The following is a 57,671-nucleotide window of genomic DNA, read 5'->3' as shown; positions in this document are numbered from 1 at the left end:
CAAACAGCATATGAATTATCTAAATGTATGACATGTGGTGTATGTTTAGAAGTTTGTCCAAACGTTACAAGAAATAACGACTTTGTTGGTGCACAAGCTATTTCACAAGTTAGATTGTTTAACTTACACCCAACAGGTTCAATGACTAAAGATGAACGTTTAAATGCATTGATGGGTGCAGGTGGTTTACAAGAGTGTGGTAACTCACAAAACTGTGTTAACGCATGTCCTAAAGGTATTCCTCTAACGACATCAATTGCAGCATTAAACCGTGAAACTTCTTTCCATATGTTTAAATCATTCTTTGGTTCAGACCACCAAGTAAATTAATATATATATTAAGACTGTCAACAAAGTACTAACTTTGCTGACAGTTTTTTTATGAAATATGGTATAGATATAAATTTAACATCATGATTAGACGTTTAGTAAAAGTACTTTTCATATTAAATACGTTTAAATCACTGCTGTTGTAAAGTTAATATCTGAAATGCCAGTTATTTAGAAATTTAGTTCTTGTAAAATGATTTTGAAAACACAGCTATGCTACAATAAAAGACAAGTAAATATATAAGGATGAACAATATATGGAGAAACCAATTGGAGTTATTGACTCTGGCGTTGGAGGTTTAACAGTAGCTAAAGAAATCATGCGCCAATTACCAAATGAAACAATCTACTATTTAGGAGATATAAAACGTTGTCCTTATGGGCCAAGAGAAGCTTCGGAGGTAAGACAATTTACTACAGAATTAGCTGAAAAGCTCATGACGTTTGATATCAAGATGTTAGTGATTGCGTGTAATACTGCAACGGCAGTCGCATTAAAACATTTACAAAATTTATTAGCGATACCTGTTATTGGTGTTATAGAACCAGGTGCTAGAACAGCCATTATGACAACAAAAAATCAAAATGTTTTAATATTAGGTACAGAAGGTACGATTAAATCAGAGGCCTATAGGCATCATATTAAGCAAATTAATCCAAATGTAGAAGTATCTGGAGTTGCATGCCCAGGCTTTGTTCCACTTGTAGAACAAATGAGATACAAAGATCCAACGATTACGAGTATTGTTATACATCAAACATTAAAACAGTGGAGAAACAGCAAAGCAGATACAGTTATTTTAGGATGTACGCATTATCCATTACTGTATCAGCCAATTAATGATTACTTTCACGGAGAAAAAGTAGTTATTTCATCTGGTTTAGAAACAGCGAGAGAAGTGAGTGCATTATTAACGTTCAGTAACGAGCATGCAGGTTATAAAAAGCAACCCGAACATAAATTTTTTGCTACAGGAGAAACAGAACATATTGAACGCATTATTGATGAGTGGTTAAATATGAAAGCAACAGTTGAAAAAATAGAAGTTTAAAGTGAGGCGTAAATAATGGAAGATATTGTTATTGCATCAAATAATAAAGGAAAAATAAACGATTTTAGAGTTATTTTTCCTGATTATAATGTTATAGGTATATCAGAACTCATCGAAGGTTTTGATGTTGAGGAAACGGGTGACACTTTTGAAGAAAATGCAAAACTAAAATCTGAAGCAGCTGCGCAAGCATTAAATAAACGTGTTATTGCTGATGATAGTGGATTGGAAGTTTTTGCGTTAGATGGTGAACCTGGTATATATTCAGCTCGCTATGCTGGCGAAACTAAAGATGATAATGCAAATATTGAAAAACTTTTAACTAAATTAGGTGATGAAACTGACCGTAGTGCACAATTTGTTTGCGTTATTAGCATGAGCGCACCAGGTGAAGATACAGTACAGTTTAAAGGAACTGTACAAGGAGAAATCACACTAAATAAAATTGGTGAACATGGCTTTGGATATGATCCTATCTTTTTCGTAGAAGACAAAAATAAAACAATGGCACAGTTAACCGCTGAAGAAAAAGGGCAAATTAGTCATAGGGGTAAAGCAATAGAACAACTACAACAATACCTAGAAGGTGATCAATAATGTCGAAATGGATTATAGTTAGTGATAATCATACTGAACAAGGTGTGTTGTTTGATATTATAAATCAACATGAGCATGTAGATGCTGCTATTCATTTAGGTGACTCTGAATTTGCTTATGATGATAGTGAACTCAGTCATTTTTATAGAGTAAAAGGAAATACCGATTTTTACCCTGAGTTTCCAAATGAACAAACACTTAATATAAATGGTATCAATGCATTTTTAACTCATGGCCATTTATATCAAGTGAATCGTACAAGAATACCTTTAGCAGAACAAGCAAAAGCAGCAGACTGCAAATTTGCCTTTTATGGACATACACATGTTGCTAAACATGAAGCAATAAATGGTGTGCATGTGATAAATCCAGGTAGTATTTCACAGTCGAGAAGTAATATTGAAGAAACATATGCAGAATTGCTTATTGATGATACGAGTTTAGATGCGATTTTAAATTTCCGTAATCGAAATCATGAAATCATCAGCAGTGAAAACTTTACAATTTAAAAAAGATGAAGGGTCTAGCTACGTTTAGAAACAATTTAATCGTAGCTTCATCCTCTTATTTCTATAAATAGTTAGATGCAACAAATAATTAAGCGTTATAAAGTTGTAAAAATAACGCTAACGTTAATGAATTCCTCAATTTAAAGAATTTAAATAAATTAGCAATATTATGATAAAAAGTTTACAATAGTGAAAAATCATATTTATTTTTAAGGGATAGAGTATTGCTTTATCAGTGCAAGTTAGATATAATTATTCTTGTGTTCAAAAGATAATGTCCTGGTAGCTCAGCTGGATAGAGCAATGGCCTTCTAAGCCATCGGTCGGGGGTTCGAATCCCTCCCAGGACACTAAAAGCGTTAAAATACATAAATTAATTTATGCATTTACTGACTAGACTGCTGATATATCAGCAGTCTTTTTATTTTGCTTTAAATTTTATTTACATATAGTTGACACACATAGTGGATACAAACATACTGTTTATTAAAGTCATAATATAGTTAATTAGCACATTGCAAAACTAAGTTTACAGATGAAATTGGATATTGAATATTGAATAAAGTGAATGATCATTATAATATATGAAAATGATGTCAAAAAGTATTATTTTATATAGTGAATTTAAACTTTCCCTTGCTCATTAGGCTATAACAATTAAAATACATTGTCATTTAATGCTTAATCATCTAAATTTGTAAGATGCTGAAATTATTTATAGATAATTGAGACATTAACATATGTTTCAGTCTAACAATAAGTGGTATTTAATATATAACTATAAGGTAATATATAACTTAATGATTATTTTGCGTTTGCGCTACTTCAATTTGAAGTGGCGCATTTTTAATGTTATTTGTAAAATTAATAAAAACCTTTCGTATTAAAAACATTGATATATTACATAGCAAGCTTAATTAGCATTAAATTATTCGGTAAGTTTAATTATATATATATATATTATAATTAAAGGCTCTCATCTAAGTTGTATAACATAGAATTGTGCAAAATACAGTTGAGCATTCAAAACTGTAAAATGATGTGTTTTTCACTACAGTTTTTACTATTATTTAATGAAGTATGAAATAAAACACAATTTTATATGTAAATGTCTTATAGTTATAGATAACAAACGATACTTAATTAAATAAAAAAATAACAGTATCGTTTAAAACATAATAAAACAGTCATAAGCATCTATCATATAATGAGGAGTGTTTATAATGGAAGGTTTATTTAACGCAATCAAAGATACAGTACAAGCTGGCATAGCAGGGGACGGTGCTAAATTAGGTACAAGTATCGTAAGCATCGTAGAAAACGGTGTAGGTTTAGCAAGTAAATTATTTGGATTCTAATATAAATAAATAATAAAGGAGATATAAATTATGACTAAATTAGCAGAGGCAATTGCAAACACAGTTGAAGCGGCAAAATCAGGTAACGGTTCAGAATTAGGTACAAGTATTGTAGATATCGTTTCAAGTGGTGCAGGTTTACTAGGTAAACTTTTCGGATTTTAAAATTGAGTACTTAGCTTATTTTAAAAATATAGTGAGGGGTGTTTATAATGGAAGGTTTATTTAATGCAATTAAAGATACAGTACAAGCTGGCATAGCAGGCGATGGTGCTAAATTAGGTACTAGTATTGTAGACATCGTAGAGAACGGTGTAGGTTTAGCAAGTAAATTATTCGGATTCTAATATAAATTTCTATGACGGACTGGCCAAGGTAATAACCTTGGCCTTTTTTGTTTGCTGAGATATGAAATATGGTATGATGAAGTAAAATTCGGCTATGTTTATACATTGACGAGGACATAACTGATATAGTTTATTAAAAGATATCATTAAGGGGTTAGAAAATACTATGAATAAAAGATGTTTGCTTATCGATTTTGACGATACAATTGTTGATTTTCATGATGCAGAAGCATATGCATTTCACCAACTTACAAAAAAATATAAATTAGAGACAAACCAAAATGATTTAAATCAATTTATGACTGTAAATCAAGCGCATTGGGAAGCATTTCAACAAAACCAATTATCAAAAACTGAAGTTTTAAGTAAAAGGTTTGAAGTGTATTTTGAGTTACATCAAATCAATGTTAATGGAGAAGAAGCGGACGTAATCTTTCGTGATGAACTGGCAAATGCTCCAATAAAATATTTTATGAACACGGTGGAAACATTGAGAATGCTCAAAGATACACATGATCTATATATTGTTACAAATGGTGTTTTAGAAACACAAGAAAGACGCATAGCAAAAACAAAAATGGGGAATTGGTTTAAAGGTGTTTATGTATCTGAGCAAACAGGATATCAAAAACCGATGCCAGAATTTTTTGATTTTGTTTTTAATGAAATTGGTCATGATAAAAGAGACCATGCAATGATTGTTGGCGATTCAATAACATCAGATATTTTAGGTGGGAAAAATGCTGCAATAAAAACATGTTGGTTTAATCCAAGAAATAAAATAAATGACACAGAAATTAATCCGGATTATACTATCGAATCGCTTGATCAATTGTTAGATATAGCAAAATAAAAGAAGCGTGAATTATAATCAGAAAAATTGATTTTAATTCACGCTTCATATTATGTTGATGATCATTCAAGAAATAAAAAAAGTTTACTTTATTAATAAAGTATCTACTATATTATAAAAATGAGTGCATTATTTTAAATGTATTAGATGTGAAAATTATGGTGTCCAAATAAGTATATCGTGGCCATCTTTATTTTGTTGTTCAATATCTTTAAATCCATGTTTAATAAAGAAATTTTTTGATTGATTACGTGCAATAACTTTTATAGGTTGGCCTTGTTCCTTGGCAAAATCTAGCAATGCTTTACCGTAACCACGACCTTGGAAATCACGTAAAACTTCTAGTTTCCATAAAATATTATAATCATTAAAATCTGAGAAATATACATCTTCAACTTCTCCTTTTCGGTATAAAGCCATACGAGCGCCTAACCTATCACCAACATATATGCCGAAAAATGGTGAGTCTGAACTAGCGTCTATCATTTCACCGCGTAATTCATCTACTAAATATAAATCTTCATTTCCGAAGTTTCTAAAATCTTCAAATAATTCGTCAGTTTTGTAATTAATATCTAGTCGTTTAACATTACTCACTTTAGCTTCCCCCTTTGCTTTATTACTAACTATTATACCTTATTTTATTGGATATTTCACAAAAATGAATGCTTAAAACATTTTGTAAAATTAACAATGTTAATTTGCTCATTGTTTTTATATAATGTAAAGTGCTGATAACTTGTATGAATATTGGACAACGACGTTTATACATATTTAAAATAATTTCCAATCAATTTATAAGCCGTAAAATTGTCAATGTTGAACATAAACTTTATACTAAATAGGAATAGAGTAACGTAAGGAGAATTACGAATGGATTGTATGACAACGAAACTTAATGAAAAAGATCAATTTATATCGAATGTTAAAAATAGTGATTCAACTTTAGCTAAATATTATCATCTTGATGCAATGAATGAACATGATTACAAAAAACGACTACTTATAGAAAATAACGGAAGAGAAGCGTCACTAGCAAAAATCATTGAAGCATACATGGGTGATTTAACATTAGATCATCAACAAAATGACAATTTAAAAGCACTTAGTAACGGTGCGAAAGTTGTAATCGGAGGCCAACAAGCTGGTTTGTTTGGTGGGCCCTTATACACGTTCCATAAAATATTTTCAATTATTACATTAAGTGAAAAACTATCAAAAGATTACGATACGCACGTTGTCCCTGTTTTTTGGATTGCGGGTGAAGATCATGATTTTGATGAAGTAAATCATACTTATGTTTTTAATGAGCACAAGGCAACTTTACAAAAAATTAGATATAGTACAATGACGCCACCAGAGTCTAGTGTTTCAAAGTATTTGCCAGATAAAGAAGCGTTACATAAAGCGTTAAATCAATTTTTTAAAGAACTAAAAGAAACTGAGGCTTCTTCAAAACTATTGAACATGTGTAGAAATATTATCGATCATTATGATGGTTGGACTGACATGTTTAAAGCTTTATTACACGAAGTTTTCAAACATTATGGATTATTACTGATAGATGCAAATGATAAAGCGTTGCGTCAATTAGAAAAACCAATGTTCAGAAACATGATTGAAAAGCATCATTCAGTTGACGATGCCTTTAGACAAACGCAAGCTCAAACAATGGCTGATGGCTTAGACCAAATGATACAGACAGAGACGAATGTGCATTTGTTCATGCATGATGAGGGTGTAAGACAACTATTAACTTTTGAAAATGGGAGATTTTATTTAAATAAATCTGAGAAGTCATTTTCGGAACAAGAACTTCTTAATATAGTAGAAACAGAACCAGAAAGATTTTCTAATAATGTCGTTACAAGGCCAGTAATGGAAGAATGGCTATTTAATACAGTAGCGTTTATAGGCGGTCCAAGTGAAATTAAATATTGGACAGAATTAAGCGATGTTTTTCGAACATTAGAAGTAAACATGCCTATCGTTTTACCTCGATTAAGAATTACTTATATAAATGCTAGAATAGAAAAGTTATTAGCGCATTATCAATTGAACCGTAATGATATCATTGAAAAAGGAATAGAGGCAGACAAAGCGCAGTTTATTAGATCCAAAGCGTCACAAACTTTTATAGAACAAATTGAAACACTGAAAGAACAGCAAAAGGACTTATTTCAATCTCTTCAAGCAGAAGTTACAGACAATCATGATAATAAAGTATTGTTAAACAAAAATAATGAAATTCATCAAAAACAATTTGATTACTTGCTAAAACGGTACTTATTAAATATCGAAAGAGAAAATGACATTAGCATGAAACATTTTGAGATATTAAGTAAAACACTCCATCCAATGGGTGGATTACAAGAAAGAATATGGAATCCACTTCAAATTATGAATGATTTTGGGCTAGATGTGTTTAGTCCCTCCACCTATCCACCACTTTCTTACACATTTGATCATATATTGATAAAACCTTAGAGCGACAATGGGAACACCCGATTCATCATTAAGATGAATCGGGTGTTTTTTTCTATATTTCAAGAAATTTTGGTGAAATTTGTATAATTAGTGGAGGATAGTGGTGAGATGTGGTAAATTATATATATAAGAAGGTGAGGTGATTATAAATGTTCATGGGTGAATACGAGCATCAATTGGATACTAAGGGACGTATGATTGTTCCTTCCAAATTTCGCTATGACCTAAATGAGCGTTTTATAATTACCCGAGGCCTTGATAAATGCTTATTTGGTTACACTTTAGAAGAATGGCAAGTAATTGAAGAGAAAATGAAAACCTTACCAATGACAAAAAAAGATGCGCGTAAATTTATGCGTATGTTCTTTTCAGGCGCTGTCGAAGTAGAATTAGATAAGCAAGGGCGTATTAATATTCCTCAGAATTTGAGAAAGTATGCCAATTTAAGTAAGGAATGTACGGTAATAGGTGTCTCAAATCGCATAGAAATTTGGGATAGAGAAACTTGGAATGATTTTTATGATGAATCAGAAGATAGTTTTGAAGATATTGCCGAAGACTTAATTGACTTTGATTTTTAAATGGAGGCGTTAAATTGTTTCATCATGTCAGCGTTATGCTAGAAGAAACTATAGATTACTTGAATATTAAAGAAGATGGCATATATGTCGACTGTACATTAGGTGGAGCAGGTCATGCCCTCTATTTATTAAATCAAATTGGAGACGAAGGTAGACTTATTGCAATTGATCAAGACACAACAGCACTTGAAAATGCAAAAGAAGTATTGAAAGACCATATACATAAAGTTACCTTCGTTCACAGCAACTTTAGAAAATTAACTGAAATTTTAGATGATTTAAATATTGAAAAAGTAGATGGCATTTATTATGACTTAGGTGTATCTAGCCCCCAATTAGACGTGCCTGAAAGAGGTTTTAGTTATCATAATGATGCGAAATTAGATATGCGTATGGATCAAACACAATCATTATCAGCATATGAAGTAGTGAATGAATGGTCGTTTGAAAAATTAGTTAGGATTTTTCATCGTTATGGTGAAGAAAAATTTTCAAAACAAATTGCAAGACGTATAGAACAAAATAGAGAACAAAAGCCAATTGAAACAACTTTAGAACTTGTAGATGTCATTAAAGAAGGTATCCCAGCTAAAGCAAGAAGAAAAGGTGGGCATCCTGCTAAAAGAATTTTCCAAGCAATTAGGATTGCAGTTAATGATGAATTATCTGCATTTGAAAATTCGTTAGAACAAGCGATTGATCTCGTGAAAGTGGACGGAAGAATATCTGTGATAACATTCCATTCGTTAGAGGATCGGCTATGTAAACAAATGTTTCAAGAATATGAAAAAGGTCCCGAAGTTCCTAGAGGTTTACCTGTCATACCAGAAGCTTATACACCTAAATTGAAGCGAGTTAACCGAAAACCAATCCTTGCTACAGATGAAGATTTAGAAGAAAACAATCGAGCGCGTAGTGCCAAGTTACGTATAGCTGAAATACTAAAATAAGGAGTGATTTTTGAGTGGCAGTAGAGAAAATATACCAACCGTATAGTGGAGCAGAGCAGCATATACCACAAACGCAACCGTCGCCTCATCCCCAGAGTCAACCCCAGACAGTTAAGCGTAAAGTAATTGTCAAGCTAACTAAGTTTGAAAAGATGTTATACATAGGACTTATAACAGTAATTGCTTTAATAAGTATTTATATGCTATCTTTAAAAATGGATGCGTATGAAACTCGAGAAAAAATTGCAGATTTAGATACAAAAATTGAAAAACAATCTAGTGAAAACAGCGCAATAAAATCTGAAATTAAAAAGAACTCCTCATATGAACGCATTTACGATAAGGCCAAAAAAGATGGAATGAGCCTTAAGAACGATAATGTAAAGGTAGTGCGTAATAATGGCGAAGCGAAGAATTAAATTAAAAAAACCGAAGTTTTCAATTAAAAAAAGTAAAATAGGGGCAGTCCTACTCATCCTTGGATTTGGACTGCTCTTTTTTACGTTGGTTTTAAGATACTCGTATATTATGTTGACAGGACACTCTTCTGGTGAAGATTTAATTATGAAAGCGAATGAAAAGTACTTAGTAAATACACAACAACAACCAGAAAGAGGTAAGATTTATGACAGAAATGGCAAAGTCTTAGCTGAAGATGTGGAACGTTATAAAGTTGTGGCAGTTGTAGATAAAAAAGCAAGTGAAGGTAGCGATAAACCTAAGCATGTGACAGACAAAAAAGAAACTGCCAAAAAACTTGCAACTGTGATTGATATGTCAGCAAAAGAAATTGAAAAAAAACTGGATAATAAAAAAGCCTTTCAAGTTGAATTTGGTCAAAAAGGTACAGATTTAACGTATCAAGAGAAAGAAAAAATTGAAAAAATGAACCTTCCTGGTGTGACGTTATATCCAGAAACTGAAAGATTTTATCCTAATGGAAACTTCGCATCTCATTTGATAGGAATTGCACAAAAAGATCCTGATAGTGGAGAATTAAAAGGTGCTTTAGGCGTTGAAAAGATATTTGATAGCTATCTTTCAGGTCAAAAAGGTGCATTATCATATATTCATGATATTTGGGGCTATATTGCACCAAATACCAAAAAAGAAAAAGTACCTAAACGTGGAGATGACGTACATTTAACCCTTGATTCAAACATACAAGTTTTCGTTGAAGAAGCGTTAGATGGCATGGTTGAACATTATAAACCAAAAGATTTGTTTGCCGTAGTTATGGATGCAAAAACTGGAGAAATCTTGGCGTTTAGTCAAAGGCCAACTTTCAACCCAGAAACTGGTGAAAATTTTGGAAAAAAATGGGCAAACGATCTATATCAAAACACTTATGAACCAGGATCAACTTTTAAGTCTTATGGACTAGCGGCTGCAATTCAAGAAGGTGAATTTAAACCGGATAAAAAATACACTGCTGAACCTAGAGAAGTTATGGGATCTAAAATATCTGACTGGAATAAAGTAGGTTGGGGAGAAATCTCAATGTCTACTGGTTTCACATATTCTTCAAATACTTTAATGATGCACTTACAAGATTTAGTTGGTTCAGATAAGATGAAAGAATGGTATGAAAAATTTGGTTTTGGTAAATCTACCGATAGCATGTTTGATGGTGAATCTACAGGTGGTATTGCCTGGGATAATGAAGCACAGCAAAAAACATCTTCATTTGGACAATCTACAACCGTAACACCAGTTCAAATGCTAAGAGCGCAATCAGCTTTTAATAATGAAGGTAAAATGTTGCAACCATGGTTTGTGGATAGCGTGAGCAATCCTGTTACTGATGATACATTTTATAAAGGTAAAAAAGAGTTTGCAGGAAAACCAATTACTAAAGACACTGCTAAGAAAGTTCGTACCGAATTAGATAAAGTTGTAAACAGTGAAGACAGTCACGCTAAAAACTATCAAATTGATGGTTATGACGTAGCCGGTAAAACAGGTACAGCACAAGTTGCTGACTCTGATAATGGTGGTTATGTTCAAGGTGAAAATCCATATTTTGTAAGCTTTATTGGTGACGCACCTAAAGATGATCCAGAAGTAATTGTTTATGCTGGTATGAGTTTAGCACAAAAAAATGATCAAGAAGCCTACGAAATGGGTGTAAGTAAAGCGTTTAAACCTATTATGGAAAATACGTTAAAATACTTAAATGTTGGAGATAAAAATTCTAAAGATAAATCTGATGTGAAGTATAGTAAAGTACCAGATGTTCAAGGTCAAGAGACGCAAAAAGCACAAGATAAGGTGAATAGTAAATCTCTTGATCCAATAGTCATAGGAAGTGGAGATAAAGTGGTAAAACAATCAGTATCACCTGATAAGGAAGTGCTTCCAAATAGTAAGGTACTCCTATTGACAGATGGGGATATAACAATGCCTGACATGACTGGTTGGACAAAAGAAGAAGTAATTGCCTTTGAAACATTGACGCAAACAAAAGTGACTACAAAAGGTAGTGGTTTTGTTTCTAATCAATCTGTTAATAAAGGACAAAAAATTGACAAAAAAGATAAAGTAGAAGTGACGTTATCTGCTGAAGCGATTAATGGTGAATCATCAACCACGTCATCTAAAGAAAAGGAATCATCCAAAGACGATACTGACAAAAATGATGATAACAACTCAGATTCAAGTAGTGACAAACAAAGTGAATAAATAAATTATTTTATTTCTGACGTCAATGGTAAAACATGTTAAAATGTATAATTTGAAATTGATGCGAGGTAGTAATTTAAATGTTTAGTACAAAATATAATTTTGTAGATTTAAAACATAAATACTGCCTCGTTACATATGATTTATAAGTTGCACCTAGCATTAACGACATTAATCCAATTTAATATTAAAGGAGCATAATATGGTTTATTTACTAGCGATCATTGCATTACTAATAACATTTATATTAGTCCCTGTATTGATACCAACACTAAAAAGAATGAAATTCGGACAAAGTATAAGAGAAGAAGGCCCTCAAAGTCATATGAAAAAAACAGGTACACCAACTATGGGTGGGTTAACTTTCCTACTTAGTATTATTATCACTTCAATATTAGCTATTATTTTTATGGATAATGCGAATCCAATTATATTATTATTGTTTGTGACGATTGGTTTTGGGTTAATTGGTTTTATAGATGACTACATCATTGTTGTTAAAAAAAATAATCAAGGTTTAACGAGTAAACAAAAATTTCTTGCTCAAATCGCTATTGCGGTTATTTTCTTCATATTAAGCCAAGTGTTTAATTTAACAGACTTTTCAACTGGCATTCATATTCCATTTACAGGTTTAGAAGTACCTTTATCTATTGCATATGTAATTTTCATTGTATTTTGGCAAGTTGGTTTTTCTAATGCAGTGAATTTAACAGATGGATTAGATGGACTTTCTACAGGGCTTTCCATTATTGGATTTATTATGTATGCATTAATGGCTTATATCCAAGGGGCTAATTCTATTGGTTTGTTTTGTATTATCATGATTTTTGCGTTACTTGGATTCTTACCGTTTAATTTAAATCCTGCAAAGGTATTTATGGGAGATACAGGCAGCTTAGCTTTAGGTGGTATCTTTGCCACGATTTCAATTATGCTAAACCAAGAATTGTCGCTCATTTTTATTGGTTTTGTATTTGTAGCTGAAACATTATCAGTTATGATTCAAGTTACATCATATAAGCTTACAGGGAAAAGAGTTTTCAAAATGTCACCACTACATCACCATTTTGAGTTAGTCGGCTGGAATGAACGAAAAGTTGTTACTGTATTTTGGACAGTTGGTATTATTTCAGGTCTTATTGGCTTATGGATTGGAGTGAATTAAATTGCTGAAATATACAGGTTTAGAAAATAAAGATGTATTAGTAATAGGATTAGCAAAAAGCGGATATGAAGCAGCAAAATTATTACAAAAACTTGGCGCAAATGTCGTTGTCAACGACGGCAAGGATTTAAGTCGAGATGCACATGCAATTGATTTAGAAAATATGGGTGTCAAAGTTGTTGGTGGGGAGCACCCATTTTCTTTACTTGATAATGATCCACTCATTTTTAAAAACCCTGGCATACCTTATACTGTTCCGTTGATTCAAGAAGCGGAACGCCGAGGACTACAAATACTTACTGAAGTGGAATTAAGTTATTTAGTTTCAAAAGCACCTATTATTGGTGTGACAGGTACAAATGGAAAAACAACGGTAACTTCATTAATTGGAGATATGTTTAAAAAAAGTAGAATTACTGGTAAATTATCTGGCAATATAGGTTATGTTGCTTCAAAAGTGGCACAAGAAGTAGATGAAGAGGATTACCTTATAACTGAATTATCTTCATTTCAATTACTAGGGATTGATAAATATAAACCACATATCTCAATTATTACAAATATTTATTCGGCACATTTGGATTATCATGAAAATTTAGAGAATTATCAAAATGCCAAAAAACAAATATATAAAAATCAAACAGAAGATGATTACTTAATATGTAATTATCATCAACGCCATTTGATTGAATCTGAGTCTTTAACAGCAAAAGTATATTATTTTTCAACACAGCAAGAGGTTGATGGTATCTACGTAAAAGATGATTATATTACATTTAAAGGTTTCCGACTTATTCATAAAGATGACTTAGTACTACCTGGTGAACACAATTTAGAAAACATACTTGCTGCCGTGTTAGCTGCATTATTAGCAGGTATTTCTGTAAGAGCAATTATAGATAGTTTGTCAACATTTTCAGGCATAGAACATAGGCTTCAATATGTAGGATCAAATAAAACTAATAAGTACTACAATGACTCTAAGGCTACTAATACTTTAGCAACTCAATTTGCGCTTAATTCATTTAAACAACCTATTATTTGGTTGTGTGGCGGTTTAGACAGAGGAAATGGATTTGATGAATTGATTCCATATATGAATAACGTCAGAGTGATGGTAACTTTTGGTGAAACACAAGATAAATTTGTGAAATTAGGCGAGAATCAAGGCAAATATGTAATAAAGGCTACTGATGTAGAAGATGCAGTCGATAAAGTACAATCAATTATTGAGCCTAATGACGTTGTGTTATTATCGCCAGCTTGTGCAAGTTGGGATCAATACAATACATTCGAAGAGCGCGGGAATAAGTTTATTAAGAGTTTCCAAGCGCATTTACCTTCACTTTAAAGGTTGTGAAATAAATGTCAGATAAAGTTAGTGAATTTGATTCTGAATATTTAAAAGAGAAACGTGCAAAGCGACGTAAAAAACAAAAACAAATCCAATACGCGATTTTCGGTATTTTGTTATTTATTATTTTGCTGATTCTTATTTATATGTTCACACCATTAAGTAAAATCAACACAGTGACCATTGAAGGTAATGATAATGTATCTAAAACTTCTATTAAAAAAGCTATCAATGTGAAAGATGATTCAAGAATGTATACCTATAGTACTTCAACAGCTGTTAAGAATTTAAAAAAGAATAAATTAATAAAACATGCAGAAGTGACTAAAGTATTACCGAATAAGTTGAATGTTAAAGTGACAGAAAGTCAAATTGTTGGTTTAGTTAAAAAGAAAGATGATTATGTACCCATTCTTGAAGATGGCACAGAGTTAGAAAATTATGAAGAAAGTAATGTGACAGATGACGGTCCCGTACTAGAAGGATTCAAAAAAGAGAAAAAAGAAAAAATGATACAAGAATTATCAAAAATGCCTGCAAAAGTTCGAGGTATGATTGCAGAAGTGCAATATGATCCACAAGAAAATTTACAAAATCAAATCAAATTATTTACGACAGATGAGATTCAAATTGTAGGTAATTTAAATACTATTGCCAATAAGATGAAGTATTATCCTCAAATGTCACAATCATTAGAACGTGATGAATCAGGAAGTTTAAAAAAATCAGGTTACATTGATTTGTCAGTTGGCGCTTCTTTCATTCCTTATAGTGGTGGAAGTACGACTAAATCAACAAGTGATCAAAATGTTGATAAAGGAAATACAGAGGAAGATAAAGCTAAAGACGAGTTACAAAGTGCATTAAATAAGATAAATAAAGAATCAGACAAAAATAATTAAAAAATTTAGACAAATACATGTGTTTATAGTTCACAAGCGTCAAAACGTATTGTAAACTGTTAATAGTGTGAACATGAATAAGTAATTGTCAGGAGGTGCCTATCTATGGAAGAGCATTATTATGTAAGTATAGATATCGGTTCGTCAAGTGTTAAAGCGATAGTGGGCGAAAAATTTCACAATGGAATAAATGTGATAGGTACAGGACAGACCTACACAAGTGGTATAAAAAATGGTCTTATTGATGATTTCGACATCGCAAAACAAGCGGTTAAAGATACAATCAAAAAAGCCTCTATTGCATCAGGCGTCGATGTTAAAGAAGTGTTTTTAAAACTTCCAATTATCGGTACTGAGGTATTTGATGAATCAAATGAAATTGAATTTTATGAAGATACTGAACTAGATGGTACACACATTGAAAGTGTACTGGAAGGTATACGTGAAAAAAATGATGTACCCGAAACAGAAATAATAAACGCTTTCCCAATTAAATTTGTTGTAGATGGCGAAAATGAAGTGTCAGATCCTAAAGAACTCATTGCTAGACACAGTTTGAAAGTAGAAGCTGGTGTCATTGCAATTCAAAAATCAATCTTAATAAACATGATTAAATGTGTAGAATCTTGTGGTGTAGACGTGTTAGATGTTTATTCTGATGCATATAACTATGGATCAGTACTTTCAGCAACGGAGAAAGAACTTGGCGCATGCATCATTGATATAGGTGAAGATATAACACAATTAGCATTTTACGAAAGAGGAGAGCTCGTAGATGCTGATGCTATAGAAATGGCTGGTAGAGATATAACAGAAGATATTGCAAAAGGTTTAAATACATCATATGAAACGGCTGAAAAAATTAAACATCAATATGGTCACGCTTTCTTTGATTCAGCGTCTGATCATGATGTATTCACTATTGACCAAGTAAATAGTGAAGAAGAAGCGCAATTTACTCAAAAAGATTTAGCAGATGTAATAGAAGCACGTGTGGAAGATATATTCTTTAATGTGTTTGATGTATTACAAGAGTTAGGTCTTACAAAGGTAAATGGAGGTTTCGTTGTAACTGGTGGTTCAGCTAATTTACTAGGCGTTAAAGAATTGCTTCAAGATATGGTAAGTGAAAAAGTAAGAATTCATACACCATCACAAATGGGCATAAGAAAACCAGAGTTTTCTTCAGCGATTTCAACGATTTCTAGTAGCATTACTTTCGACGAATTACTAGATTATGTTACAATTAATAATCATGACAGTGAAGAATTTGAAGAAGAAGTCATAGAATCAAATGATCGAGAAAATAGTACGAAGTCAAGCGGATTTGATTGGTTCAAAAAGAAATCAAACAAACAAGAAGAGCCACATACATCAACTTCTGATATAGAAGAACCAGAAGCGTCTGAGGCATACGAACATGAAGACAACATAGAACAAGAACATGAAGAAGAAAGTAAACCTCAAGACAAAGAAGAAAGTAAGTTCAAGAAACTTATGAAATCTCTATTCGATTGATTGGCCACTAAAACTAGGAGGAAATTTAAATGTTAGAATTTGAACAAGGATTTAATCATTTAGCGACGTTAAAAGTCATCGGTGTAGGGGGCGGCGGAAATAACGCTGTTAACCGAATGATTGATCATGGTATGAATAATGTTGAATTTATTTCCATCAATACGGATGGACAAGCTTTAAACTTATCTAAAGCTGAGTCTAAAATCCAAATTGGTGAAAAATTAACGCGTGGTTTAGGCGCTGGTGCAAACCCTGAAATAGGTAAAAAAGCTGCCGAAGAATCGCGTGAGCAAATTGAAGATGCCATCCAAGGTGCGGATATGGTGTTCGTAACAGCAGGTATGGGTGGCGGTACTGGTACAGGTGCTGCGCCAGTTGTAGCGAAAATCGCAAAAGAAATGGGAGCGTTAACAGTTGGTGTTGTTACGCGTCCATTCGGATTTGAAGGCCGTAAACGTCAAACACAAGCAGCTGCTGGTGTAGAATCAATGAAAGCTGCTGTTGACACATTAATCGTAATTCCTAATGACCGTTTATTAGATATTGTTGATAAGTCTACACCAATGATGGAAGCATTTAAAGAAGCTGACAATGTATTACGTCAAGGTGTTCAAGGTATTTCAGATTTAATCGCTGTTTCAGGTGAAGTTAACCTTGACTTTGCAGACGTTAAAACAATTATGTCTAACCAAGGTTCTGCGTTAATGGGTATCGGTGTGTCTTCTGGCGAAAACCGTGCAGTAGAAGCTGCTAAAAAAGCTATTTCTTCACCATTATTAGAAACTTCTATTGTGGGTGCACAAGGTGTGTTAATGAACATTACTGGTGGAGAATCACTATCATTATTCGAAGCACAGGAAGCAGCAGATATTGTACAAGATGCAGCAGACGAAGATGTTAATATGATTTTCGGTACTGTAATTAATCCAGAATTACAAGATGAAATTGTGGTAACAGTAATTGCTACTGGATTTGAAGATAAACCATCATCTCAAGGTCGCAAAGCATCAAATACTGGATTCGGCAATAGTGCATCATCTGGAAGTACAACTGCAAAAGAAGATTCATTCTCTTCTAGTGCATCACAATCTACAGATAGTGCAAATGAAGATGATATTCCTAGCTTTATTAGAAATCGTGAAGAAAGACGTTCTAGAAGAACTAGACGTTAATCTCGAATGAACTTCTTCTTCTGTTAGTTTTTCATAATAATTAATATTAATTAAGACAACATAAAACATATAGATGTCATCAGGTCCAAAGATCTGATGACTTTTTTGAATTTAGAAATTGGCATATAATTAGATGTGAAATAATTCGTTATGGACAAAATGTAGTTTCCAATTATTTAGAATCTCCCAATGACTTTAGATAGTTTGTAAATGTTGAATAGCTGGAGGTTTATGACATGCAAGAGAAATTTATCAAAGATCGTCATATTTTAAAATATGATGACAATCAATTAAACAATGTGAAATTGGGTATAACAACAAGAGAAGATGGATTTAGTAATTACCCGAAAAATGCATTTAACATGGCAAGATATATTAATGATGATCAAGATAATGTTACAAAGCATCAAATGTTACTTGCTTCTGTAATTCAGTTTCCCACAAATCAATGGGTTTTTCCGATTCAAACACATGAAAATAAAGTGGTTGAAATTACTAACAAAGATAAGGGTACAAATATTGATAGACTTTCTAATGCGTTACATGGTATAGATGGTATGTATACATTTGAAAAAGATATTTTATTAACCATGTGTTATGCAGATTGTGTACCAATTTATTTTTACAGCGAAAAGCATGATTTTATTGGTTTGGCTCATGCGGGTTGGCGTGGTACAGTAGGACAAATTGGCAACCAAATGTTAAAACATATACCATTTGATTTTAATGATTTAAAAGTTGTTATAGGACCAGCAACAGCAAATTCATATGAAATTAATGATGATATTAAAAGTAAATTTGAGCGCTTACCTATAGATTCACATCAATATATTGAGACGAGAGCAGAAAACCGTCACGGTATAGACTTAAAAAAAGCAAATGCTATGTTGCTAGCGTATGGTGGCGTTCCCCAAAATAATATTTATATAACAGATTATGCTACTTCAGAAGATTTAACTTTATTCTTTTCATATAGAGTAGAGAAAGGTAATACTGGTCGTATGTTAGCTTATATTGGTCAATAACTAAGAGGTGTATAAAAATTGGATGTACAGCAAAGTTTAACGCAAATAAATAATCAATTGGACATACATTGTAAAAAAGGAAATATTACAACAGTCCCACACGTGATAGCAGTGACAAAATATGTTACAATAGAGCGAGCTAATGATGCTTACCAAGCAGGTATTAGACACTTTGGTGAAAATCGTTTAGAAGGTTTTCAACAAAAAAAAGCAGCTTTACCAGACGATGTAGTCATGCATTTTATCGGTTCTTTACAAACAAGAAAAGTTAAAGAAGTAATCAATGATATCGACTATTTTCACGCTTTAGATCGTCTGAAATTAGCAAAAGAGATTAATAAAAGAGCTGAACATAAAGTGAAATGTTTTGTTCAAGTAAATGTTTCTGGAGAAACGTCAAAACAAGGCATCGCTTTAGATGAAGTAGATACGTTTATTAAAGATTTAGAGCAATATGAAAACATAGAAATTACTGGTCTTATGACAATGGCACCATATACGGACGATGAACCGTACATTAAAGATTTATTCAAATCATTAAGAGCAAAAAGAGATGAAATTAAAGCGCTCAATTTAAATTATGCACCATGCACAGAGTTATCGATGGGAATGAGTAATGATTACCATTTAGCAGCTGAAGAAGGTGCGTCATTTTTGAGAATTGGGACTAAACTTGTAGGAAAAGAGGAGTGAGCCCCGTGGCTTTAAAAGATTTATTTAGTGGTTTTTTCGTAGTTGAAGAGGAAGACGATGATTTAAAAGCGCCACCCGAAGAAGAACAAGATAGACAACAAGCACAGTCTCAAACAAATTATAATAATCAACAAACTGAAAATACAGAAAGACAACGTATACAGTCCGTACCCAAAAAACAACCAACAAGATTACAACAATCAACAGGGGAAAGGAAGTATCAAATGAATAACAGTGCACCTAAAAATAATACTAGGAACGTTGTGAACATGAATAATCAAGAACAAAATAATTATGGATTTACGCAAGAAAGTTCTAAAATGTGTTTATTTGAGCCACGCGTCTTTTCAGATACTCAAGATATTGCGGATGAATTAAAAAATCGCAGAGCAACTTTAGTAAACTTACAACGTATTGATAAAGTGTCTGCAAAAAGAATTATCGATTTTCTAAGCGGTACCGTTTATGCAATTGGTGGAGACATTCAACGTGTAGGTTCTGATATATTCTTATGTACGCCAGATAATGTTGAAGTCGCAGGAAGCATAACGGACCAAATTGAAAATATGGAATACCAAGGTGAATAGAGGTAAACATTCATGGATATAGGTTTATTAGCAAATATATTTCAATTTATTTTATTCTTGGTCAAAATTTATTACTTTGGGATGATTGTGTATTTCTTTATGTCATGGCTTCCAGGTGCACGGGAAAATAAATTCGGTCGATTTTTATCAAAATTGTATGAGCCGTTTTTAGAACCATTCCGTAAAATTATTCCGCCCATTGGCATGATTGATATTTCTTCAATTGTTGCAATAATTGTACTTGTATTATTCCAAACTGGCTTGGCAAATATTTTTAGTTTGATTTTAAGAAATTTAGTGTAAGTTTTGTACTGAGAATAAATAATAATTGAATAAAGTTTAAAATAAATGTTAAGCACCTAACGTTAAAAACGAGAGGTGCTTTAACTTATATTTGGAGTGAAATCACATCGATATTTATCAACATTTTAGAAAAGAAGAGCATGAATTAATCGATCAACTTATCGATAAGTGTTATCGTGCCAATGAGCAATTTGCGCCTGTGTTAACTTCTTTTTTAGATCCCAGAGGCCAATATATATTAAATGTTATAGTTGGTAGTTTTCAAGATTTAGAAGTTACATTTTATGGAGGACTATTTGCTGAGAGACAAAGAGCTATCATAGCACCAGATTACTTTCAACCTGAAGTGGAAGATTTTGAAATCATTCTTTTTGAAATTGATTATCCTCAAAAATTTGTCACACTTCAACATCAACATGTACTGGGTACAATCATGTCATTAGGTATCGAAAGAGACCAATTAGGTGACATTGTGGTAGATGAAAGTATACAATTTACTTTGACAAAGCAATTAGAATCATATATTATATTGGAATTAAATAAAATTAAAGGCGCTACAGTTAAACTAAATGCGATACCAATAAAAGATATGATACAATCAAAAGAGAACTGGCACTCATTTGAGACAACCGTATCTGGTTTACGTTTAGATGTCGTTCTAAAAGAAATGATTCGTAAATCGCGTTCTATTAGCAAACAGTTAATTGAAAAGAAACGTGTTAAAGTTAACCATACGATCATTGATTCTGCTGATTTCCAACTGGACAAAGGTGACTTACTGTCTATTCAAGGATACGGAAGAGCAATGGTTGTTGATATCGGTGGAAAAACAAAAAAAGATAAAACACGAATTTCCTACAAAACTTTATTTAAATAAGTTATACTTATAAAGTGTAAAACAACCGAATTTTAACGACTAAAATTAGCATTGATACTATATAAAATAAATTTTATTTCTGATATTTAATGAAATAACAAAATAGTGTATGATAAAAGGAGGATAATGACGCATGGCTTTTACACCAAGTGAAATAAAAAACAAATCATTTACTCGTGTTAAAACGGGTTTTGAACCAACTGAAGTTGAAAGTTATCTAGAACAACTCAGTAATGAAATTGAACGTTTAAAAGAAGATAAAGCACAATTAGAAAAAGTTGTTGAAGATAAAGAAACGAATATTCAATCTTATAAAGATGTGCATCAATCAGTGAGCGATGCATTAGTTCAAGCGAAACAAGCTGGAGAAGAAACGAAAGCAGCAGCAAATAAAGATGCAGAGGCAACAATTGCAAAAGCGAAAAGTGAAGCAGATCGTATTGTCAATGATGCAGTTGAAAAAGCTCGTCGACTTTCTTTCCAAACAGAAGATATGAAACGTCAGTCTAAAATATTTAGATCTCGTTTCCGTATGTTAGTAGAAGCACAGTTAGATTTACTCAAAAATGATGATTGGGATTATTTATTGAATTATGACCTTGATTCTGAACAAGTAACGCAAGAGAACATTAATCATTTAAATGAAAATGAATTAACTGAAGAAGAAAAAGCGATGAAAGCAAAAGCTGAAGCAGATAGTGCAGCAGAAGCGGATGCAGAAGCAACAGATAATGAGAATAAACAATAAACAACAGACGCGTAAGAAACAGTCGATATATTCAAGCGAGTTAGGGATAGTGCGAGCCTAATATATATTTGTTTCTTATATCACTGTCGTTTTAATTGAATAACATGCAATGAGAGAACTCTAAGTTGAGTTAATCAGGGTGGTAACGCGGTAAATATCGTCCCTGTTAATTGAACTTAGAGTTCTTTTTATTGTTAGATACTAGACAAGTCAGAATATTGTAATAAGGAGTGTAGGAAATGGATTACAAAGATACGTTATTAATGCCAAAAACGAATTTTCCAATGCGTGGAGGATTACCAAATAAAGAACCAAAGATTCAAGAAGAATGGGATGCTAATGATATTTATCAAAAAGCATTAGAAAAAAACAAAGATAATGAACATTACATTTTACATGATGGTCCACCATATGCAAATGGTAATTTACATATGGGACATGCGTTAAATAAAATTTTGAAGGATTTTATTACGCGTTATAAAACAATGCAAGGTTTCTATACACCATATGTTCCAGGTTGGGATACACATGGATTACCAATTGAACAAGCACTTACTAAAAAAGGTGTTAAGCGTAAAGAATTATCAATTGCTGAGTTTAGAAGAAAATGTGAAGCATTTGCGTTAGAGCAAATTGAAAATCAAAAAAAAGATTTTAAACGCCTTGGTGTTAAAGGAGATTTTGCTAATCCATATATAACTTTAAAACCAGAATATGAAGCTGCTCAAATTCGTTTGTTTGGTGAAATGGCTGATAAAGGACTTATTTATAAAGGTAAAAAACCAGTTTATTGGTCACCATCTAGTGAATCTTCATTAGCTGAAGCAGAAATTGAATATCAAGATAAGCGTTCGCCATCTATTTATGTCGCATTTGATGTTAAAGATAGTAAAGGTATTGTTGCTGAAGATGCAAAATTCGTTATTTGGACTACTACGCCTTGGACATTACCATCTAATGTTGCAATCACAGTACATCCAGATTTAGTTTATGGTCAATATAATGTGAACGGTGACAAATACATCATCGGCAAAGACTTAGTAGCTAATGTTGCTGAAGCATTAGAATGGGACGAAGATGCCATTGAACTAGAAAAAGAATTCAAAGGTAGTGACTTAGAATACATCGAAACACAACATCCATTTGCTGATCGTGTGTCACTAGTGATTAATGGATTACATGTTACAACAGATGCTGGTACAGGGTGTGTTCATACGGCTCCTGGACACGGGGAAGATGACTTTATTGTAGGCCAAAAATATAACTTGCCTGTTATCAGCCCTGTAGATGATAAAGGCGTATTTACAGAAGAAGCTGGCCAATTTGAAGGTATGTTCTACGATAAAGCCAATAAAGAAATTACAGATTTATTAAAAGAGAATGGTTCATTATTGAAATTAGAATTCATGACACATAGTTACCCACATGACTGGCGTACTAAGAAACCTGTTATTTTCCGTGCAACTCCACAATGGTTTGCTTCTATTGATAAAGTACGTCAAGATATTTTAGATGCAATCGAAAATACACACTTTAAGGTTGATTGGGGTAGAACTCGTATTTACAACATGGTAAGAGACCGTGGCGAATGGGTTATTTCACGTCAACGTGTCTGGGGCGTGCCATTACCAGTATTTTATGCGGAAAACGGCGACATTATTATGACTAAAGAAACTGTTAATCATGTTGCAGATTTATTCCAAGAACATGGTTCAAATGTGTGGTTTGAGCGAGAAGCTAAAGATTTATTACCTGACGGATTCACACATCCAAGCAGTCCGAATGGTGTATTTACAAAAGAAACAGATATCATGGATGTTTGGTTCGATTCAGGATCATCACATCGTGGTGTATTAGAAGAGCGTCCAGAATTATCTTATCCTGCTGATTTATATTTAGAAGGTAGTGACCAGTACCGTGGTTGGTTTAACTCCTCAATTACAACATCTGTTGCTACAAGAGGTATTTCACCATATAAAATGTTACTTTCACATGGATTCGTAATGGACGGCGAAGGTAAAAAAATGAGTAAATCATTAGGCAATGTCATCGTACCTGATCAAATAGTAAAACAAAAAGGTGCAGATATTGCACGTCTTTGGGTAAGTAGTATTGATTATTTATCAGATGTGCGTATTTCAGATGAAATTTTAAAACAAACTTCTGACGTATATCGTAAAATTAGAAATACATTAAGATTTATGTTGGGTAATTTAAATGATTATAATCCGTCAACAGATGCAGTCCCAGAATCTGATTTATTAGAAGTAGATAAATATTTATTAAATAGATTACGTGAATTTACTGCGAACACATTAGATAATTATGATAACTATGATTATTTAGATATATATCAAGAATTACAAAATTTCATTAACGTTGAACTAAGTAATTTCTATTTAGATTATGGTAAAGACATCTTATATATAGAAGAGCAAAATGCACATAAACGTCGTAGTATGCAAACTGTGTTATACCAAATTGTAGTAGACATGACGAAACTATTAGCGCCTATTCTTGCACATACGTCTGAAGAAGTATGGTCACATATTCCACATGTAGAGGAAGAAAGTGTGCATTTATCACGCATGCCTGAACGTGTCGCTGTTGATGCTGAATTCATGGAAAAATGGAATACTTTTATGAAATTACGTGACGATGTGAACCGAGCTTTAGAAGTTGCACGTAATGAAAAAGTAATTGGAAAATCATTAGAAGCCAAAGTAGTAATCGGTAGTAATGATAACTTTGATGCAACTACGTTTTTACAACAATTTTCTGATTTACAACAACTATTCATTACTTCACAAGCAGAGGTAGTTGATAAAGTTGAAAATGGAGAAGCATATCAATACGGTGATATCCACATTGAACATGCTCACGGAGAAAAATGTGAACGTTGTTGGAATTATAGTGAAACATTAGGTTCTGTAGGCGAACTAGATAACTTATGCCCACGTTGTCAAGCAGTTGTTAAAACACTTGTTTAAATATTTATAAATGAAAATGCAGGAGCATGGCAATAACTGTATTAACAAAATATTCCACAGTTTTGTTCCAACATATTTGAATTGAATCAAGTTAAATTCGGTATGTATTTTAAACATTACAACAACTTTCGACTAATATTTTTGAATAACCTGAGACATCGTTGTGATGTCCCAGGTTTTCTTTTCTCTAATATAAAAAACTTAAGCGAGTTATTTAGCAAATCCAATTTTTAAATTAAAATGAGCATATTGAAATTTAAAATTGAACAATTCATATATAATGAATGCAATAAGTAATTAGAAAGGTGTTAAATATGTTCCATAACGAAAGTGCGCATTTTGTAAATGGCATTATATTAAATGTGAGAGACAAAGATGAAATGAAAAAATTTTATGGAGACATAATTGGATTAAATGTAGTGAATGAATCATATTCTACGATTCAATATGAGATTGGAAATCTAAATCACTTCATGACACTTAATCAAATAAATATAGGAAGAGAACCACTTGTTTCAGAAGCAGGTTTATTTCACTTAGCTATTAAATTACCAACAAAAACAGATTTAGCAGACCTACTTGTACAATTAAGTGAATATAAAATACCAATCAACGGTGGAGAACATGATATTTCAACTTCATTATATTTAGAAGATACTGAAGGAAATGGCTTAGAGTTTTATGTAGACAATCCAATTGATGAATGGTCTATTGAAAATGAAAAAGCAGTTTTAGAAACAAAACCATTAAATGTACCTAAATTATTAACATATGTCTCAGATGAGAAATGGCAAGGCATTCCTGATGACAGTATTATCGGATATATTAATTTAAAAACAATTCGGTTAAATAGAGTTAAACAATATTATAAAAATTACTTTGGTTTGGTACCATCTTCTGTAGAAACAGAGAGTGCAGTATATTTGGCTTCAAATGGTTATCATCAGCATCTTGTAGTGAATAATTGGCTATCAAGTGTTAAACGCATAGAAAATCATAAAACTTATGGTCTAGCATGCGTAGATTTTCACTTTCCAGAAACAACACATAAATTATTGACTGGTCCCGACGGAATTCAGTTTAGATTTAATTATTATTCTGTACTTTAAAATAATGTCTATTTGAATAATGTTTCAAAAAAATAACTTAATATTTGAACTGTAACTTTTTTTATAAGTTTGATTAGGATATAATGAGAGTTGTTGTAAAAATCGACCGCACGTAGAATAAATAGGAGGTACAGACATGAAACGTCAGTACTATATTGGTACTTCTATATTTATAACAATTGTTATACTTATATTAGATCAAATCACAAAATTTATAATAACTAAAACAATGCAAATTGGTGACTCATTTGAAGTAATCCCTAATTTTTTGAGCATCACTTCACATAGAAATAATGGTGCAGCATGGGGGATTTTAAGTGGAAAAATGGCTTTTTTCTATATCATAACTGTCATTATTCTAATTATACTCATTGTCTTTTTTATAAAAGAAGCGAAGCATAATTTATTGATGCAAATTGCTATAAGTTTATTGTTTGCTGGTGCTTTAGGTAACTTTATTGACCGTGTATTAAACGGTGAAGTTGTAGACTTTGTTGATACTTATATATTTAGTTATAATTTTCCAATATTTAACGTAGCTGATTCTAGTTTAACTATAGGCGTCGTTTTAGTAATAATCGCTTTGTTAAGGGATATGAGGACAGAAGAATAGGAGAGATAGTGTATGGAGTTTCATGAGTTTAACATAGAAGACCCAGCTAACGCAGGACAACGAATAGATAAACTTTTGCCTGAGTTTAATGCTGAATGGTCACGTACTCAAATGCAAGATTGGATTAAAGAAGGTTTAGTTAAAGTCAATGATAAAGTGATAAAATCCAATTATAAAACTAAGCTAAATGATAAAATTGTAGTAACTGAAAAAGAAATTGTTGAGGCAGATATTAAGCCAGAAAATCTTAATCTAAATTTTTATTATGAAGATGATGATGTCGCAATTGTTTATAAACCTAAGGGTATGGTAGTACATCCTTCTGCAGGTCATTATACAGGTACATTAGTAAATGGTTTAATGTATCAAATGAAAGACTTATCTGGTATAAATGGTGAAATACGTCCGGGAATTGTACATCGTATTGATAAAGATACTTCAGGTTTATTAATGATTGCGAAAAACGATATTGCACATCGTAGTTTAGTTGAACAATTGATAGATAAATCAGTCACGCGTAAATACATTGCATTAGTACATGGTAACATTCCACATGATTATGGTACTGTTGATGCACCTATTGGTCGAAATAAAAATGACCGTCAATCTATGGCTGTAGTCGATGATGGTAAAGACGCAATCACTCACTTTAATGTATTAGAACATTTTAATAAGTATACTTTAATAGAATGTCAGTTAGAAACAGGTCGTACCCACCAAATTCGTGTGCATATGAAATATATTGGTTATCCATTAGTAGGAGATCCAAAATATGGTCAGAAGAAAACATTAGATATTGGTGGTCAAGCATTGCATGCGGCAGTAATTGGTTTTGAACATCCAGTTACACAAGCTTACATTGAAAAGACTTCACCTTTACCAGATGATTTTGAACAACTTTTAAATGATATTCGTAAATCTGATAATTAATAAGGCTAAGTTATATGACAAATTGAAAGTCATACCATGATATTTGAATTGAAGCGATTGCTTTTACAAATCGAACTATATTCTAATATAGACTTGCAACGACATGTTATTCATGATAATATAATGACAGTTTAATAAAGAACGAACGTCTTTAATTGAAAGTCCAGAGAGGCTTCGAAGACATGTAATGAAAATAGAATATACAAACAAAGCATTTTAGTCACAAAAATAGCTAAAAGCCATCGTAGTTTTATAGTAAACGCGATAAAAATCGTAATCACAGACACAAAATGGGTTATGATGGAGAAATCATCTGAAATTCAGAAATGTCTCTGCTTTTTGTTTGTAATATTTTATTATGCAACCTCATGTCTTCTGAAGATGTGAGGTTTTTTTATATCATTAAGATTAAGGTAGGTGCCCAAAATGTCAGAACGAGTGATTATGGATGAAGCAGCAATACAAAGAACAGTGACACGTATTGCACATGAAATCTTAGAATATAATAAAGGTACTGATGATTTAATTTTGTTAGGCATTAAAACAAGAGGGGCATTTTTAGCGCGACGAATACAACAAAAAATCGAACAAATTGAAGAAATCACTGTTCCAACAGGTACCATTGATATTACACAATTTAGAGATGATTTGGAACAGACAATAGATCAAGCTGCAGAACAAACGTATGAAATTGATGTCAATATAACAAATCAAGTCGTAATTATAGTGGATGATGTTTTATATACTGGACGCACAGTTAGAGCATCACTTGATGCAGTACTTCAATATGCAAGACCTAGAAAAATAGGGCTAGCAACACTTATCGATCGCGGTCATAGAGAACTGCCGATACGCGCAGACTTTGTTGGTAAAAACATACCTACTGCTAGAGAAGAAGCTGTCTCAGTTTTTCTTAGTGAAATAGATAATAGAAATGCAGTTGTAATTGAATAAATCAACACCTTTTAATTCAGTACGAGAGACTGAAAAAGGGAAGAGAATCATGTGGAAGTCAAAATGAAGTTTCAAAGCAACCACATTTCAAAATATAGTTATATTATATAAAACATATACTATAGATTCTCTCCATATCATCTAATCTTAATTTAAGCCTAGTATTCAAATAACAAACCTTACGCTTTAAGCAGTAATTTTGTTTGAATGAGCTAAATTTTGATTTGAGGATTGATACTTTTTAAGTCTCTTTACATGAAAACAATGTAAAGAGACTTTTTTTATGAGAGGAAGCGGAAAGTCATGGAAAATGAAACAATGTTTGAACGGACAGCTAAACCAGTATTAGATGTACGAGATAAACCTAAATTAGGACAATGGGCATTTTTAAGCACCCAGCATTTATTTGCAATGTTTGGATCGACTGTTCTCGTACCTTTTTTAACTGGATTACCCATATCATCTGCCTTACTAGCATCAGGCATAGGGACATTATTGTATATACTAATTACAAAAGCGAAAATACCAGCATATTTAGGTTCAAGTTTCGCATTTATCACACCAATCATAACTGGATTGAATTCACATGGCTTAGGTGACATGTTAGTGGCATTGTTTATGAGCGGTGTAATGTATGTGCTCATCGGATTAGCTATTAGATTAAGTGGAACAGGGTGGCTTATGCACTTACTCCCTCCTGTAGTTGTCGGACCTGTCATTATGGTGATTGGTTTGAGTCTGGCACCTACTGCGGTTAACATGGCAATGTTTGAAAATTCAGGGGATATGAAGGGTTATAACTTAAGTTATTTAATAGTAGCAATGATTACATTGCTTGTAACGATTATGGTTCAAGGATACTTTAAAGGTTTCTTGTCGCTTATACCTGTATTAATAGGCATTATAACGGGTTACATTGTTTCAATTTTTATGGGACTTGTTAACTTTAAACCTGTAGCCGAAGCAAAATGGCTTCAGTTTCCAGAGGTGTACCTGCCGTTTAAAGATTACACGCCATCATTTCATCTAGGTTTGGTGCTCGTTTTAATACCAATCGTTTTTGTTACGGTAAGTGAGCATATTGGACATCAAATGGTGATTAACAAAATCGTGGGACGAAATTTCTTTAAAGATCCAGGATTAGATAAATCCATTATTGGTGACGGTGTGTCAACAATGTTTGCAAGTATTATAGGTGGTCCTCCAAGTACAACTTACGGAGAAAACATCGGCGTATTAGCTATCACAAAAATTTATAGTATATATGTGATTGGAGGTGCTGCAGTCATAGCTATAATATTAGGATTTGTAGGCAAATTCACAGCATTGGTTTCATCTATACCAACACCTGTTATGGGAGGTGTATCGATATTACTTTTTGGAATTATTGCAGCAAGTGGTCTGAGAATGCTTGTAGAAAGTGAGGTTGATTTTGCAAGTAACCGAAATCTTGTCATTGCATCAGTCATACTAGTAATAGGTATTGGCAACCTCGTCTTCAACTTAAATGGGATAGGTATTAATTTAGAAATTGAAGGTATGGCATTAGCAGCACTAGCTGGTATTCTACTAAACTTAATTTTACCGCAAGAGATTGAAACAAATAGATAAATGTGTATTTCATTATTAGGAGGCTGAAAAAATGGATAATTTACTATCAATGGAACATCTAACTACAAATGAGATTTATGAACTAATCGAAATTGCGAGTGGTATTAAAAACGGATCGTTTAAACCACATAATTATGAAGACAAGTTTGTAGCAAATTTATTTTTTGAAAATTCTACGCGTACGAAAAGTAGCTTTTTAGTGGCAGAGCAAAAATTAGGATTAAAATTGATTGATTTTGAGACGAGCACGTCTTCAGTTCAAAAAGGTGAGAGTTTATACGATACGTGTAAAACATTAGAACAAGTAGGCGCAGATGTTTTAGTAATTAGACATTCAGATACAACATACTATAATGATTTAAATTCACTGAAGTTACCGATTATCAATGCAGGTGATGGAAGTGGACAGCATCCAACACAAAGTTTATTAGACCTTATGACAATATATGAAGAGTATGACACATTTAAAGATTTAAATATTTTAATATGTGGAGATATAAAAAACTCCCGTGTAGCGAGAAGTAACTTCCAAAGTCTAACAGCACTCGGTGCAAATGTTATGTTCTCGAGTCCTGAAGCGTGGAGAGATGACACTTTAGCAGCACCCTATGTTGATATAGATAAAGTGATAGATGATATAGACATTGTCATGTTACTTAGAGTACAGCACGAAAGACATGGAGATGAAGAAACATCAAATTTTGAAAATCAAAATTATCACGAAAACTTTGGTTTGACGAAAGATCGCTATAATCGATTGAAATCATCAGCAATCGTTATGCATCCAGCACCTGTCAATCGCGGTGTTGAAATTGATGATTGTTTAGTTGAAGCAGAAAAATCGCGCATCTTTAAACAGATGGAAAATGGCATGTATACACGAATGGCTGTCATTGAGTATATATTACAAACAAAGGAGGCAGAAATAAATGAAATTGCTAACTAATGCGAAAATCTTAGAAAATGGTGAACTTAAAACCACTTCTATCTTAATAGAAGGTAAAAATATAAAAAAAATTGCGTCAGATATAGAGGTAGATACCGATGTTGAAATCGTTGATTTAAAGGGGGATTTTGTTGCTCCAGGTTTAGTTGATGTACATGTACATTTAAGAGAACCAGGTGGTGAACATAAAGAAACAATTGCAACAGGGACTCAAGCAGCTGCAAGAGGAGGATTTACAACAGTTTGTCCAATGCCAAACACACGCCCTGTACCTGACTCTGTTGAATATTTAGAGCGTTTAAACAAATTAATCGAAGAAAATGCACAAGTTAGAGTTTTACCATACAGTGCAATCACGGTTAGACAAGCAGGTAATGAACACGTTGATTTCGAAGCTTTAGCAAAGTTAGGCACATTTGCCTTTACTGATGATGGCGTAGGTGTACAACAAGCAAATATGATGTATGAAGCCATGCAACAAGCAGCAAAAGTAAATAAAGCAGTAGTTGCGCATTGTGAAGATAATAGTTTGATATATGGTGGTGCTATGCATGAAGGGGAACGTAGTAAAGCTTTAGGCATACCGGGTATACCTAATATTTGTGAAGCGGTACAAATTGCGAGAGATGTTCTGTTAGCTGAAGCAGCAGGGGCACATTACCATGTGTGTCATGTATCTACAAAAGAAAGTGTACGAGCTATAAGAGATGCTAAAAAAGCAGGTATTCATGTAACAGCAGAAGTGACACCACATCATTTATTATTAACTGAAGAGGATGTGCCTGGCGATGATGCAATCTATAAAATGAATCCTCCTTTAAGAAGTAAAGAAGATCGAGCAGCGCTAATCGAAGGATTGTTAGATGGGACAATAGATTGCATTGCTACAGACCATGCACCACATGCGAAAGAAGAAAAAGCACAGCCGATGACAAAAGCACCTTTTGGCATCGTTGGCAGTGAAACAGCATTTCCATTATTGTATACAAACTTTGTGAAAAATGGTGATTGGTCATTGCAACAATTGGTTGACTATTTAACAATCAAGCCATCTCAAATATTTGATTTACCTTATGGAAGATTAGAAGAAGGTGGTTTGGCTGACCTTACTGTCATTAATCTAGAAGAAGAGAAAGAGATTAGGTCAGAAGATTTTGCATCTAAAGGAACCAATACACCTTTTATAGGCGAAAAAGTATTCGGTACTCCAGTATTAACATTGGTAGAAGGTGAAGTTAAATTTAAGGAGGAAAAGTAATGTTGCAAAAACGCTATTTAGTTTTAGAAGATGGAACATATTATGAAGGTTATCCATTGGGTTCAGATCATTTGACGAAAGGTGAAATAGTATTCAATACTGCTATGACTGGATATCAAGAAACGATATCAGATCCATCATACACAGGACAAATTATTACATTTACTTATCCATTGATAGGAAACTATGGAATTAATCGAGATGATTTTGAATCATTGATACCAACATTGAGTGGTGTTGTTGTTAAAGAAGCGAGCACTTATCCGAGTCATTTTCGCATGCAAAAAACATTCCACGAAGTGTTAAAAGACTATGATATACCAGGTATTTCTGGCGTGGATACACGTAGTATTACTCGAAAAATTAGAAACTATGGCGTTTTAAAAGCAGCTTTTACAGATAATAAGGCAGATATTCCGCAATTGTTAGAAGAGTTGAAGGTCATTGAATTACCTAGAGATGAAGTGAAAACAGTGTCTACTAAGACACCATATGTGTCTACTGGCTATGACTTAAGTGTTGTATTAGTAGATTTTGGTAAAAAACAAAATATTGTAAGGGAACTTAATTTACGTGGTTGTAATGTTACAGTTGTGCCTTATGATTCCACGGCAGAAGAAATTATTAGAATGTCACCAGATGGTGTGATGTTATCAAATGGGCCTGGTGATCCAGAAGAAGTCAAAGTTGCAATTAATATGATTAATGGTATTTTAGGAAAAATTCCTTTCTTTGGCATTTGCTTAGGTCATCAATTATTTGCACTTTCACAAGGAGCTACATCGTTTAAAATGAAATTTGGACATAGAGGTGCAAATCATCCTGTGAAAGATTTAAAAACTGGAAAAATAGCATTAACAAGCCAAAATCATGGTTATGCAATTGATAAAGATTCATTAGTTAATACACCATTAGAAATAACACATGTAGCGATTAATGACGGTACAGTTGAAGGGTTAAGACACCAATCATTACCTGCATTTTCAGTTCAATATCATCCTGAAGCAAATCCTGGACCGACAGATTCAAATTATTTGTTTGATGAATTTATTAAAATGATGCATGACTTTAAAGAAAAGGAGCTTTTGACAAATGCCTAAACGTAACGATATTAAAACAATTTTAGTTATAGGATCTGGACCGATTATTATAGGTCAAGCTGCAGAGTTTGATTATGCAGGTACGCAAGCATGCTTAGCATTACGAGAAGAAGGTTATCGTGTTATATTAGTAAATTCAAATCCAGCGACGATCATGACGGATAATGAGATTGCTGACAAAGTCTATATTGAACCTTTAACGCATGACTTTATTGCACGCATTATTCGTAAAGAACAACCTGATGCTTTACTACCAACTTTAGGTGGCCAAACAGGGCTTAATATGGCGATTCAATTACATGATAGCGGCGTATTAGAAGCGAACAATGTACAATTACTTGGTACAAAACTAGCGTCTATTCAACAAGCGGAAGATAGAGAATTATTCAGAGATTTAATGAATGAGCTAGATGTTCCCGTTCCAGAAAGTGATATCGTAAATACTTTAGAACAGGCGTTTGAATTTAAAGAAGTGGTAGGATATCCATTAATTGTGAGACCTGCTTTCACTATGGGAGGTACTGGCGGTGGCATTTGCCATAATGATGAAGAATTCAGACAAGTGGTAACGAATGGCTTACATTACAGTCCTGCAACACAATGTTTAATAGAAAAATCAATCGCAGGTTTTAAAGAGATTGAATATGAAGTGATGCGAGATAAAAATGATAATGCCATTGTTGTTTGTAACATGGAGAATATAGATCCAGTCGGTATACATACAGGGGATTCGATTGTAGTAGCACCTAGTCAAACTTTATCAGATGTTGAATATCAAATGTTACGTGATGTGTCGTTAAAAGTGATTCGTGCTTTAGGCATTGAAGGTGGCTGTAATGTACAACTGGCATTAGACCCACACTCAATGAAATATTATATTATTGAAGTGAATCCACGTGTTTCACGTTCATCAGCTTTAGCTTCAAAGGCTACAGGCTATCCGATTGCAAAATTAGCTGCCAAAATAGCGATAGGTTTATCTTTAGATGAAATGCTGAATCCAATAACTAAAACGTCTTATGCTGCATTTGAACCTACGTTGGACTATGTTATAACAAAAATTCCACGTTTTCCGTTTGATAAGTTTGAAAAGGGTGAACGTGTGCTAGGTACACAAATGAAAGCAACTGGTGAGGTAATGGCGATTGGTCGAACATATGAAGAGTCATTATTGAAAGCGATTCGTTCACTTGAATATGGTGTACATCATTTAGGCTTACCAAATGGTGAAACATATGATTTAGATTATATAAAAGCGCGTATACAAGACCAAGATGATGAGCGTTTATTCTTTATAGGAGAAGCTATTAGACGAGGTACATCTTTAGAAGAAATACACGAAATGACTAAGATTGATTATTTCTTCTTAAATAAATTCCTACACATCATTGATATAGAGCATGATTTAAAAGAACACAAAGGGGATATAGACTATTTAAAATTTGCTAAGAGTTATGGTTTTAGTGATCGAATTATCGCACATCGTTTTGATATGTCAGAATCTGAAATTTATAATTTAAGAAAACAACATAATATTTCACCAGTATATAAAATGGTAGATACTTGTGCTGCAGAATTTGAATCAGCTACACCATATTACTATGGCACATATGAACAAGAAAATGAGTCAATCGTCACTGAAAAAGAGAAAATATTAGTTTTAGGTTCAGGACCAATTAGAATCGGCCAAGGTGTAGAATTTGATTACGCAACTGTGCATGCTGTTTGGGCAATTCAGCAAGCTGGTTATGAAGCCATTATCGTCAATAATAATCCTGAAACAGTGTCTACAGACTTCTCAATTTCAGACAAATTATATTTTGAACCACTAACAGAAGAAGATGTAATGAATATTATAAATATTGAACAACCAAAAGGTGTAGTAGTTCAGTTTGGTGGTCAAACTGCGATTAATTTAGCAGATAAAATTGAAAAGTATGGCGTGAAAATTTTAGGTACATCACTTGAAGATCTGAACCGTGCTGAAGATCGTAAAGAATTTGAGGCGCTGTTACATAAGATTGATGTGCCTCAACCTAACGGTAAAACAGCAACTTCAGCTGAAGAAGCGCTCAAAAATGCACGTGCAATCGGTTATCCTGTAGTAGTTAGACCATCATATGTATTAGGTGGACGTGCTATGGAAATCGTATATAACGATGAAGAGTTAACCAATTATATGAACCAAGCAGTGAAAGCGAGTCCGGATCATCCTGTATTAGTTGATAGATATCTCACAGGTAAAGAAATAGAAGTCGATGCTATCTCAGATGGTGAAACGGTAATTATACCTGGGATTATGGAACATATTGAACGCGCTGGTGTTCATTCAGGTGATTCGATTGCAGTATATCCTCCACAAACCTTGACACAAGAAGAGCTTAAAACACTAGAAGATTATACAATTCGCTTAGCGAAAGGCCTAAATATCATAGGTTTAATCAATATACAATTTGTCATTGCACATGATGGTGTATATGTTTTAGAAGTGAACCCTCGTGCGAGTCGTACAGTTCCTTTCTTAAGTAAAATTACGCATATACAAATGGCACAGTTGGCCATGCGTGCAATTATAGGTGAGCAACTTACAGATTTAGGATATCGCGAAGGTGTTCAACCATATAGTGAAGGTGTCTTTGTCAAAGCACCGGTATTTAGTTTTAATAAATTGAAAAATGTAGATATCACATTAGGACCTGAAATGAAGTCAACTGGAGAAGTCATGGGCAAAGATTCAACTATGGAAAAGGCTTTATATAAAGGTTTGACAGCAAGTGGTATGGAAGTTAAAGATTATGGCACGGTATTGATGACTGTAAGTGATAAAGACAAAGATGAAATTGTGAATATCGCAGCTCGTTTAAATGAAGTCGGTTATAAAATATTAGCTACTGAAGGTACTGCTAAAAAATTAGAAAATAACCATATAACTGCAGAAACTGTAGGGAAAATTGGCGGAGAAGACGATTTATTATCACGTATACAAACGAATGATGTGCAAATTGTGATTAATACAATGACAAAAGGAAAAGAAGTTGAACGTGATGGTTTCCAAATTAGACGTGCCTCTGTAGAAAATGGTGTACCTTGTCTAACTTCATTAGATACAGCGGAAGCATTAACATCGGTTATAGAAAGTATGACTTTTACAATGAAAAATATGTAAAATTTAGTTTCCAATGTTAAGAAAACTAAAACAATTGTTTATGTTTAAGTGAAAATTATGAAATTGGCAGTAGATGGCTAGGACGAAAAATGGTTTCATAAATTTTTCTCCTAGTTGTCCTTGTCAGGGTAAAAAATTTAAAAATATCATTGCTGTCATATGCCTTTACGTGCTTGGCAAATATAATGAAAAAGATACTATGAGAGGCGATATATATGCAAAATAATCTACCAATCATTGCTTTAGATTTTGATTCAGCAGAAGCAGTTGAACAATTCTTAGATCAATTTGATGAACCTTTATTTGTCAAAGTCGGGATGGAACTTTTTTATCAAACTGGTCCGTCATTAATCACTAATATTAAAAAACGTGGTCATCGCATATTCTTAGATTTAAAATTACATGATATTCCTAACACTGTTGGCAAAGCAATGGAAGGCTTAGGTAAATTAGATGTCGATTTAGTAAATGTACATGCGGCTGGTGGTTCAGAAATGATGAAACGCGCCTTAGAAGGCATTAAAAAACATAATAATGATATTAAAATTATTGCAGTGACACAATTAACGTCAACTACAGAAATAATGTTACATGATGAACAAAATATCCAAAGTACAATGGATGAAGCGGTTTTGAATTATGCGCGTTTAGCCAAATTATCAGGTTTAGATGGCGTTGTATGTTCACCACTGGAGGCAAAATTATTAACACGAGAATTGGGTGAAGATTTCTTGAAAGTGACGCCAGGCATTCGACCGGAAAATACTTCCTCCGATGATCAGCAACGTGTTACGACACCAGAAAAGGCAAGCATTTTTGGTGCTACACATATTGTTGTGGGGCGACCAATCACGCAGAGTGAAACTCCGGTTAAGAGTTACCAAAAAATTAAAGAAAGTTGGTTGAAATCAAATGACTAAATCAATTGCACAAGCATTGTTAGACATAAAAGCTGTATCATTATCTCCCAATGATCCGTTTACTTGGAGTTCAGGCATTAAATCACCAATATATTGTGATAATCGCGTTACATTAGGTTTTCCAGACGTACGTAATCATATTAGAGATGGTCTACAAGCATTGATTGAATCACATTTTAAAGATATTGAAGTTATATCAGGTACTGCAACAGCCGGTATACCGCATGCAGCTTATGTCTCAGAAGTGATGAACTTACCGATGAACTATGTTCGATCAAAAAGTAAAAGCCATGGTAAACAGAATCAAATTGAAGGCGCATCAAGTGAAGGGAAAAATGTAGTAGTTATAGAAGATTTAATATCTACAGGTGGTTCTTCAATAACTGCAGTAGAAGCATTGAAAGCTGCTGGTGCAAATGTCATTGGTGTAGTAGCGATCTTTACTTATGGTTTGAAAAAAGCAGACGAACAATTTGCACAAGCTGGAGTTCCTTTCTATACATTAAGTAATTATAATGAATTAATTGAAGTTGCAAGAGAAAATGGAGAAATTTCTGAAAATGATATTACTACATTAGTTGATTGGAGAGATAACTTGTCATAAAATGTTAAGTGGAGGGGATGTTATGACAAAAGACTCGAAAGTAGCCTATAATCATTTTGCTCATTTAAATAAATTCCTCAAAAAATCAGAAGACTATAGAGCACAATCAACTTCAGAAGACGAAAATAAATGGGTATTTAACGCTACAGAATCAAATATTTATAAAAAATCCAAATCAAACCTTAAGCAAAAAGGCCATATTAAATAACCATTATTTGTAAATATATTGTGGAAATTTGAAATAACGCAAAAAAATTATGTAATTATATTGATTAGAAAATGCTTAAAAGACTTTTATATATTGATAAAAGGTCTTTTAGGCATTTTTTAATATGTAAATACATTTTTGTTCATAATTAGTTCACAAAGTAGGTTTTAAATAATAAATATCATATGAAATTCCAAGATAGAAAGGAATGAATGAATTTGAAACATAAAAAATTTGATATTGTTGCACTATTTTTACTCATTGGTGTGTTTATGGCGGCTTTAGACAACGGTATTATTAGTGCAGCGTTAACTACAATAAATCAATCCTTTGAAATTTCAGCACAAATGGGATCATGGGGAATAACGATTTATACATTAGGTATGGCTGTAACCACACCTATAGCAGGTAAACTTGCTGATATGTATGGCTGTAAAAAAATATTTATAATTGAAGTGATTTTATTTGGTTTTGGATCATTGTTAGTTGCATTAAGTCCTAATTATACGTTCTTTATCATTGCACGTTTAATTCAATCGTTTGGTGGTGGCGGTTTATTTGTAATCGCTAGTTCACATATCATTTCTACATATACCAAAGAAAAGCAAGGTAGTATGCTTGGTGGATTAGGAGCAATGAATGGTATTGCTTCGGTATTAGGACCAAATATTGGAAGTTTATTAATTAATGTAAGTGGTACATGGCATTGGTTATTCTTGATCAATGTCCCAGTGGCAATAATGATTGTCATTTTTATGATGATTAAAATGCCAGAAACACAAGAAAAAGTTAAAACCAAAATTGATAAATATGCCATCATTGTATTTTCATTTTCAACGTTATTAATGATGTTTGCGATTAATAATATACAAACTGGTAATATTGCTAATAGTATACTCAGTTTTTCGGTGATTGGTTTATTTGTATTGGCTATGATTGGCTATGGTATTTTAATTTTAGTGGAATATAAAAATGAAGCGACTGATATAGATGCTTTCTTACCTTTTTATTTACTGAAAAAGCCAGCTTTTTCAGTGGTATTGATTATGGGCGTTTTATCTGGGATGTTAATTGGATCAATTATTTTCATTCCTTCATTTGTTGAAAACGTATTGCATGTTAAAGCTGCTAACAGTGGATATTGGATGACGCCCTTGGCATTAGCTTCAGGTGTAGGCGCATCAATGGGTGGAAAGATTGTAGATAAAAAAGGTCCTATATTTGCATTAGTGATTGCAAGTATCATTAGTATGATTGGCTATGGTGGTTTAGCCTTTTTAACTTATTCAACTATGCCATTTCTAGTATTTTCAATAATTGCAGGCTTAGGCTTTGGTTTTACTATTGGCGCACCAATGACTGTATTAGCAACTAAGTCAGCACATTCAGCTAAAAATAATAGTACAGTTATTGGAACATTATCAGTTTCTAGACAAGTCGGAATTACTATTGCACCGACAATGTTTACGACATTTATTCAATTCGGATATAGCCAAATGGGGAGTAAAATTAAAGAAAGTATAAATTCAGCCCATTTTGGACTCAAAGACATACCAGTTTCTTTAATGAACATAATGGAGCATCGTTCAGGTAATCTTACTAAAATATTAGGGCAAGTAAATCAAATTTCTAACGATACATTAAGACGTGCAATCACAAATGGTATTGAAGATGCAACACATCTTGCGTATATGCCAATATTTTTAACTGCAGTTATTGCATCTTTTATCATCTTGTTACTTGTTACGCTTTTTAGAAAAGAATTTAAATAAAGTGAAAATTTAGCAAGTGAGTAAATGGTATAGATTTTTTATAGAAGTTTCGGTTAACTTCAAAAACAAAAACGCAGAAACGTAGATAAGATTATATTGTCTACGTTTCTGCGTTATTTGAATGTTGCTATATGAAAACGACTGAAATCATTCACGATTTGAAATGATTAAAAAGAAATGTGATAAAGTTGTTATATAAAAATTATTAACGAATCATAATTTTAATGATGATAAAGCCAATGAGTATCACTAAAGCTGCAATAAGTAACGGTATAATATAATAAAGCATGAAATACCTCCAATTGTATTTGTATTTATTTTAACTATAAATATTCAAAAGTAAAATGATTTTATTGTTTTAAGCCGTCAAAGTTTTCAATAACACACGCTTTAGAAATTAATGTTGCAAACTACACTAAGTGGTATATTGAAATAGGTTGTGTTACATTTGCAATTATACTATGTAACAACAAATAATGTTATATTTTCAATTAATTTGGTTTTTAATTCAATTTGTGAGAAAAAAACGCATTTGTAAAATCAAAATGAAGCATGATTTGAATACGCTTTTCTAGCTTACCTTAATTAAATTTATATTATCAAATGTAAGGGGAAATGATATGAAGTTTGTGAAACAACTACTAAAAAACCATACAAAAAATGTTATTGTCTGTTTAATTGGTGCGTTTGTGAGTGCGATCGCAGTTAATTCATTTATATTAGAATCTAATTTAGGTGATGGGGGTACAGTTGGTATGTCATTGGCATTAAAATATGCATTTGGCTTTTCACCTGCTATATCCTCTTTAATTATAAATACATTGGTCATTATTGTAGGATGGCGTTTTTTGAGTACCAGAACAGCAGTATATACTTTTATTGCCAATACAGCGATATCTATCTTTTTAGATTTAACTGAAAACTTTAAAACAGGTATTGATAATTTTGTAATAAATGCTTCTTTTGGAGGGGTATTAGTAGGTGTAGGTATAGGATTAGTAATTACTTCTGGGGGCGTGATAGGGGGTACATCAGTCATTGCTAAGATGTTAAATAAATATTTTGACATCAAAACATCACAAGGTATTTTTGTTTTAGATGCTCTGGTTGTCTTATCCTTTTTATTTGTCTTACCATTAGAAAATGTCTTGTTTACTGTAATTATGATATTTATCACTGAACGTGCAACTGCATTTATTATTGAAGGATTCTATCCTAAAAAAGCAGTTACTGTGATATCAAGTAAAAATGAGATAATTAGTGATGAAATCAATAGTTTTACAGGTAGAGGCTCGACACTTTTAAAAGGGAAAGGTGGTTATGGTAAACATGAAACAAGTATGTTGTATGTTGTAGTGCCACAATCACAAGTGACCAGAGTTAAAAAGCTTGTAAATGAGGTAGATGAAAATGCCTTTTTAGTTATTCATGATGTGAGAGATGTATTAGGAAACGGATTTATGAATTTATCTTAATTATAGATCTTTATAGGTGCTATGCTTCAAATTATTTGTTAATTGCTAATTTAATTCGTTCGATTTTTTTAAGAATTTGTTTTATTCTATATTTAAGATGTTTTAAGGAGGCAATTTAATGGCAATTCCAAAAATAACGACATTTCTTATGTTTAATGGACAAGCAGAGGAAGCAATCAATCTGTATGTAGAAGCATTTGAAGATGCAGAAATATTAACGATGGTTAAATATGAAGAAGATGATAAAGAACCTACTGGTGCAGTGCAACATGCTATCTTTCGTTTGAAAGATCAAGTTTTTATGGCGATTGATAATATGAATGGTGTCGATGTGGACATGAATCCAGCAATGTCATTATATGTTACGGTAGACAGTCCATTAGAAATGGAAAGATTATTTAGTAAATTAAAAAGTGGTGGGGCAATTTTAATGCCTAAAACTGAAATGCCACCATTTAGAGAATTTACATGGATTGTAGATAGATTTGGCGTTAATTTTCAACTCGCGTTACCAGAAAAAAATAAATATTAAAAAGGCTAAGATTAAGCATCGTACACATGTTGTGTGTACTAATTGCTCATAATCTTAGCCTTGTTTTTAATTTATAGGGACATGGTTACTACAACTTTAAAGTATTTTATGTTTATGATGTCACTTTCATTTTTTGAATATGGTCGTAATCAGGTGTAGCATAGAGTGTTTTTTGATGATCATATGTTACAAACCCTGGTTTTGCACCAGAAGGTTTATGAACGTGTTTAATTTCAGTGTAATCTACTGGTATTTGACCAGAATTACCAGCTTTTGAATAATAGCCAGCCAGCATAGCCGCTTCTTTTATGGTATTTTCACTAGGTGCATCATTTAAGATCACCACATGAGAACCAGGAATGTCTTTTGTATGAAACCACAAATGCTGTTTGCTTGCCTTTTTATTTGTTAAATAATCATTTTGCTTATTATTCTTTCCTACAAGCATAGTATCTCCGTCACTTGAGACATATTCCTGTAATTGAATGGAAGGTTTCTTTTTCTTATTTTTTTGTTTGCGTTGTTTCATATAGCCCTGTTCGGCAAGTTCTTCTCTAATGTCATCAATATCTTCCACGGATATATGTGTAAGTTGTTGTTCTATATTTTCAAAATATGTGATGTTTTCTTTAGTTAAATCAATTTGACGTGTTAATTCATGTGCACGTGTTTTCAATTTATTATATTTTTTATAATACATTTGGGCATTTGTTGCTGGTGATTTTGTGGTATCTAAAGGAATGGTTACTTCATTACCATCATAATAATTAGTAGTCGTCAGATACTCATCACCTTGTTTAATTCTATAAATATTGGCAGTGATTAATTCACCAAATAATTGTTGTACTTCTTTATCTTTAGTACCTTCTTGTTCATCGATTAGTTTACTTAATTTATTTTGATATTTATGCAACTGTTGCTGTACAAATTTAACTAAATCATTTGCACGTTGTTTTACGCGTTCTCTTTCGCCTCTGGCATCATAATATCTATCTAATAAATCATGTAAAGAATCATATTCAACCATATCATCGTAAAACTGATTTAAATGCATGAAGTAGAAATCTTCTTTTCCTGTTTCATGATTTTTATGAAAAACAGGGGTAGGTAATTCCTTTGTCTCATTCATTACAGAATCAAATGCCTCTGGTAACGTTTCAGTTGTCATAAATTGTTTGCGATTGACGATTTCGTTCGTAATTAAAGGACTAAAGCCTTCAAATTGATTTAATAGCTGTCTAGCGATTTTTCCACTATTGAAATCAATGAATTTTAAAGCTTCTGTACCTGTAATATCATATGGATTTGTTTTATTTTGCGTAGGAGGTGCTTCGTATTGAAACCCAGGCATTACTGTACGATATTGATTTGTATTAGGCGTCAAATGTTTAAAACCTTCAATAATCTTGCGTTGATCATCTACTAATATTAAATTACTGTGTTTCCCCATTATTTCTAAAATAACTGTACGGTAAGTGGTATCACCAATTTCATCTTTACTGTGTATATCTATTTCTACACGTCTATCATTTCCAATTTGTCTTATTGCTTTAATAAAACCACCCTCTAAATGTTTACGAAATACTCTTGCAAACATTGGTGGTTCAAATGGATTATCGTATTTTTTATCTGTTAAATGCATTCTAGCAAAACTAGGATGGATCGAGAGTAGAAGTTGATGGTTTTTACGATTTTGACGTATTACCATGATGATTGTATCGTTTTCAGGTTGATTGATTTTATGAATTCTACCATCAACGAGAAATTGTAAAGATTCTACCATTTTTCGTGTAAATAAACCATCGTATGCCATTACTATCAGCCACCTTATTTTTAGTCATTCATCATATTGTAACATGATGAAAAGATTTGGTCATGAGCAAAGATTGTTTGAACGTATGCTATACAACCAAACGCTCATTATGGTATCATAGTTTAATAATAGAAGAATAGCTTAGAGAGGTAGTAAGGCATGGATAATGAGAAAGGTTTGTTGATTGTACTTTCTGGACCTTCTGGTGTAGGAAAAGGTACAGTTAGAAAAAAAATATTTGATGACCCAACCACATCTTATAAATATTCTATCTCGATGACGACACGTAATATGCGTGAAGGTGAAGTCGATGGTGTAGATTATTTCTTCAAAACAAAATCAGAGTTTGAAGCATTAATTAAACAAGATCAATTTATAGAATATGCAGAGTATGTGGGTAATTATTATGGTACACCGGTGCAATACGTAAAAGATACTATGGACCAAGGACATGACGTATTTTTAGAAATTGAAGTAGAAGGTGCCAAACAAGTTCGTAAAAAGTTCCCTGATGCATTATTTATTTTTCTAGCACCACCAAGTTTAGATCATTTACGTGAACGTTTAGTAGGACGTGGTACTGAGTCTGATGAAAAAATTCAAAGTAGAGTACTCGAAGCTCGTAAAGAAGTTGAAATGATGAATTTATATGATTATGTTGTGGTTAATGATGAAGTTGAATTAGCTAAGCAACGTATTCAATCTATTGTTGAAGCTGAGCATTTGAAAAGGGAAAGAATTGAAGCAAAATATAGAAAAATGATATTGGAGGCAAAAAAATAATGTTATATCCACCATTAAATGATTTAACATCAAAAATCACATCAAAGTATTTAATCGCTACGACTGCTGCTAAACGTGCACGTGAGTTAGACGAGCATCCAAATAGTACGCTATTAAGCAAATATAATTCTGAAAAATCAGTGGGAAAAGCATTGGAAGAAATTGCTGGCGGCGAAATTTATCCTGAAACTACTAAATAACACTTTCTAAGCGAATATTGAATAATATAATTTTATAATTTTGAAAAGTACACCGGGTTAATGATGTGCACTTCAAAAGTCGGACGCATGCGATGACTTTGAGGTTTCATAGCCAAGGTGTGCTTTTTTAATTTGGACATTAATTTGTGTATAATAAGCAGTAACCATATTTATACTTAAAGCAATATAGCTAAAATATTAAAAGTTAATTTAACTAATGAAAATGAAAACATGCTATGTAATCCTATACATTAAACTAATGCGGAATAAAAACATTTGTCTATATTTAGTTATATTGAAGATTAAATATATAAACTACTATGTTAAACCATTAATAGAAAGATATAAATTATTTGGAGGAGAACTACGATGAAAAATATATTACTTGCTGTAACTGGTGGTATCGCTGCGTATAAAGCAATAGATTTAACGAGTAAACTCACACAGGCTGATTATAATGTCAGAGTGATGTTAACAGACCATGCACAAGAGTTTGTAACTCCTTTAGCTTTTCAAGCCATCGGTAGAAATCCTGTTTATACGAGCACTTTTAAAGAACACAATCCAGAAGAAATTCAACATGTAGCTTTAGGAGATTGGGCAGATGCAATTGTAGTTGCACCGGCAACTGCAAATATAATCGCTAAACTAGCAAACGGTATTGCTGATGACATGGTTACATCAACGCTATTAGCTACAGAAACACCTAAATTTATCGCTCCAGCAATGAATGTACATATGTATGAGAATAAAAGAACGCAACATAATTTAGCAACGTTAAGTTCAGATGGTTATTATTTCTTAGAACCTGGTGAAGGTTTCTTAGCATGTGGCTACGTTGCAAAAGGTAGAATGGAAGAACCTTTGCAAATTGTAGAAAGGCTAAATCAATATTTTCAACACGACATATCAACACCCAAAAATAGTAGATTTAACGGTATGAAAGCTTTGGTGACTGCTGGACCAACCATAGAAGAACTAGATCCAGTTCGTTATTTATCCAATCGCTCATCAGGTAAAATGGGATATGCGCTAGCAGAATCTTTAGCTCAAAGAGGGGCGACCGTGACACTTATATCTGGTCCAACCAAGCTAACACCACCGAAAAATGTGGAAGTCATACAAGTAGAAAGTGCACAGCAGATGTTTGAAGCGGTTAAAACACGATTCGAGAACATGGATATTGTCTTTAAATCTGCAGCAGTATCAGATTATGCTCCAACAGAATTATTAGAGCATAAACTAAAAAAACAACAAGGCGATTTGACGGTTACTTTTAAACGCACACCCGATATTTTAAAATATTTGGGAGAACATAAAGGTAATCAATTTTTAGTTGGTTTTGCAGCAGAAACACAAAACATTGAAACATATGCTCAAAAAAAATTAAAAAGTAAAAACGCAGATGTCATTATAGCGAATAATGTTGGAGATCGCACAATTGGGTTTAGCTCTGATGATAATGCATATACAATGTACTATAAAAACGGTGAAACTATAGCGTTAGGAAAACACAAAAAAGTCATATTAGCGGAGCATATACTAGATAGTTTAGAAACAAGGTGGCAATAAAATGATAGCAAAAGTAATCGTAGATATCCCATCTAAAAGTGTTGACTTTACATTTGATTATTTAATTCCACAAAAATTTCAAGCGATGATTGAAGTTGGTATGCGTGTAATTGTACCTTTTGGACCGAGAACGATACAAGGTTATGTCATGGACATCACTAAGCAACCTGACACTGATATGGATATATCAAAATTAAAAGAAATAAAAGAGATACAAGATATTAAACCTGAATTAACGAAAGAATTAATACAACTTACAGACTGGTATCATACTTATTTTGTTACAAAGCGAATTTCTATGTTAGAGGTTATGCTTCCAAGTGCAATCAAAGCTAAATATACCAAAGTTTTTGCAGTTGAAGATGCTGAAGCTATACCAGAAAAGTTATTAAAACGATTTGACTCGGAAGGGCATTATGCATATAAAGAAGCACAAAAAAATGAAGACTTAACTCTAATTGCACCATTCTTAAAGCAAGGTGCAATTCTTGAAGATACCATTTTATCTCAAAGTTTAAAGAAAAAGAAACAACGTGCAGTGCGCATCGTCGAAGGTTTTGATTATGATATGGTATTAGGCTCTTTAGAAAAATCAAAAAAGCAATATGAATTATATGCTTATTTAATCGATGAAAGTCATCACGTTGTTTTTTTAAAGCAATTAGAAGAAATGGGCTTTTCAAAATCTAGCATTGAGACATTAGCTCGTAAAGGTTTTATTGAGAAATATGATACAACTGTAGAGCGCGATCCTTTTGCGACGCGAGTATTTGAACAAGATCAAAAGCAACAACTTACGCAAGAACAACAAGAAGCATATAATGCCATACTTGAGACGATTAATAAAAGTGAACAACGGACATTTTTATTACACGGCGTGACGGGTTCTGGAAAGACTGAAGTTTACTTACAAACCATAGAAAAAGTACTCAATCAGGACAAACAAGCGATGATGTTAGTACCGGAAATTGCACTCACACCCCAAATGGTATTAAGATTTAAACAAAGATTTGGGGACGAAGTTGCAGTTTTACATTCAGGGTTATCTAAGGGCGAACGTTATGATGAATGGCAAAAAATTAGAGATGGTAAAGCGAGTGTGAGCGTTGGTGCTCGTTCCAGTGTGTTTGCCCCTTTTAAAGATTTAGGTATGATTATTATTGATGAAGAGCACGAGTCTTCGTATAAACAAGAGGACTATCCAAGATACCATGCTAGAGATATTGCACAATGGCGCAGTCAATATCATCAATGTCCTTTAGTATTAGGCAGTGCCACGCCAAGTTTAGAGACATATGCACGTGCAACTAAAGGTGTTTATGAACTTTTATCATTACCTCATAGAGTGAATCAACAAGCTTTGCCAGAAGTGAACATCGTAGATATGCGTGCTGAACTTGCATCTGGAAATCGTTCTATGTTTTCAGAAGATTTGCGTCATGCGATTCAAGAGCGGTTAGATAAAAAAGAACAAGTTGTTTTATTTTTAAATAGACGTGGCTATGCGTCATTTATGTTGTGTCGTGATTGCGGTCATGTACCTCAATGTCCTAATTGTGATATTTCTCTAACATATCATAAATCAACGGATCAATTGAAATGCCATTATTGTGGTCATCAAGAAATCCCTCCCAATAAGTGTCCTAACTGTGAAAGTGAACACATTAGACAGGTTGGTACGGGTACGCAAAGAGTTGAAGAATTATTACAAGAAAATTTTCAGGAAGCAAAGATTATTCGTATGGATGTAGATACTACTTCTCGAAAAGGTGCACATGAACAATTATTAGATGACTTTGGTTCAGGTAAAGGGGATATTTTACTGGGGACACAAATGATAGCGAAAGGTTTAGACTTTCCAAACATTACATTAGTTGGCGTATTAAATGCTGATACGATGTTGAATTTGCCTGACTTTAGAGCTAGTGAGCGTACATATCAATTGTTGACACAGGTTTCAGGACGTGCAGGCCGCCATGAAAAAGAGGGGCAAGTGATCATACAAACGTATAATCCTGATCATTATGCAATTAAAGATGTTCAAGATAATGACTATCATTCTTTTTTTGAAAAAGAAATGAATTATAGAAAGTTAGGTAAATACCCGCCATACTTCTTTTTAATTAATTTTACGATTGCACACAAAGATATGAAAAAAGTAATGGAAGCTTCTAAACATATACACAAAATATTGTTACAGCATTTATCAGATAAGGCATTAGTGTTAGGCCCTTCTCCAGCAGCTTTATCACGAATTAATAATGAATACCGCTTTCAAATATTAATTAAATATAAAAGCGAACCTTCATTACACGAAGCGCTAAAATATTTAGATGATTTTTATCATGATCAATATTTAAAAGACAAATTATCACTGAAGATTGACATTAATCCTCAAATGATGATGTAGGTCACTATTAAATGTGGTTTAACCGTAGTGTTTAAAAACCTGTTGTTTAGCGATTAAGTTACAGTTTAGATAATTAATATTTTTCTTTTTTTTAAAATGGGGTCTGTAAATCGGTGTTTTGCTGATTTGATGGCCCTATTTTTTATTAAACTATAAATATTATTAGTTGAATATGATTGATAGATATAGTAAATTTATTTGCTCATATTTCTTTAAAAGGAGTACTAGATATGGAGATGAGAATTGCAAATAAAAATGATATTGAAACAATTATAAAATTAAGAAAAGAACAACTACTGGATCAAGGTATGCTTGCTACTGAAGATATTGATGATAATATGAGAGAATATTTTGAAGATGTTTTCGACAAAGAAAACATCTACCAAGTGTTTATGATAGATAATCAACAAGTTGTATCTACAGGAGCAGTTATTTTTCAACAAATACCACCCGCATATGATAATTATTCTGGCGTTGAAGGTTATATTACCAATGTTTATACAACTAAATTGTACAGAGGGTTAGGTTTAAGTAAACAAATTTTAGATGAGCTTTTATTAAAGTGTAAAACAGAACAGGTCAATATAGTTAATTTAAAAGCTTCTACTAATGCAGAACCATTATATTCTAAAATTGGTTTCATAAAAAATGCATCTTCCATGACCATTGAGTTATAAAATAACGAAGTGAACAGTATTAGATATAAATTTTTTTATTGAAATAATAATTAAGGTTAAACCTTTCAATATATAATAAATCTAAATATAAAATTAAGAAGTAGAAGTAAGAGAATTCAATTAAACTATTATTGATTTCTTTTTACTTCTACTTTTTTATTAATCCCTATTGTAAATTATAAAAAAATACTATTTGAATATTGAAAACGCTTTCGTAATGTAAATTATAATGATAACATATTATTAATTTATAAGAATTGGTATAAAGGTATTATATGCAATTGCTAAACATTTCAATGCTTAATCGTTAATGGAAATATTATATGATAATGGTTTATACTTATTGATTTTAAAAGGGAGGAAATAAATGGAATATAATCAGTTTAAACAACCTATTGGTAAGTCATTAATCAATTTCACTCAACCCAAAGCACCAACCGTTGATGTGTTAGAAGGGAAGTACTGTAGGTTAGAAAAATTAACTTCGCAACATATTAACCCTTTATTTAATCATTTCAAGGCACAAGATGATGCACCTAATTGGACTTATTTACCGGATGAGCAGCCTCAAAGTTATGATGATTTTGCAGCATATATAAATAATAAAAGACAAACAAAAGATCCATACTTTTTTGCTATAATTGATCAATTGGATAATGACGTGGTAGGCATTTTATCATTACTGAGAATAAATGAACAAAATGCAACGATTGAAGTTGGGCATATTCATTATGCTAATAAAATGAAACAAACACGTATAGCTACAGAGACACACTACTTATTAGCAAAATATATTTTTGACACGTTGGGTTATAGAAGGTATGAATGGAAGTGTGATGCATTCAATGAACCATCTATAAAAGCAGCAAAACGACTTGGGTTCAAATATGAAGGTTTATTTAAACATCATACTATTTATAAACAACGAAGTAGAGATACATACTGGCTTGCTATGTTAGCAGATGAGTGGTCACTTTATAAAAGTAAGTTTGAAAATTGGTTGAACGAAAACAATTTTGATGAATTTGGTAATCAAATCAATAAGTTATCGCTATGATTTTACAAAAGTTAACTGGAGCATAAAAATATATTACACCGTAAGCTTGTATGTGAGAGCTTGCGGTTATATTTTGTGATGAAGTAAAAGCGTAAAAAAGAAAATATGTATTGTTTTAACGCTTGCATTTCATCTAACCTTGGTGCAAATTTAACTAAAATAAGTTATAATGATGTGATGAATTTTTATGAGGAGTAATTTGTATGACAATAAAGCAACTTGTTGCAGCAGAAAATCCAATTTTACATAAAAACGTTCCTGATGTAACGCGATTTGATGAAAACTTAGCTCAATTATTGCTCGATTTAGAAGACACTATGTATGAAGTTGAAGCTTCTGCCATATGTGCGCCACAAATTGGCATCTTACAAAAAGTAGCTATTATCGATATGGAAATAGATGGATTGTTACAACTTATCAATCCAAAAATTATTCGCGAATCAGACCAAAAAGTAACTGACTTAGAAGGATCTATTTCATTACCTGACATTTATGGTGAAGTTGAAAGAAGTAAAATGATTGTTGTTAAAAGTAATGATAAAAATGGAAATGAAGTAGAGATGACAGCATATGATGATATTGCGCGTATGATATTACATATGATTGACCATTTTGAAGGGAAGTTTTTTACAGAACGTGCGGATAAAATTTTGACTGAAGCAGAAGTGGAGGCGTATTTTGAAAATGAGTAGAATTATTTTTATGGGCACACCTGATTTTTCGACAAAAGTGTTAGAAATGTTAATTGCAGAACATAATGTCATAGCAGTAGTTACACAACCTGATCGACCAGTTGGCAGAAAACGAAAATTAACACCACCACCAGTGAAACAAGTTGCGATAGAACATGCAATTCCTGTATATCAACCGGAAAAACTGTCACAATCTGAAGAATTACAGATGTTGATTGATTTGAACGCGGATTTAATTGTTACTGCAGCATTTGGCCAATTATTACCACAAACTTTATTGGATTCACCAAGGTTAGGTGCTATCAATGTGCATGCATCATTATTGCCTAAATATAGAGGTGGCGCTCCCATACATCAAGCGATTATTGATGGAGAAAAACAAACTGGTATTTCTATCATGTATATGGCTAAGAAATTGGATGCTGGAAATATTATATCTCAAAAAGCAATCGATATTGAACCACAAGATGACGTTGGTGTGATGCATGATAAATTAAGCTTTTTAGGTGCTGAATTATTAAAAGAAACACTTCCTTCTATTATTAATGGTACGAATGAAAGTATTGTTCAAAATGAAGACGAAGCAACATTTGCATCTAATATTCGTCGTGAAGATGAAAAAATTGATTGGTCAGAACCTGCTGAAGTAATTTATAACCATATTAGAGGCTTGTCTCCATGGCCGGTTGCTTACACAATAATGGATGAAGAAAATTTAAAGGTCTATGCTTCTCGCATTGAAAATGATAAAGATGGTGAACCGGGTACAATAATAGAGACAACTAAGAAAGCAATTATTGTGGCTACAGGTTCTAACGATGCGATTGCATTAACAGAGATTCAAGTTGCAGGTAAAAAAAGAATGCCTACAGCTAATTACTTAAGTGGTGTGCAATCAACACTCGTTGGGAAGGTATTAAAATGACAATTGAAACTAATGTAAGATTATTAGCTTTTGAAACATTACAAGATATTATTAATGATAAGGCATATAGTAATATTATTATTAACGAGGTATTAACCAATAATGATTTGAGCCGGGCAGATAAGAATTTATTAACCGAATTGGTATATGGTACATTAAAAAGAAAATATACACTTGATTATTATTTGAAACCTTTCGTACAAACTAAACTTAAAGGTTGGGTCAGACAATTACTGTGGATGAGTATCTATCAGTATATTTACTTGGATAAAGTCCCTGAACATGCGATTATTAATGAAGCTGTTAATATAGCAAAATATAAAGGTGGCCCGCATAACGGTAATGTGGTTAATGGGATTTTGAGAAACCTTATGCGCAGTGAATTACCAAATTTTAATGAAATTACGGACGATAAGAAGCGCATTGCTATTCAATATAGTTTGCCCAAATGGCTTGTTGATCACTGGGTTACACACTTTGGAATAGAAGAAACTGAAGCAATTGCACAATCATTTTTAACAAAAGTGACAACAACTGTAAGGGTCAATTTGACAAGAATTTCAGTTGAAAATGTGATGCAACGTTTAGAAGACGAAGGTTATACTGTAACGCAAGATAGTGACATTACAATTTGTTTACATATTAGTGGTAAACCAATTATAGAGTCACGTGTATTTAAAGATGGTCTAGTGTCTATCCAAGATAAAAGCTCTATGTTTGTAGCTGATGTAATGAATCTCCAAGATGGCGACCTTGTATTAGATGCTTGTAGTGCACCTGGTGGAAAGGCATGCCATATAGCAGAAAGGCTTCACGGTACTGGACATGTAGATGCGACAGATATCCATGAACATAAAATCGACTTGATTGATTTTAATATTCGAAAATTACGATTATCTAACATTTCTGCTTTTAGTCACGATGCGACGGAAAATTATGATAAAGTGTATGATAAGATTTTGGTAGATGCACCTTGTAGTGGCTTGGGTGTACTTAGACATAAGCCAGAAATCAAATATGAACAAAGTCAACAAAGCATTCAATCTTTAGTGAATATTCAACTAGAAATTTTAAATAACGTGAAAAATCATTTGCGACCTGGTGGCACATTAGTTTATTCAACTTGTACGATAGAACAGTTAGAAAATGAAAATGTTATATATACATTTTTAAAAGAAAATAAAGATTTTGAATTTGATTTATTTGAACATCCAATCAGTGGAGAAAAAGTAAAAACGTTACAGGTGCTACCACAGCAATTTAATTCTGATGGCTTTTTCATTACTAGGATAAAAAGAAAGGAACAATAAATAATGATAACTGCAGAGAAGAAGAAAAAAAATAAATTTCTTCCCAATTTCGAAAAGCAATCTATTTACTCTTTGAGATATGATGAAATGGAAAATTGGTTAAAAGAAAATGGACAACAAAAATTCAGAGCGAAACAAATCTTTGAATGGTTATATGAAAAACGAGTAGATAGCATTGATGAAATGACAAATTTGTCTAAAGAGCTAAGAGCACTTTTGAAAGACCATTTTGCAATGACAGTGATGACTACAGTAGTTAAACAAGAAAGTAGAGACGGAACGATTAAGTTTTTATTTGAATTACAAGATGGTTACACGATTGAAACAGTATTAATGAGACATGAATATGGGAACTCCGTATGTGTTACTACTCAAGTGGGTTGCCGTATAGGTTGTACATTCTGTGCATCCACATTAGGTGGCCTAAAGCGTAATTTAGAAGCGGGAGAAATTGTATCTCAGGTACTCACTGTCCAAAAAGCATTAGATGAAACCGATGAACGTGTATCACAAATTGTAATCATGGGAATTGGTGAGCCATTTGAAAACTATGATGAAATGATGGACTTTTTAAAGATTGTTAACCATGATAATGGTTTAAATATAGGTGCGCGTCATATTACTGTTTCTACTTCTGGTATTATACCTAGAATTTATGATTTTGCTGACGAAGATATTCAAATAAATTTTGCAGTAAGCTTACATGGTGCTAATGACGAAATTCGTTCTCGTTTAATGCCTATTAATCGAGCGTATAATGTTGAAAAATTAATGGAAGCCATTAAATATTATCAAGAAACAACAAATAGACGTATTACATTTGAATATGGACTGTTTGGAGGAGTCAACGACCAAGTTGAACATGCAAGAGAATTAGCACATTTAATCCAAAAATTAAACTGTCATGTGAATTTAATACCTGTAAATCATGTACCAGAAAGAAATTACGTTAAGACACCTAAAGAGGATATTTTTAAATTTGAAAAAGAATTAAAGAGACTAGGTATTAATGCAACAATAAGAAGAGAACAAGGTGCTGATATTGATGCAGCATGTGGTCAATTAAGAGCTAAGGAACGAAAAGTAGAAACGAGGTAATAGTATGCTAAAAGCACAATTTTTTACTGACACAGGTCAATATCGTGATAAGAACGAAGATGCAGGTGGTGTGTTCTATAATCAAACAGAACAACAATTACTTGTACTCTGTGATGGTATGGGTGGACATTTAGCAGGAGAAGTAGCAAGTCAATTTGTGACAGATGAGTTGCAACGTCGTTTTGAAGAAGAAAATTTAATTGAACCTAACCAAGCTGAAGATTGGCTGAGAACCACACTAAAAGCGATTAACCGTGAATTATATCAACTCTCAGTTGACAATGCAGACTATCATGGCATGGGAACAACTTGTGTTTGTGCACTTGTATTTGATGATTATGTCGTTGTCGCAAATATTGGTGATTCAAGAGGATATTTGATTAATAGTAGAGAAATTGAACAAATTACAAATGATCATTCCTTCGTTAATCACTTAGTAATGATAGGGCAAATTAGTGTCGAAGAAGCATTTAATCATCCCCAAAAGAATATCATTACAAAAGTCATGGGTACGGATAAAGTAGTAACACCAGATATTTTTGTAAAAAGAACCAATTTTTATGATTTTCTATTATTAAATTCGGATGGATTAACAGATTTTGCAAGAAATCATATGATTCAAGAAGAATTAATGCAAGAAAATGATCTAGAAACACATGGTCGGAATCTTATTGAATTAGCATTATCACAAGAAACAAATGATAATGTAAGCATTGTTTTAGCAGAAATTGAAGGAGATAAGGTATGATTGGAAAATTAATAAGCGAACGTTATAAAGTGATAAAAAAGCTTGGCGGCGGTGGCATGAGCACGGTTTATTTGGCTGATGACACTATTTTGAATCGCAATGTAGCAATCAAAGCTATTAGGATACCTTCTGGTGAAAAAGAAGAAACAATTAAGCGTTTTGAGCGTGAAGTTCACAACTTAACACAACTTTCACATAAACATATCGTTAATGTTTTTGATGTTACTGAAAATGATGAAAATTTCTTTTTAGTGATGGAATACATAGAAGGTCCCACTTTATCAGAATATATTCAACAACATCGACCTTTAGACATCAAAACTGTAATCAAATTTACTGAACAAATTATTGAAGGAATAAAGCATGCACATGATACAAAAATTGTTCATCGTGATGTAAAGCCTCAAAATATTTTGGTGAATCGTGATCAAACATTAAAAATATTAGATTTTGGTATTGCAAAAGCATTAAGTGAAACAACGATGACTCAAACAAATCATGTTTTAGGTACGGTTCAATACCTTTCTCCTGAACAAGCTCGCGGTGATGCAACAGATAACGGTACTGATATATATTCTATTGGTGTTGTGCTTTATGAAATGTTAGTAGGGCAACCTCCATTTTCAGGTGAAACAGCAGTAAGCATTGCTATAAAGCATATTCAAGATCCGATGCCTAATGTTTCTAATAAACGTTCTGAAGTACCACAATCACTGAGCAATGTCGTGCTAAAAGCTACTGAAAAAGATAAGAATGATCGTTATCAAACAGTTCAAGAAATGCAAGAAGACTTGTCTACTGTGCTGTCAAAAGAGCGAGAGAATGAATCACCATATCATTCTGTTGATGCTGACACTAAAACGGTTCCTATTGATAAAAATGAAATAGCTAATCAGACACGTGCTGAAGATAAATCAAAAAGCATGAATCAAACCATGCAAATTCCAATTGTTAATCAACAATATTTTCAATCAAATGAGGAACAATTATATGCGATGCCTCCGAAAAAAAGATCAAAAAAGAAAAAGTTTTTCTATGGTTTAATCATCGTACTACTTTTATTTGGACTCTTTGGTTTCATGGCTATGGGAATGTTTGGTAATAAATATTTAGAAACACCTAATTTAATAGGTAAAACTGAAAAAGAAGCAGAAGGTATTTTAAAAGATAACAAACTAGAATTAGGCAAAACTACAAGAGCATACAGTGATAAGTATCCGGAGAATAAAATTATTAAAACAACACCAGGAAAAGGTGAGCGTTTAGAACAGCAAAGTAAAGTAGACATTGTATTATCAAAAGGTCCTAAAACTGCAGAAATGCCAAATTTATATGGCTTACCAAAATCAGAAGCGTTAAATAAATTAAAAAAACTAGGAATTGATGATGCTAAAGTTGACCAATCTTATACAAAACAAAATGTTGCTAAAGGTTTAATTGAAGCACAAAGTATTTCACCAGGAGACAGAGTGAAAATCAATGATAGTGATATTAAATTGACTGAATCGTTAGGTGTTAAACAAATTTATGTGGATGATTATGAGAAAAAATCGTTTAAGACTGCTAAATCCGAGCTGGAATCTAAAGGGTTTAAAGTAGTTACTGTAGAAAAACGCTCTGATAAAACAGTTAAAAAGGATAATGTCATTAGTCAATCACCTAAAGGCGAAGAAGTAGATGAAGGTTCTACTATAGAATTTGTGGTATCCACAGGTGAACCGAAATCATCAGAGAAAAAAGATGGTAAAGATTCTGATGAGCAAGAAGATAAGTCATCTAAAGAAGATGAAAAATCACAAACTAAAACATATACAGAAACCTATCAAGTTCCCTATACGGGTGATGATGATGAAAGTCAAGAAGTGAAGGTATATGTGAGAGATAAAGATGACAAAGGATCGTCAGCTGCACAAAGCTTTAAAATTAAAGATGACAAAACTGTAACCATTCCGATGACTATTGAAAAAGGAGAGACGGCTGGTTATACCATTCGAGTTGATGGTAAGGTTGTAGCTGATAAAGATATTCCTTACGATTTTTAGCGCAACTTAACGAATGGAGCAAAGCGAAGAGAGTTTAGTTGTGCTTATGCAGAAGCCAAAGGC

Annotated in this window: 54 protein-coding genes and 1 tRNA gene (1 of these 55 only partly in view); 53 read left to right on the top strand and 2 right to left on the bottom strand. The window is 32.7% G+C overall.

The features are described from left to right. From sdhB to KA824_RS07950, 9 genes are all read left to right on the top strand, one after another. Nucleotides 1-330, top strand: the final stretch of a protein-coding gene (gene sdhB / locus KA824_RS07990) for a succinate dehydrogenase iron-sulfur subunit (protein ID WP_107383705.1). It extends 495 nt beyond the left edge of the window; only the last 330 of its 825 coding nucleotides appear in the window; the start codon falls outside the window, past its left edge; the stop codon is at nucleotides 328-330. A gap of 257 nt (nucleotides 331-587) precedes the next feature. After that, on the top strand, nucleotides 588-1,382 hold the full coding sequence (racE, locus tag KA824_RS07985; protein ID WP_107383706.1) for a glutamate racemase: 795 nt from the start codon (nucleotides 588-590) through the stop codon (nucleotides 1,380-1,382). A 15-nt stretch (nucleotides 1,383-1,397) separates the two neighbouring features. Next, nucleotides 1,398-1,979, top strand: a complete 582-nt coding sequence (locus KA824_RS07980) for an XTP/dITP diphosphatase (RefSeq protein WP_107383707.1) — start codon at nucleotides 1,398-1,400, stop codon at nucleotides 1,977-1,979. Next, entirely contained in the window at nucleotides 1,979-2,488 is a 510-nt protein-coding gene (locus KA824_RS07975; RefSeq protein ID WP_107383708.1) for a YfcE family phosphodiesterase, read from the top strand. Before KA824_RS07980 ends, KA824_RS07975 begins: the two co-directional genes overlap by 1 nt. A gap of 276 nt (nucleotides 2,489-2,764) precedes the next feature. Continuing rightward, nucleotides 2,765-2,838: transfer RNA gene (locus KA824_RS07970), tRNA-Arg, on the top strand. Nucleotides 2,839-3,711: 873 nt separating this feature from the next. After that, the gene (locus KA824_RS07965; protein ID WP_019469301.1) at nucleotides 3,712-3,846 is read left to right on the top strand and encodes a beta-class phenol-soluble modulin; all 135 of its coding nucleotides are present in this window, start codon (nucleotides 3,712-3,714) and stop codon (nucleotides 3,844-3,846) included. Nucleotides 3,847-3,876: 30 nt separating this feature from the next. Next, on the top strand, nucleotides 3,877-4,011 hold the full coding sequence (locus tag KA824_RS07960; protein ID WP_046208718.1) for a beta-class phenol-soluble modulin: 135 nt from the start codon (nucleotides 3,877-3,879) through the stop codon (nucleotides 4,009-4,011). Nucleotides 4,012-4,058: 47 nt separating this feature from the next. After that, nucleotides 4,059-4,193: a beta-class phenol-soluble modulin gene (locus KA824_RS07955; RefSeq protein ID WP_019469303.1), complete on the top strand. Its 135-nt coding sequence runs from the start codon at nucleotides 4,059-4,061 to the stop codon at nucleotides 4,191-4,193. A gap of 166 nt (nucleotides 4,194-4,359) precedes the next feature. After that, entirely contained in the window at nucleotides 4,360-5,046 is a 687-nt protein-coding gene (locus KA824_RS07950) for a YjjG family noncanonical pyrimidine nucleotidase (RefSeq protein ID WP_107383709.1), read from the top strand. A 156-nt stretch (nucleotides 5,047-5,202) separates the two neighbouring features. Here KA824_RS07950 and KA824_RS07945 read toward each other — a convergent pair whose 3' ends face one another. After that, the gene (locus KA824_RS07945; RefSeq protein WP_107383710.1) at nucleotides 5,203-5,643 is read right to left on the bottom strand and encodes an N-acetyltransferase; all 441 of its coding nucleotides are present in this window, start codon (nucleotides 5,641-5,643) and stop codon (nucleotides 5,203-5,205) included. A 276-nt stretch (nucleotides 5,644-5,919) separates the two neighbouring features. Here KA824_RS07945 and bshC point away from each other — a divergent pair, with 276 nt between their 5' ends. The 32 genes from bshC (at nucleotide 5,920) to KA824_RS07785 (ending at nucleotide 42,281) form a co-directional block, all read left to right on the top strand. Next, nucleotides 5,920-7,533 carry a bacillithiol biosynthesis cysteine-adding enzyme BshC gene (gene bshC, locus KA824_RS07940; RefSeq protein ID WP_107383711.1) on the top strand — a complete coding sequence of 538 codons (1,614 nt, stop codon included), beginning with the start codon at nucleotides 5,920-5,922 and terminating at the stop codon, nucleotides 7,531-7,533. Between the two features lie 149 nt (nucleotides 7,534-7,682). Continuing rightward, on the top strand, nucleotides 7,683-8,114 hold the full coding sequence (mraZ, locus tag KA824_RS07935) for a division/cell wall cluster transcriptional repressor MraZ (protein ID WP_046208714.1): 432 nt from the start codon (nucleotides 7,683-7,685) through the stop codon (nucleotides 8,112-8,114). A gap of 14 nt (nucleotides 8,115-8,128) precedes the next feature. Further along, a complete protein-coding gene (gene rsmH / locus KA824_RS07930; protein ID WP_107383712.1) occupies nucleotides 8,129-9,064 on the top strand; it encodes a 16S rRNA (cytosine(1402)-N(4))-methyltransferase RsmH in 936 nt (311 codons plus the stop codon). 14 nt (nucleotides 9,065-9,078) lie between these two features. Beyond that, the gene (ftsL, locus tag KA824_RS07925; protein WP_019469309.1) at nucleotides 9,079-9,483 is read left to right on the top strand and encodes a cell division protein FtsL; all 405 of its coding nucleotides are present in this window, start codon (nucleotides 9,079-9,081) and stop codon (nucleotides 9,481-9,483) included. Beyond that, nucleotides 9,464-11,746, top strand: coding sequence for a penicillin-binding protein (locus tag KA824_RS07920; protein WP_107385916.1), 2,283 nt, complete (start codon nucleotides 9,464-9,466; stop codon nucleotides 11,744-11,746). Before ftsL ends, KA824_RS07920 begins: the two co-directional genes overlap by 20 nt. A 202-nt stretch (nucleotides 11,747-11,948) precedes the next feature. Continuing rightward, nucleotides 11,949-12,914, top strand: a complete 966-nt coding sequence (gene mraY / locus KA824_RS07915) for a phospho-N-acetylmuramoyl-pentapeptide-transferase (RefSeq protein ID WP_107383714.1) — start codon at nucleotides 11,949-11,951, stop codon at nucleotides 12,912-12,914. A gap of 1 nt (nucleotide 12,915) precedes the next feature. Continuing rightward, nucleotides 12,916-14,265 (top strand): UDP-N-acetylmuramoyl-L-alanine--D-glutamate ligase, encoded by a 1,350-nt coding sequence (gene murD / locus KA824_RS07910; RefSeq protein ID WP_107383715.1) that lies wholly within the window; start codon nucleotides 12,916-12,918, stop codon nucleotides 14,263-14,265. Between the two features lie 14 nt (nucleotides 14,266-14,279). Continuing rightward, the gene (locus KA824_RS07905) at nucleotides 14,280-15,170 is read left to right on the top strand and encodes a cell division protein FtsQ/DivIB (RefSeq protein ID WP_107383716.1); all 891 of its coding nucleotides are present in this window, start codon (nucleotides 14,280-14,282) and stop codon (nucleotides 15,168-15,170) included. A gap of 105 nt (nucleotides 15,171-15,275) precedes the next feature. After that, nucleotides 15,276-16,688 (top strand): cell division protein FtsA, encoded by a 1,413-nt coding sequence (ftsA, locus tag KA824_RS07900; RefSeq protein WP_107383717.1) that lies wholly within the window; start codon nucleotides 15,276-15,278, stop codon nucleotides 16,686-16,688. 29 nt (nucleotides 16,689-16,717) lie between these two features. Then, nucleotides 16,718-17,860 carry a cell division protein FtsZ gene (gene ftsZ / locus KA824_RS07895; protein WP_064263619.1) on the top strand — a complete coding sequence of 381 codons (1,143 nt, stop codon included), beginning with the start codon at nucleotides 16,718-16,720 and terminating at the stop codon, nucleotides 17,858-17,860. 236 nt (nucleotides 17,861-18,096) lie between these two features. Beyond that, entirely contained in the window at nucleotides 18,097-18,885 is a 789-nt protein-coding gene (gene pgeF / locus KA824_RS07890) for a peptidoglycan editing factor PgeF (RefSeq protein WP_107383718.1), read from the top strand. A gap of 18 nt (nucleotides 18,886-18,903) precedes the next feature. Next, the gene (locus KA824_RS07885) at nucleotides 18,904-19,578 is read left to right on the top strand and encodes a YggS family pyridoxal phosphate-dependent enzyme (RefSeq protein WP_181187478.1); all 675 of its coding nucleotides are present in this window, start codon (nucleotides 18,904-18,906) and stop codon (nucleotides 19,576-19,578) included. Between the two features lie 5 nt (nucleotides 19,579-19,583). Continuing rightward, nucleotides 19,584-20,165, top strand: coding sequence for a cell division protein SepF (locus KA824_RS07880; RefSeq protein WP_107383720.1), 582 nt, complete (start codon nucleotides 19,584-19,586; stop codon nucleotides 20,163-20,165). A gap of 12 nt (nucleotides 20,166-20,177) precedes the next feature. Then, nucleotides 20,178-20,468 (top strand): YggT family protein, encoded by a 291-nt coding sequence (locus KA824_RS07875; RefSeq protein WP_107385915.1) that lies wholly within the window; start codon nucleotides 20,178-20,180, stop codon nucleotides 20,466-20,468. A gap of 106 nt (nucleotides 20,469-20,574) precedes the next feature. Then, a complete protein-coding gene (locus tag KA824_RS07870) occupies nucleotides 20,575-21,345 on the top strand; it encodes a YlmH family RNA-binding protein (RefSeq protein WP_181187556.1) in 771 nt (256 codons plus the stop codon). A gap of 133 nt (nucleotides 21,346-21,478) precedes the next feature. Then, nucleotides 21,479-22,093: a DivIVA domain-containing protein gene (locus tag KA824_RS07865; protein ID WP_107383723.1), complete on the top strand. Its 615-nt coding sequence runs from the start codon at nucleotides 21,479-21,481 to the stop codon at nucleotides 22,091-22,093. A gap of 239 nt (nucleotides 22,094-22,332) precedes the next feature. Further along, nucleotides 22,333-25,083, top strand: a complete 2,751-nt coding sequence (gene ileS / locus KA824_RS07860; protein WP_210133254.1) for an isoleucine--tRNA ligase — start codon at nucleotides 22,333-22,335, stop codon at nucleotides 25,081-25,083. Between the two features lie 314 nt (nucleotides 25,084-25,397). Beyond that, on the top strand, nucleotides 25,398-26,192 hold the full coding sequence (locus KA824_RS07855) for a VOC family protein (protein WP_107383725.1): 795 nt from the start codon (nucleotides 25,398-25,400) through the stop codon (nucleotides 26,190-26,192). A 136-nt stretch (nucleotides 26,193-26,328) separates the two neighbouring features. Continuing rightward, a complete protein-coding gene (lspA, locus tag KA824_RS07850; protein ID WP_019469324.1) occupies nucleotides 26,329-26,805 on the top strand; it encodes a signal peptidase II in 477 nt (158 codons plus the stop codon). 12 nt (nucleotides 26,806-26,817) lie between these two features. Further along, nucleotides 26,818-27,735: an RluA family pseudouridine synthase gene (locus tag KA824_RS07845; protein WP_107383726.1), complete on the top strand. Its 918-nt coding sequence runs from the start codon at nucleotides 26,818-26,820 to the stop codon at nucleotides 27,733-27,735. Between the two features lie 426 nt (nucleotides 27,736-28,161). Then, the gene (gene pyrR, locus KA824_RS07840; protein ID WP_107383727.1) at nucleotides 28,162-28,689 is read left to right on the top strand and encodes a bifunctional pyr operon transcriptional regulator/uracil phosphoribosyltransferase PyrR; all 528 of its coding nucleotides are present in this window, start codon (nucleotides 28,162-28,164) and stop codon (nucleotides 28,687-28,689) included. 303 nt (nucleotides 28,690-28,992) lie between these two features. Then, nucleotides 28,993-30,300, top strand: a complete 1,308-nt coding sequence (locus KA824_RS07835; protein ID WP_107383728.1) for a uracil-xanthine permease family protein — start codon at nucleotides 28,993-28,995, stop codon at nucleotides 30,298-30,300. Nucleotides 30,301-30,331: 31 nt separating this feature from the next. Continuing rightward, entirely contained in the window at nucleotides 30,332-31,246 is a 915-nt protein-coding gene (locus tag KA824_RS07830; protein WP_107383729.1) for an aspartate carbamoyltransferase catalytic subunit, read from the top strand. Beyond that, the gene (locus KA824_RS07825; protein ID WP_107383730.1) at nucleotides 31,230-32,504 is read left to right on the top strand and encodes a dihydroorotase; all 1,275 of its coding nucleotides are present in this window, start codon (nucleotides 31,230-31,232) and stop codon (nucleotides 32,502-32,504) included. Before KA824_RS07830 ends, KA824_RS07825 begins: the two co-directional genes overlap by 17 nt. Next, nucleotides 32,504-33,604, top strand: a complete 1,101-nt coding sequence (locus KA824_RS07820; RefSeq protein WP_107383731.1) for a carbamoyl phosphate synthase small subunit — start codon at nucleotides 32,504-32,506, stop codon at nucleotides 33,602-33,604. Before KA824_RS07825 ends, KA824_RS07820 begins: the two co-directional genes overlap by 1 nt. After that, nucleotides 33,597-36,770, top strand: a complete 3,174-nt coding sequence (gene carB / locus KA824_RS07815) for a carbamoyl-phosphate synthase large subunit (RefSeq protein ID WP_107383732.1) — start codon at nucleotides 33,597-33,599, stop codon at nucleotides 36,768-36,770. The genes KA824_RS07820 and carB overlap by 8 nt, the downstream gene beginning before the upstream one ends. A 215-nt stretch (nucleotides 36,771-36,985) precedes the next feature. Next, on the top strand, nucleotides 36,986-37,690 hold the full coding sequence (pyrF, locus tag KA824_RS07810; RefSeq protein ID WP_107383733.1) for an orotidine-5'-phosphate decarboxylase: 705 nt from the start codon (nucleotides 36,986-36,988) through the stop codon (nucleotides 37,688-37,690). Continuing rightward, nucleotides 37,683-38,294 carry an orotate phosphoribosyltransferase gene (gene pyrE / locus KA824_RS07805; protein ID WP_107383734.1) on the top strand — a complete coding sequence of 204 codons (612 nt, stop codon included), beginning with the start codon at nucleotides 37,683-37,685 and terminating at the stop codon, nucleotides 38,292-38,294. Before pyrF ends, pyrE begins: the two co-directional genes overlap by 8 nt. Nucleotides 38,295-38,316: 22 nt before the next feature. Further along, complete coding sequence (locus tag KA824_RS07800) at nucleotides 38,317-38,502, top strand: hypothetical protein (protein WP_107383735.1); 186 nt, start codon at nucleotides 38,317-38,319, stop codon at nucleotides 38,500-38,502. Nucleotides 38,503-38,720: 218 nt separating this feature from the next. Next, a complete protein-coding gene (locus KA824_RS07795) occupies nucleotides 38,721-40,274 on the top strand; it encodes an MFS transporter (protein ID WP_107385914.1) in 1,554 nt (517 codons plus the stop codon). A gap of 620 nt (nucleotides 40,275-40,894) precedes the next feature. After that, nucleotides 40,895-41,749 (top strand): YitT family protein, encoded by an 855-nt coding sequence (locus KA824_RS07790; protein WP_107385117.1) that lies wholly within the window; start codon nucleotides 40,895-40,897, stop codon nucleotides 41,747-41,749. 118 nt (nucleotides 41,750-41,867) lie between these two features. Next, entirely contained in the window at nucleotides 41,868-42,281 is a 414-nt protein-coding gene (locus KA824_RS07785; RefSeq protein WP_107385116.1) for a VOC family protein, read from the top strand. 112 nt (nucleotides 42,282-42,393) lie between these two features. On the opposite strand, the gene KA824_RS07780 is transcribed toward KA824_RS07785, so the two are convergent. Next, entirely contained in the window at nucleotides 42,394-44,094 is a 1,701-nt protein-coding gene (locus KA824_RS07780) for an Rqc2 family fibronectin-binding protein (protein WP_107385913.1), read from the bottom strand. Between the two features lie 159 nt (nucleotides 44,095-44,253). On the opposite strand from KA824_RS07780, the gene gmk reads away from it, so the two are divergent. From gmk to pknB, 12 genes are all read left to right on the top strand, one after another. Continuing rightward, nucleotides 44,254-44,877: a guanylate kinase gene (gmk, locus tag KA824_RS07775; protein ID WP_019467771.1), complete on the top strand. Its 624-nt coding sequence runs from the start codon at nucleotides 44,254-44,256 to the stop codon at nucleotides 44,875-44,877. After that, nucleotides 44,877-45,077 carry a DNA-directed RNA polymerase subunit omega gene (rpoZ, locus tag KA824_RS07770; RefSeq protein ID WP_107385114.1) on the top strand — a complete coding sequence of 67 codons (201 nt, stop codon included), beginning with the start codon at nucleotides 44,877-44,879 and terminating at the stop codon, nucleotides 45,075-45,077. Before gmk ends, rpoZ begins: the two co-directional genes overlap by 1 nt. 369 nt (nucleotides 45,078-45,446) lie before the next feature. Further along, nucleotides 45,447-46,649, top strand: a complete 1,203-nt coding sequence (gene coaBC / locus KA824_RS07765) for a bifunctional phosphopantothenoylcysteine decarboxylase/phosphopantothenate--cysteine ligase CoaBC (RefSeq protein WP_181187477.1) — start codon at nucleotides 45,447-45,449, stop codon at nucleotides 46,647-46,649. A 1-nt stretch (nucleotide 46,650) separates the two neighbouring features. Then, nucleotides 46,651-49,059, top strand: coding sequence for a primosomal protein N' (priA, locus tag KA824_RS07760; protein WP_119535974.1), 2,409 nt, complete (start codon nucleotides 46,651-46,653; stop codon nucleotides 49,057-49,059). 230 nt (nucleotides 49,060-49,289) lie between these two features. Then, nucleotides 49,290-49,736 (top strand): GNAT family N-acetyltransferase, encoded by a 447-nt coding sequence (locus KA824_RS07755; RefSeq protein ID WP_107384640.1) that lies wholly within the window; start codon nucleotides 49,290-49,292, stop codon nucleotides 49,734-49,736. 367 nt (nucleotides 49,737-50,103) lie between these two features. Beyond that, nucleotides 50,104-50,793 (top strand): GNAT family N-acetyltransferase, encoded by a 690-nt coding sequence (locus KA824_RS07750; RefSeq protein ID WP_107384639.1) that lies wholly within the window; start codon nucleotides 50,104-50,106, stop codon nucleotides 50,791-50,793. Nucleotides 50,794-50,996: 203 nt separating this feature from the next. Further along, nucleotides 50,997-51,485, top strand: coding sequence for a peptide deformylase (locus tag KA824_RS07745; protein WP_107384638.1), 489 nt, complete (start codon nucleotides 50,997-50,999; stop codon nucleotides 51,483-51,485). After that, a complete protein-coding gene (gene fmt / locus KA824_RS07740; protein ID WP_181187476.1) occupies nucleotides 51,478-52,410 on the top strand; it encodes a methionyl-tRNA formyltransferase in 933 nt (310 codons plus the stop codon). The genes KA824_RS07745 and fmt overlap by 8 nt, the downstream gene beginning before the upstream one ends. Before the next feature lie 2 nt (nucleotides 52,411-52,412). Beyond that, nucleotides 52,413-53,720: a 16S rRNA (cytosine(967)-C(5))-methyltransferase RsmB gene (gene rsmB / locus KA824_RS07735; protein WP_233422660.1), complete on the top strand. Its 1,308-nt coding sequence runs from the start codon at nucleotides 52,413-52,415 to the stop codon at nucleotides 53,718-53,720. Nucleotides 53,721-53,723: 3 nt separating this feature from the next. After that, on the top strand, nucleotides 53,724-54,818 hold the full coding sequence (gene rlmN, locus KA824_RS07730) for a dual-specificity RNA methyltransferase RlmN (protein ID WP_019467762.1): 1,095 nt from the start codon (nucleotides 53,724-53,726) through the stop codon (nucleotides 54,816-54,818). 4 nt (nucleotides 54,819-54,822) lie between these two features. Beyond that, entirely contained in the window at nucleotides 54,823-55,566 is a 744-nt protein-coding gene (locus tag KA824_RS07725) for a Stp1/IreP family PP2C-type Ser/Thr phosphatase (protein ID WP_107384636.1), read from the top strand. Next, nucleotides 55,563-57,608, top strand: a complete 2,046-nt coding sequence (pknB, locus tag KA824_RS07720) for a Stk1 family PASTA domain-containing Ser/Thr kinase (protein ID WP_107384635.1) — start codon at nucleotides 55,563-55,565, stop codon at nucleotides 57,606-57,608. Before KA824_RS07725 ends, pknB begins: the two co-directional genes overlap by 4 nt. The last annotated feature ends 63 nt before the right edge of the window (nucleotides 57,609-57,671 follow it).

The organism is Staphylococcus sp. GDY8P198P, assembly GCF_017891615.1.
Lineage (GTDB): Bacteria > Bacillota > Bacilli > Staphylococcales > Staphylococcaceae > Staphylococcus > Staphylococcus cohnii.
Note: the sequence above shows the minus strand (reverse complement) of the source record. Positions and strands in the feature narration are given on the sequence as shown.

Excerpts from the sequence above, each read along its gene's own strand:
- bshC (WP_107383711.1), top strand. The coding sequence starts at position 5,920 with ATGGATTGTATGACAACGAAACTTAATGAAAAAGATCAATTTATATCG.
- KA824_RS07745 (WP_107384638.1), top strand. The coding sequence starts at position 50,997 with ATGACAATAAAGCAACTTGTTGCAGCAGAAAATCCAATTTTACATAAA.
- KA824_RS07980 (WP_107383707.1), top strand. The coding sequence starts at position 1,398 with ATGGAAGATATTGTTATTGCATCAAATAATAAAGGAAAAATAAACGAT.
- racE (WP_107383706.1), top strand. The coding sequence starts at position 588 with ATGGAGAAACCAATTGGAGTTATTGACTCTGGCGTTGGAGGTTTAACA.
- KA824_RS07845 (WP_107383726.1), top strand. The coding sequence starts at position 26,818 with ATGGAGTTTCATGAGTTTAACATAGAAGACCCAGCTAACGCAGGACAA.
- rpoZ (WP_107385114.1), top strand. The coding sequence starts at position 44,877 with ATGTTATATCCACCATTAAATGATTTAACATCAAAAATCACATCAAAG.
- mraZ (WP_046208714.1), top strand. The coding sequence starts at position 7,683 with ATGTTCATGGGTGAATACGAGCATCAATTGGATACTAAGGGACGTATG.
- coaBC (WP_181187477.1), top strand. The coding sequence starts at position 45,447 with ATGAAAAATATATTACTTGCTGTAACTGGTGGTATCGCTGCGTATAAA.
- pyrR (WP_107383727.1), top strand. The coding sequence starts at position 28,162 with ATGTCAGAACGAGTGATTATGGATGAAGCAGCAATACAAAGAACAGTG.
- rlmN (WP_019467762.1), top strand. The coding sequence starts at position 53,724 with ATGATAACTGCAGAGAAGAAGAAAAAAAATAAATTTCTTCCCAATTTC.
- KA824_RS07960 (WP_046208718.1), top strand. The coding sequence starts at position 3,877 with ATGACTAAATTAGCAGAGGCAATTGCAAACACAGTTGAAGCGGCAAAA.
- KA824_RS07855 (WP_107383725.1), top strand. The coding sequence starts at position 25,398 with ATGTTCCATAACGAAAGTGCGCATTTTGTAAATGGCATTATATTAAAT.
- KA824_RS07750 (WP_107384639.1), top strand. The coding sequence starts at position 50,104 with ATGGAATATAATCAGTTTAAACAACCTATTGGTAAGTCATTAATCAAT.
- KA824_RS07950 (WP_107383709.1), top strand. The coding sequence starts at position 4,360 with ATGAATAAAAGATGTTTGCTTATCGATTTTGACGATACAATTGTTGAT.
- mraY (WP_107383714.1), top strand. The coding sequence starts at position 11,949 with ATGGTTTATTTACTAGCGATCATTGCATTACTAATAACATTTATATTA.
- pyrE (WP_107383734.1), top strand. The coding sequence starts at position 37,683 with ATGACTAAATCAATTGCACAAGCATTGTTAGACATAAAAGCTGTATCA.
- KA824_RS07785 (WP_107385116.1), top strand. The coding sequence starts at position 41,868 with ATGGCAATTCCAAAAATAACGACATTTCTTATGTTTAATGGACAAGCA.
- KA824_RS07820 (WP_107383731.1), top strand. The coding sequence starts at position 32,504 with ATGTTGCAAAAACGCTATTTAGTTTTAGAAGATGGAACATATTATGAA.
- ftsZ (WP_064263619.1), top strand. The coding sequence starts at position 16,718 with ATGTTAGAATTTGAACAAGGATTTAATCATTTAGCGACGTTAAAAGTC.
- pgeF (WP_107383718.1), top strand. The coding sequence starts at position 18,097 with ATGCAAGAGAAATTTATCAAAGATCGTCATATTTTAAAATATGATGAC.
- lspA (WP_019469324.1), top strand. The coding sequence starts at position 26,329 with ATGAAACGTCAGTACTATATTGGTACTTCTATATTTATAACAATTGTT.
- KA824_RS07830 (WP_107383729.1), top strand. The coding sequence starts at position 30,332 with ATGGATAATTTACTATCAATGGAACATCTAACTACAAATGAGATTTAT.
- fmt (WP_181187476.1), top strand. The coding sequence starts at position 51,478 with ATGAGTAGAATTATTTTTATGGGCACACCTGATTTTTCGACAAAAGTG.
- gmk (WP_019467771.1), top strand. The coding sequence starts at position 44,254 with ATGGATAATGAGAAAGGTTTGTTGATTGTACTTTCTGGACCTTCTGGT.
- pyrF (WP_107383733.1), top strand. The coding sequence starts at position 36,986 with ATGCAAAATAATCTACCAATCATTGCTTTAGATTTTGATTCAGCAGAA.
- KA824_RS07825 (WP_107383730.1), top strand. The coding sequence starts at position 31,230 with ATGAAATTGCTAACTAATGCGAAAATCTTAGAAAATGGTGAACTTAAA.
- KA824_RS07800 (WP_107383735.1), top strand. The coding sequence starts at position 38,317 with ATGACAAAAGACTCGAAAGTAGCCTATAATCATTTTGCTCATTTAAAT.
- KA824_RS07780 (WP_107385913.1), bottom strand. The coding sequence starts at position 44,094 with ATGGCATACGATGGTTTATTTACACGAAAAATGGTAGAATCTTTACAA.
- KA824_RS07725 (WP_107384636.1), top strand. The coding sequence starts at position 54,823 with ATGCTAAAAGCACAATTTTTTACTGACACAGGTCAATATCGTGATAAG.
- KA824_RS07975 (WP_107383708.1), top strand. The coding sequence starts at position 1,979 with ATGTCGAAATGGATTATAGTTAGTGATAATCATACTGAACAAGGTGTG.
- KA824_RS07905 (WP_107383716.1), top strand. The coding sequence starts at position 14,280 with ATGTCAGATAAAGTTAGTGAATTTGATTCTGAATATTTAAAAGAGAAA.
- KA824_RS07865 (WP_107383723.1), top strand. The coding sequence starts at position 21,479 with ATGGCTTTTACACCAAGTGAAATAAAAAACAAATCATTTACTCGTGTT.
- carB (WP_107383732.1), top strand. The coding sequence starts at position 33,597 with ATGCCTAAACGTAACGATATTAAAACAATTTTAGTTATAGGATCTGGA.
- KA824_RS07920 (WP_107385916.1), top strand. The coding sequence starts at position 9,464 with ATGGCGAAGCGAAGAATTAAATTAAAAAAACCGAAGTTTTCAATTAAA.
- priA (WP_119535974.1), top strand. The coding sequence starts at position 46,651 with ATGATAGCAAAAGTAATCGTAGATATCCCATCTAAAAGTGTTGACTTT.
- ileS (WP_210133254.1), top strand. The coding sequence starts at position 22,333 with ATGGATTACAAAGATACGTTATTAATGCCAAAAACGAATTTTCCAATG.
- KA824_RS07955 (WP_019469303.1), top strand. The coding sequence starts at position 4,059 with ATGGAAGGTTTATTTAATGCAATTAAAGATACAGTACAAGCTGGCATA.
- KA824_RS07755 (WP_107384640.1), top strand. The coding sequence starts at position 49,290 with ATGGAGATGAGAATTGCAAATAAAAATGATATTGAAACAATTATAAAA.
- KA824_RS07965 (WP_019469301.1), top strand. The coding sequence starts at position 3,712 with ATGGAAGGTTTATTTAACGCAATCAAAGATACAGTACAAGCTGGCATA.
- ftsA (WP_107383717.1), top strand. The coding sequence starts at position 15,276 with ATGGAAGAGCATTATTATGTAAGTATAGATATCGGTTCGTCAAGTGTT.
- KA824_RS07790 (WP_107385117.1), top strand. The coding sequence starts at position 40,895 with ATGAAGTTTGTGAAACAACTACTAAAAAACCATACAAAAAATGTTATT.
- pknB (WP_107384635.1), top strand. The coding sequence starts at position 55,563 with ATGATTGGAAAATTAATAAGCGAACGTTATAAAGTGATAAAAAAGCTT.
- KA824_RS07875 (WP_107385915.1), top strand. The coding sequence starts at position 20,178 with ATGGATATAGGTTTATTAGCAAATATATTTCAATTTATTTTATTCTTG.
- KA824_RS07835 (WP_107383728.1), top strand. The coding sequence starts at position 28,993 with ATGGAAAATGAAACAATGTTTGAACGGACAGCTAAACCAGTATTAGAT.